This window comes from Allobosea sp. GW821-FHT12C12 (assembly GCF_058807355.1).
In genome coordinates, this window is sequence record NZ_JBXAQP010000011.1 from 1 (window position 1) to 56,456 (window position 56,456).

Annotated in this window: 50 protein-coding genes and 5 pseudogenes; 29 read left to right on the forward strand and 26 right to left on the reverse strand. The window is 66.5% G+C overall.

The annotated features are described in order from the left end of the window. Nucleotides 1-96: 96 nt before the first annotated feature. The 3 genes from AC1RRW_RS15905 to AC1RRW_RS15915 are packed head-to-tail and all read right to left on the reverse strand — an operon-like array spanning nt 97 to nt 3,307. Entirely contained in the window at nt 97-1,119 is a 1,023-nt protein-coding gene (locus tag AC1RRW_RS15905) for an Hsp33 family molecular chaperone (protein WP_492901996.1), read from the reverse strand. Continuing rightward, on the reverse strand, nt 1,119-2,057 hold the full coding sequence (gene argF, locus AC1RRW_RS15910; protein ID WP_492901777.1) for an ornithine carbamoyltransferase: 939 nt from the start codon (nt 2,055-2,057) through the stop codon (nt 1,119-1,121). The genes AC1RRW_RS15905 and argF overlap by 1 nt, the downstream gene beginning before the upstream one ends. A gap of 23 nt (nt 2,058-2,080) precedes the next feature. Next, the gene (locus tag AC1RRW_RS15915; RefSeq protein WP_492901778.1) at nt 2,081-3,307 is read right to left on the reverse strand and encodes an aspartate aminotransferase family protein; all 1,227 of its coding nucleotides are present in this window, start codon (nt 3,305-3,307) and stop codon (nt 2,081-2,083) included. A 598-nt stretch (nt 3,308-3,905) separates the two neighbouring features. On the opposite strand from AC1RRW_RS15915, the gene AC1RRW_RS15920 reads away from it, so the two are divergent. Beyond that, nucleotides 3,906-4,469, forward strand: coding sequence for a GcrA family cell cycle regulator (locus tag AC1RRW_RS15920; protein WP_492901780.1), 564 nt, complete (start codon nt 3,906-3,908; stop codon nt 4,467-4,469). Nucleotides 4,470-4,532: 63 nt separating this feature from the next. Here the strand turns inward: AC1RRW_RS15920 and AC1RRW_RS15925 are convergent, their stop codons facing one another. Further along, entirely contained in the window at nt 4,533-5,576 is a 1,044-nt protein-coding gene (locus AC1RRW_RS15925) for a GMP reductase (protein WP_492901782.1), read from the reverse strand. A 172-nt stretch (nt 5,577-5,748) separates the two neighbouring features. Here AC1RRW_RS15925 and AC1RRW_RS15930 point away from each other — a divergent pair. The 9 genes and pseudogenes from AC1RRW_RS15930 to AC1RRW_RS15970 all read left to right on the forward strand — a co-directional run. Continuing rightward, nucleotides 5,749-6,236: pseudogene (locus tag AC1RRW_RS15930) on the forward strand (IS5 family transposase); the annotation flags it as partial. Further along, nucleotides 6,230-6,394 (forward strand): annotated as a pseudogene (locus tag AC1RRW_RS15935) (glucose dehydrogenase); the annotation flags it as partial. The pseudogenes AC1RRW_RS15930 and AC1RRW_RS15935, both read left to right, overlap by 7 nt. A gap of 156 nt (nt 6,395-6,550) precedes the next feature. Next, the gene (locus AC1RRW_RS15940; RefSeq protein WP_492901784.1) at nt 6,551-7,372 is read left to right on the forward strand and encodes a metallophosphoesterase family protein; all 822 of its coding nucleotides are present in this window, start codon (nt 6,551-6,553) and stop codon (nt 7,370-7,372) included. A gap of 79 nt (nt 7,373-7,451) precedes the next feature. Beyond that, nucleotides 7,452-8,645, forward strand: a complete 1,194-nt coding sequence (locus AC1RRW_RS15945; RefSeq protein ID WP_492901786.1) for an ABC transporter ATP-binding protein — start codon at nt 7,452-7,454, stop codon at nt 8,643-8,645. Beyond that, on the forward strand, nt 8,642-9,565 hold the full coding sequence (locus AC1RRW_RS15950; RefSeq protein ID WP_492901787.1) for a carbohydrate ABC transporter permease: 924 nt from the start codon (nt 8,642-8,644) through the stop codon (nt 9,563-9,565). The genes AC1RRW_RS15945 and AC1RRW_RS15950 overlap by 4 nt, the downstream gene beginning before the upstream one ends. A gap of 110 nt (nt 9,566-9,675) precedes the next feature. Then, on the forward strand, nt 9,676-10,440 hold the full coding sequence (locus AC1RRW_RS15955) for a carbohydrate ABC transporter permease (protein WP_492901998.1): 765 nt from the start codon (nt 9,676-9,678) through the stop codon (nt 10,438-10,440). Nucleotides 10,441-10,529: 89 nt separating this feature from the next. Continuing rightward, nucleotides 10,530-11,798: an ABC transporter substrate-binding protein gene (locus tag AC1RRW_RS15960; protein WP_492901789.1), complete on the forward strand. Its 1,269-nt coding sequence runs from the start codon at nt 10,530-10,532 to the stop codon at nt 11,796-11,798. An 86-nt stretch (nt 11,799-11,884) separates the two neighbouring features. Beyond that, on the forward strand, nt 11,885-12,727 hold the full coding sequence (locus AC1RRW_RS15965; RefSeq protein WP_492901791.1) for a phosphodiesterase: 843 nt from the start codon (nt 11,885-11,887) through the stop codon (nt 12,725-12,727). Next, nucleotides 12,724-13,515: an inositol monophosphatase family protein gene (locus tag AC1RRW_RS15970; RefSeq protein ID WP_492901792.1), complete on the forward strand. Its 792-nt coding sequence runs from the start codon at nt 12,724-12,726 to the stop codon at nt 13,513-13,515. The genes AC1RRW_RS15965 and AC1RRW_RS15970 overlap by 4 nt, the downstream gene beginning before the upstream one ends. A gap of 12 nt (nt 13,516-13,527) precedes the next feature. On the opposite strand, the gene AC1RRW_RS15975 is transcribed toward AC1RRW_RS15970, so the two are convergent. After that, complete coding sequence (locus AC1RRW_RS15975) at nt 13,528-14,478, reverse strand: sugar-binding transcriptional regulator (RefSeq protein WP_492901794.1); 951 nt, start codon at nt 14,476-14,478, stop codon at nt 13,528-13,530. Nucleotides 14,479-14,767: 289 nt separating this feature from the next. Between AC1RRW_RS15975 and AC1RRW_RS15980 the strand changes: the two are divergent. Together AC1RRW_RS15980 and AC1RRW_RS15985 are read left to right on the forward strand one after the other, a co-directional pair. Further along, a pseudogene (locus tag AC1RRW_RS15980) lies at nt 14,768-14,821 on the forward strand (hypothetical protein); the annotation flags it as partial. Nucleotides 14,822-14,917: 96 nt separating this feature from the next. After that, nucleotides 14,918-15,696 (forward strand): annotated as a pseudogene (locus AC1RRW_RS15985) (IS30 family transposase); the annotation flags it as partial. A 44-nt stretch (nt 15,697-15,740) separates the two neighbouring features. Here the strand turns inward: AC1RRW_RS15985 and AC1RRW_RS15990 are convergent. From AC1RRW_RS15990 to AC1RRW_RS16005, 4 genes are all read right to left on the reverse strand, one after another. Beyond that, entirely contained in the window at nt 15,741-17,330 is a 1,590-nt protein-coding gene (locus AC1RRW_RS15990) for an ABC transporter substrate-binding protein (RefSeq protein WP_492901796.1), read from the reverse strand. A 175-nt stretch (nt 17,331-17,505) separates the two neighbouring features. Beyond that, entirely contained in the window at nt 17,506-18,342 is an 837-nt protein-coding gene (locus AC1RRW_RS15995) for an IclR family transcriptional regulator (protein ID WP_492901797.1), read from the reverse strand. Nucleotides 18,343-18,394: 52 nt separating this feature from the next. After that, nucleotides 18,395-19,915, reverse strand: coding sequence for an AMP-binding protein (locus AC1RRW_RS16000; protein ID WP_492901799.1), 1,521 nt, complete (start codon nt 19,913-19,915; stop codon nt 18,395-18,397). 35 nt (nt 19,916-19,950) lie between these two features. After that, a complete protein-coding gene (locus tag AC1RRW_RS16005; protein ID WP_492901801.1) occupies nt 19,951-20,727 on the reverse strand; it encodes an enoyl-CoA hydratase/isomerase family protein in 777 nt (258 codons plus the stop codon). Between the two features lie 147 nt (nt 20,728-20,874). Here AC1RRW_RS16005 and AC1RRW_RS16010 point away from each other — a divergent pair, with 147 nt between their 5' ends. From AC1RRW_RS16010 to AC1RRW_RS16025, 4 genes and pseudogenes are all read left to right on the forward strand, one after another. Further along, on the forward strand, nt 20,875-22,422 hold the full coding sequence (locus tag AC1RRW_RS16010) for an AMP-binding protein (protein ID WP_492901803.1): 1,548 nt from the start codon (nt 20,875-20,877) through the stop codon (nt 22,420-22,422). An 81-nt stretch (nt 22,423-22,503) separates the two neighbouring features. Then, entirely contained in the window at nt 22,504-23,472 is a 969-nt protein-coding gene (locus AC1RRW_RS16015) for an ABC transporter permease (protein WP_492901805.1), read from the forward strand. Further along, nucleotides 23,469-24,380, forward strand: coding sequence for an ABC transporter permease (locus tag AC1RRW_RS16020; protein ID WP_492901806.1), 912 nt, complete (start codon nt 23,469-23,471; stop codon nt 24,378-24,380). The genes AC1RRW_RS16015 and AC1RRW_RS16020 overlap by 4 nt, the downstream gene beginning before the upstream one ends. A 251-nt stretch (nt 24,381-24,631) precedes the next feature. After that, nucleotides 24,632-25,063 (forward strand): annotated as a pseudogene (locus AC1RRW_RS16025) (transposase); the annotation flags it as partial. Between the two features lie 136 nt (nt 25,064-25,199). On the opposite strand, the gene AC1RRW_RS16030 reads toward AC1RRW_RS16025, so the two are convergent. From AC1RRW_RS16030 to AC1RRW_RS16055, 6 genes are all read right to left on the reverse strand, one after another. Beyond that, complete coding sequence (locus AC1RRW_RS16030; RefSeq protein WP_492901807.1) at nt 25,200-26,264, reverse strand: MsnO8 family LLM class oxidoreductase; 1,065 nt, start codon at nt 26,262-26,264, stop codon at nt 25,200-25,202. Between the two features lie 56 nt (nt 26,265-26,320). After that, a complete protein-coding gene (locus AC1RRW_RS16035; protein WP_492901809.1) occupies nt 26,321-27,277 on the reverse strand; it encodes an ABC transporter substrate-binding protein in 957 nt (318 codons plus the stop codon). Beyond that, complete coding sequence (locus AC1RRW_RS16040) at nt 27,274-28,038, reverse strand: ABC transporter ATP-binding protein (RefSeq protein WP_492901811.1); 765 nt, start codon at nt 28,036-28,038, stop codon at nt 27,274-27,276. Before AC1RRW_RS16040 ends, AC1RRW_RS16035 begins: the two co-directional genes overlap by 4 nt. Beyond that, nucleotides 28,031-28,741, reverse strand: coding sequence for an ABC transporter permease (locus tag AC1RRW_RS16045; protein ID WP_492901813.1), 711 nt, complete (start codon nt 28,739-28,741; stop codon nt 28,031-28,033). Before AC1RRW_RS16045 ends, AC1RRW_RS16040 begins: the two co-directional genes overlap by 8 nt. 659 nt (nt 28,742-29,400) lie before the next feature. Next, nucleotides 29,401-30,198, reverse strand: coding sequence for a transporter substrate-binding domain-containing protein (locus AC1RRW_RS16050; protein WP_492901815.1), 798 nt, complete (start codon nt 30,196-30,198; stop codon nt 29,401-29,403). Nucleotides 30,199-30,237: 39 nt separating this feature from the next. Next, complete coding sequence (locus tag AC1RRW_RS16055; protein WP_492902000.1) at nt 30,238-30,696, reverse strand: amino acid ABC transporter permease; 459 nt, start codon at nt 30,694-30,696, stop codon at nt 30,238-30,240. A gap of 322 nt (nt 30,697-31,018) precedes the next feature. On the opposite strand from AC1RRW_RS16055, the gene AC1RRW_RS16060 reads away from it, so the two are divergent. Beyond that, nucleotides 31,019-31,579, forward strand: a complete 561-nt coding sequence (locus AC1RRW_RS16060; RefSeq protein ID WP_492901817.1) for a hypothetical protein — start codon at nt 31,019-31,021, stop codon at nt 31,577-31,579. Between the two features lie 41 nt (nt 31,580-31,620). On the opposite strand, the gene AC1RRW_RS16065 is transcribed toward AC1RRW_RS16060, so the two are convergent. After that, the gene (locus AC1RRW_RS16065; RefSeq protein ID WP_492901819.1) at nt 31,621-32,127 is read right to left on the reverse strand and encodes an Lrp/AsnC family transcriptional regulator; all 507 of its coding nucleotides are present in this window, start codon (nt 32,125-32,127) and stop codon (nt 31,621-31,623) included. Between the two features lie 39 nt (nt 32,128-32,166). Here AC1RRW_RS16065 and ehuR point away from each other — a divergent pair, with 39 nt between their 5' ends. The 11 genes from ehuR to AC1RRW_RS16120 all read left to right on the forward strand — a co-directional run bounded on the left by ehuR (nt 32,167) and on the right by AC1RRW_RS16120 (nt 44,228). Then, on the forward strand, nt 32,167-33,621 hold the full coding sequence (gene ehuR, locus AC1RRW_RS16070) for a MocR-like ectoine utilization transcription factor EhuR (RefSeq protein ID WP_492901821.1): 1,455 nt from the start codon (nt 32,167-32,169) through the stop codon (nt 33,619-33,621). A 130-nt stretch (nt 33,622-33,751) separates the two neighbouring features. Continuing rightward, entirely contained in the window at nt 33,752-34,780 is a 1,029-nt protein-coding gene (gene eutB / locus AC1RRW_RS16075; protein WP_492901823.1) for a hydroxyectoine utilization dehydratase EutB, read from the forward strand. Beyond that, complete coding sequence (gene eutC, locus AC1RRW_RS16080) at nt 34,777-35,790, forward strand: ectoine utilization protein EutC (protein ID WP_492901825.1); 1,014 nt, start codon at nt 34,777-34,779, stop codon at nt 35,788-35,790. The genes eutB and eutC overlap by 4 nt, the downstream gene beginning before the upstream one ends. Then, nucleotides 35,787-36,965: an ectoine hydrolase DoeA gene (gene doeA / locus AC1RRW_RS16085; protein ID WP_492901827.1), complete on the forward strand. Its 1,179-nt coding sequence runs from the start codon at nt 35,787-35,789 to the stop codon at nt 36,963-36,965. Before eutC ends, doeA begins: the two co-directional genes overlap by 4 nt. 4 nt (nt 36,966-36,969) lie before the next feature. Next, nucleotides 36,970-37,983 (forward strand): N(2)-acetyl-L-2,4-diaminobutanoate deacetylase DoeB, encoded by a 1,014-nt coding sequence (gene doeB, locus AC1RRW_RS16090; protein ID WP_492901829.1) that lies wholly within the window; start codon nt 36,970-36,972, stop codon nt 37,981-37,983. 106 nt (nt 37,984-38,089) lie between these two features. Further along, nucleotides 38,090-38,941, forward strand: coding sequence for an ectoine/hydroxyectoine ABC transporter substrate-binding protein EhuB (ehuB, locus tag AC1RRW_RS16095; RefSeq protein WP_492901830.1), 852 nt, complete (start codon nt 38,090-38,092; stop codon nt 38,939-38,941). An 81-nt stretch (nt 38,942-39,022) separates the two neighbouring features. After that, nucleotides 39,023-39,688 carry an ectoine/hydroxyectoine ABC transporter permease subunit EhuC gene (ehuC, locus tag AC1RRW_RS16100; RefSeq protein WP_492901831.1) on the forward strand — a complete coding sequence of 222 codons (666 nt, stop codon included), beginning with the start codon at nt 39,023-39,025 and terminating at the stop codon, nt 39,686-39,688. A 10-nt stretch (nt 39,689-39,698) separates the two neighbouring features. Further along, nucleotides 39,699-40,391, forward strand: a complete 693-nt coding sequence (gene ehuD / locus AC1RRW_RS16105; protein WP_492901833.1) for an ectoine/hydroxyectoine ABC transporter permease subunit EhuD — start codon at nt 39,699-39,701, stop codon at nt 40,389-40,391. Then, nucleotides 40,388-41,167 carry an ectoine/hydroxyectoine ABC transporter ATP-binding protein EhuA gene (ehuA, locus tag AC1RRW_RS16110; protein WP_492901835.1) on the forward strand — a complete coding sequence of 260 codons (780 nt, stop codon included), beginning with the start codon at nt 40,388-40,390 and terminating at the stop codon, nt 41,165-41,167. Before ehuD ends, ehuA begins: the two co-directional genes overlap by 4 nt. Before the next feature lie 135 nt (nt 41,168-41,302). Next, entirely contained in the window at nt 41,303-42,811 is a 1,509-nt protein-coding gene (locus tag AC1RRW_RS16115) for an NAD-dependent succinate-semialdehyde dehydrogenase (RefSeq protein WP_492902002.1), read from the forward strand. A 34-nt stretch (nt 42,812-42,845) separates the two neighbouring features. After that, the gene (locus AC1RRW_RS16120) at nt 42,846-44,228 is read left to right on the forward strand and encodes an aspartate aminotransferase family protein (protein ID WP_492901837.1); all 1,383 of its coding nucleotides are present in this window, start codon (nt 42,846-42,848) and stop codon (nt 44,226-44,228) included. 82 nt (nt 44,229-44,310) lie between these two features. On the opposite strand, the gene proX is transcribed toward AC1RRW_RS16120, so the two are convergent. The 9 genes from proX to AC1RRW_RS16165 all read right to left on the reverse strand — a co-directional run bounded on the left by proX (nt 44,311) and on the right by AC1RRW_RS16165 (nt 54,295). Further along, complete coding sequence (proX, locus tag AC1RRW_RS16125) at nt 44,311-45,351, reverse strand: glycine betaine/L-proline ABC transporter substrate-binding protein ProX (protein WP_492901839.1); 1,041 nt, start codon at nt 45,349-45,351, stop codon at nt 44,311-44,313. A 79-nt stretch (nt 45,352-45,430) separates the two neighbouring features. After that, nucleotides 45,431-46,375, reverse strand: a complete 945-nt coding sequence (locus AC1RRW_RS16130) for an ABC transporter permease (protein WP_492901840.1) — start codon at nt 46,373-46,375, stop codon at nt 45,431-45,433. Beyond that, on the reverse strand, nt 46,372-47,541 hold the full coding sequence (locus tag AC1RRW_RS16135; RefSeq protein ID WP_492901842.1) for a quaternary amine ABC transporter ATP-binding protein: 1,170 nt from the start codon (nt 47,539-47,541) through the stop codon (nt 46,372-46,374). Before AC1RRW_RS16135 ends, AC1RRW_RS16130 begins: the two co-directional genes overlap by 4 nt. A 63-nt stretch (nt 47,542-47,604) precedes the next feature. Then, nucleotides 47,605-47,919 (reverse strand): NIPSNAP family protein, encoded by a 315-nt coding sequence (locus AC1RRW_RS16140; protein ID WP_492901844.1) that lies wholly within the window; start codon nt 47,917-47,919, stop codon nt 47,605-47,607. After that, a complete protein-coding gene (locus AC1RRW_RS16145) occupies nt 47,916-48,749 on the reverse strand; it encodes an alpha/beta fold hydrolase (RefSeq protein ID WP_492901846.1) in 834 nt (277 codons plus the stop codon). The genes AC1RRW_RS16140 and AC1RRW_RS16145 overlap by 4 nt, the downstream gene beginning before the upstream one ends. 5 nt (nt 48,750-48,754) lie before the next feature. Continuing rightward, nucleotides 48,755-49,840, reverse strand: coding sequence for an LLM class flavin-dependent oxidoreductase (locus AC1RRW_RS16150; protein ID WP_492901848.1), 1,086 nt, complete (start codon nt 49,838-49,840; stop codon nt 48,755-48,757). Between the two features lie 32 nt (nt 49,841-49,872). Then, nucleotides 49,873-51,384, reverse strand: a complete 1,512-nt coding sequence (locus AC1RRW_RS16155) for an aldehyde dehydrogenase (RefSeq protein ID WP_492901850.1) — start codon at nt 51,382-51,384, stop codon at nt 49,873-49,875. Then, on the reverse strand, nt 51,381-52,382 hold the full coding sequence (locus tag AC1RRW_RS16160) for a flavin reductase (protein WP_492901851.1): 1,002 nt from the start codon (nt 52,380-52,382) through the stop codon (nt 51,381-51,383). The genes AC1RRW_RS16155 and AC1RRW_RS16160 overlap by 4 nt, the downstream gene beginning before the upstream one ends. Nucleotides 52,383-52,492: 110 nt before the next feature. Further along, on the reverse strand, nt 52,493-54,295 hold the full coding sequence (locus AC1RRW_RS16165) for a helix-turn-helix domain-containing protein (protein ID WP_492901853.1): 1,803 nt from the start codon (nt 54,293-54,295) through the stop codon (nt 52,493-52,495). Nucleotides 54,296-54,431: 136 nt separating this feature from the next. Here AC1RRW_RS16165 and AC1RRW_RS16170 point away from each other — a divergent pair, with 136 nt between their 5' ends. Next, nucleotides 54,432-55,037: an amino acid synthesis family protein gene (locus tag AC1RRW_RS16170; RefSeq protein ID WP_492901854.1), complete on the forward strand. Its 606-nt coding sequence runs from the start codon at nt 54,432-54,434 to the stop codon at nt 55,035-55,037. A 443-nt stretch (nt 55,038-55,480) separates the two neighbouring features. On the opposite strand, the gene AC1RRW_RS16175 is transcribed toward AC1RRW_RS16170, so the two are convergent. After that, on the reverse strand, nt 55,481-56,371 hold the full coding sequence (locus AC1RRW_RS16175) for a GntR family transcriptional regulator (RefSeq protein WP_492901856.1): 891 nt from the start codon (nt 56,369-56,371) through the stop codon (nt 55,481-55,483). Between the last annotated feature and the right edge of the window lie 85 nt (nt 56,372-56,456).

Sequence of the window (56,456 nt, forward strand, 5' to 3'; positions counted from 1 at the left end):
CGCCCCCGCCCCGCGCCCACCGGCCAGGAAGGCCGCCAACGCTCGCGCCGGAGACGCCGGATGGGAGGAGTTCTGAGAGGGAGGGCGGCGGAGAGGTCACGCCCCCGTCGCCAGCCCCTCCTCGACCTCGCTCGCGGCGAAGACATAGCGCCGCGAGCAGAACTCGCAGGTCACGCCGAGCATGCCGTCATCGGCGACCATCGCCTTGCGGTCCTCCGCCGTGAAGCCGCGCAGCATGCCGAGCACGCGCGCGCGCGAGCAGCGGCAGGCCTCGTGCACCAGCGCCGGCTCGAACACCCGCGCCCCGCGCTCGTGGAAGAGCCGGTAGAGCAGCCGCTCGCTCTCCAGCAGCGGATCGAGCAGCTCGTGATCCTCGACCGTCTCGACCAGCGAGCGCGCCTCGGTCCAGGCGTCGTCGCTGATGCCGTCGGGATCGGGATCGGCCATGATCTCATGGCCTTCCGGCGCATCGCCCGGATGGATGTCGGCGGCGCGCAGGCGATCGACCGAATGCGGCATGAACTGCACCAGCAAGCCGCCCGCCCGCCAGCGCCGGCCTTCGCCGGTGACGATCGAGCCGACGCCGAGCCTGATCCGGCTCGGGATCTGCTCGGACTGGCGGAAATACTGATGCGCCGCCTCTTCCAGGCTCTGCCGGGTCAACGCCACCACGCCCTGATACCGCGTCGCCTGCGTGCCCTGATCGACCGTCATGGCGAGATGGCCCTCGCCGAGCAGCTCGCCCGTGTTCAGCGTCCCGGCAGCAATGGCCTCCGCCAGTTTGGCCTCGTCGACATGCGCCACGGCGCGATAGCTGTCGGGCGCGTTGAAATCGACGACCATCATCGAGATCGGCCCGTCGCTCTTGGTCTGGAGCTGGAAGCGGCCCTCGAATTTCAGCGCCGTGCCGAGCAGGACCGCGAGTGCGGCCGCCTCGCCGAGCACGCGCGCGACGGGTTCCGGATAGTCGTGCCTGGCCAGGATGGTGTCGAGCGAGGGCCCGAGCCGCACCACCCGCCCGCGCACGTCGAGATCGGGCACGGTGAACGGCACGACGCGATCGTCGAGCGCCGGATCGGCCGCGCTGGGATCGGCGGTGCCGATGTCGGAGCCCGCCATCAGGCCGAGACCCCGCCGAAGCACCAGGCCAGGATGCCCTTCTGCGCATGCAGCCGGTTCTCGGCCTCGTCGAACACGGCCGATTGCGGCCCGTCCATCACGGCGTCCGTCACCTCCTCCCCGCGCGAGGCCGGCAGGCAGTGCATGAAGATCGCGTCCCTCCCGGCGCGGCCGAGCAGACGCTCGTCGACCTGATAGGGCCGCAGCAGGTTGTGGCGCGTTCCTTCCTCGTCGCCCATCGAGACCCAGCAATCGGTGATGACGCAATCGGCGCCCTCGACCGCCGCTTCCGGCCGCGAGGTCAGTCGGAGCCTCGCGCCATGATCGCGGGCCCAGTCGAGCAGGGCCGGCGGCGGCGCCAGTTCGTCCGGCGTCGCGATCGCCAGCTCGAAATCGAGCCGGCCGGCGGCATGGATCCAGGAGGTCAGCACGTTGTTGCTGTCGCCGGTCCAGGCGATGCGCTTGCCTTTGATCGAACCCTTGCGCTCCTCGAAGGTCATCACGTCGGCCATGACCTGGCAGGGATGCTGGCGCTTGGTCAGGCCGTTGATCACCGGAACGGTGGCGTGTTTCGCCATCTCGACCACGGAGTCATGGTCGAGCATGCGGATCATGATCGCGTCGACATAGCGCGACAGCACGCGGGCCGTGTCGGCGATGGTCTCGCGCTCGCCGAGCTCGATCTCCTGCCCGGTGACCATCATCGGCGAGCCGCCGAGCTCGCGGATGCCGACATCGAAGGAAACGCGGGTGCGCAGGGAGGGCTGCTCGAAGATCATGGCGACGACCTTGCCATCGAGCAGCCGGTCGCCCGCCGCCTCCGGGGTGCGGCGGCGCGCCTTGATCTCGTCGCCCTTGCGCAGGATGGCGCGCAGCTCCGCGGCGGAGAAATCGGAAAGATCGAGGAAATGGCGCGTCACTGGCGCGTCCTTCGTCATCGGGAGATCGGAGTTCTGGTGCGTTATTCGGCGGCCGGCCGCTTCAGCGTCGCCTCGATGGCGCGCGCCGCGCGGTCGAGCCGCGCCACCGCCTCGCCGGCCTCCTCCTCGCCGATGATCAGCGGCGGCAGCAGGCGCACGACATTGTCGCCGGCCGCGACGACGAGCAGGCCGTTCGCGCGCGCTTCCGCGACGAAATCGGTGTTCGGCGTGCGCAGCTTCAGGCCGATCATCAGGCCCTCGCCGCGGATCTCCTCGATCACCTGAGGATGCTGGTCCTTGAGCTGCGCCAGCGATTGCCGCAGCCGCAGTCCCATCCGCGCGACGCGCGCGATGAAGCCATCCGCCAGCACCACGTCGAGCACGGCGTTGCCGACCGCCATGGCGAGCGGGTTGCCGCCGAAGGTGGTGCCGTGGGTGCCGAGCGTCATGCCGGACGCGGCTTCCTCGGTCGCGAGGCACGCGCCCATCGGGAAGCCGCCGCCGATGCCCTTGGCGATCGACATGATGTCGGGCGTGACGCCATGATGCTCATGGGCGAAGAACTTGCCGGTGCGGCCGACGCCGGTCTGGATCTCGTCGAGGATCAGCATCAGCCCGTGCTCGTCGCAAAGCTCGCGCAGCCGCTTGAGGAAGCGCGGCGGCACGGACCGGAGACCGCCCTCGCCCTGGATCGGCTCGATCATCAGCGCGGCCGTCTCGGGCGTGATCGCGGCCTTCAGCGCCGTCTCGTCGTCGAACGGAACCTGGTCGAAGCCGTCGACCTTGGGGCCGAAGCCGTCGATGTATTTCTGCTGGCCGCCGGCCGCGATCGTCGCCAGGGTCCGGCCGTGGAAGGCGCCCTCGAAGGTGATGATGCGGAAGCGCTCCGGCTGGCCCTTCGCGGCATGATATTTCCGCGCCATCTTGATGGCGCACTCGTTGGCTTCCGCGCCTGAATTGGTGAAGAAGATGCGTTCGGCGAAGGTCGCCTCGCAGAGCCTGCGCGCCAGCTTCTCGCCGTCCGGCATGGAGTAGAGGTTCGAGGTGTGCCAGATCCTGCCGGCCTGTTCGGTCAACGCCTTGACCAGATGCGGGTGGGCGTGGCCGAGCGCATTGACGGCGATGCCGGCGCCGAAATCGAGATAGCGCGCGCCGTCCGCCGTGATCGACCACGGCCCTTCGCCGCGCTCGAAGGCGACGGGCGCGCGGGCATAGGTCGGCAGCAGGACGGAAGACGCGGCGGACGGCGAAGAAGAGGCGGAAGTCATCGGAGACGATCCTCGTGACGAAGGGGCGAGGCGAGCTGGACTGGGCGCGTGAGGCAGACGGGCATGGGCGGCATCGTGCCGTCGGCATGCGACCTGCCGGCGACATCATCGTCGCTGCCGTGTCCGGGCCTCTCGTCGCATCGTCATCCGCATGATCCAAATCTCGTGAGGCCCGGGATCCGACAAGGTCGAGCCTCCGATCCTTCAAAACATAAGCGCCGCCCAAACGGGGCGGCAGCTCTGGCCAAGACTATGCTGAACGGCCCCGGCGCTGTCAATTCCGGCGCTTGGTCCGACGGCCAGATGAGATCAACCTGACTCTGCGTCAGCGTTGCCGAAAAGATTCACCTTGACCGGTCCTGCGCCTTTGCCTGGGGAAAAGCCGAAATCCGATTCGCGGACTCTTGTCGCAGAGTCCGGACATCTTGTATGGTCGTCTTCGTCAGATACGACATCTCGTGCGGCGCACCCAGTTACCGTCAGTTTCGGCTGTCACGGCCCCCGTTGTTCGCGGGCGCCGGCGGTATCGGATTCCGCCACGACCCGCCCGTAAGGCCAGCCCGCGAGTCGCTGGCCTCGACAACGACAGGTGAAGCCGATGAACGAAGCCGGAGCATGGACCGAAGAGCGCGTCGAGCTGCTCAAGAAGCTCTGGAACGACGGCCTGAGCGCCAGCCAGATCGCCGGCGAACTCGGCAGCGTCACGCGCAACGCCGTCATCGGCAAGGTGCACCGTCTCGGCCTGTCGGGCCGCGCCAAGAGCCCGGCCTCGTCCGGCGCGCCGCGGGCGACGCCCGCCCGCAAGCCCTCGACGCGCTCGCCGAGCCACCCGATGGGCGGCGGCAACGGCGGCGCCATGACGCGGGGCGCCAATGCGCTCGCCCAGCAGTTCCGGCCCGATGCGGAGGCCGATCCGCAGGCCGCGCCGGCTCCGGCCCTGTCGGAGGATGTGGTGGTGCCGTTCTCCGAGCGCGTCACCATCATGGACCTGCGCGAATACATGTGCCGCTGGCCGATGGGCGATCCGACCACGCCGGAGTTCCGCTTCTGCGGCGGCCGCTCGCAGACCGGCATGCCCTATTGCAGCTACCATGCCCGCATCGCCTACCAGCCCGCCGCCGACCGCCGGCGCGACCGCAGCCGCGCCGGGGCGCGCGTCTGAGCTTTGGGCCGTCCGAATTGCGGAAAGCCGGCCCGAGGGCCGGCTTTTTCGTATCGCGGTTCGTCAGCCGCCGAAGACGGTGTTGAGCTGGCTGCCAACCATGACGAAGGTGGTGCGCTTGGGCATCTCCTTGAGCCGGACCGCGCCGATATAGGTCATCGCCGAGCGCACGCCGCCCGTCAGCTCCAGCATCGTGCCCTCGACCGGGCCGCGATAGGCCACCTCGACGGTCTTGCCTTCCGAGGCGCGGTACTTGGCGACGCCGCCGGCATAGCGCTTCATCGCCGTGTCCGATGACATGCCGTAGAAGGTCATGCCGACGGGCACCTTTTCGCCGTCGCGCTCCTCGTAGCGGATGTCGCCCTCGCATTCGTCATGGCCGGCCAGCATGCCCCCCAACATGATGAAATCCGCGCCCGCGCCGTAGCCCTTGGCGAGGTCGCCCGGCACGGTGCAGCCGCCATCGCCGCAGACCAGGCCTTTGAGCCCGTGCGCCGCATCGGCGCATTCGATGATCGCCGAGAGCTGCGGATAGCCGACGCCGGTCATCTTGCGCGTCGTGCAGACGGAGCCCGGTCCGATGCCGACCTTGACGATGTCGGCTCCGGCCAGGATCAGCGCCTCGGTCATGTCGCCGGTGACGACGTTGCCGGCCATGATCGCGGCGTCGGGAAGGGCGGCGCGTGTCGCCTTGACCGTGTCGACGAACTTTTCCGTGTAGCCGTTCGCCACGTCGAGGCAGATCTTCGTGATCGGCGATTGCGCATGCACCGCCTTGAGCTTGTCGTGGTCGGCGTCTGTCGTGCCGAGCGAGTAGAAGGCGTTGGCGGCCTCGGGCTCGCGGAAGAAGGCGATCAGCTCGTCGACGTCGTAGTGCTTGTGCAGCGCCACCATCGCGCCGTGCTTCAGGAGCGCCCGCGCCATCGCCATGGTGCCGACCACGTCCATGTTGGCCGCGATCAGCGGAAAGCCGCTCCAGTCGGCGCCGGTATGGGCGAAGCGGAAGGTCCGGTTGACGTCGACCTGCGCCCGGCTGCCGAGCGTCGAGCGCTTGGGCCGGATCAGCACGTCGCGGAAGTCGAGTTTCGGGTCGTTCTCGATGCGCATGGCCGCCTCTGTGCATGTCGCACGCAAGGCATCGCGTGCGCCGATTCATAGCTGCTAGGGACGAGATGATGCAATCGCGTCAATCTCCCGCGCCGGGACGTCCGAAGAGCTAGGCTCAGGACCTGTTAATTTGGTTTGAGCTGTGATTCACGGTGTCCGGGAGGATACCGTGATGGGTGATTTGTTCCTGCTGAGCGAGCGTCAGATGTGTCGGATCGAGCCGCATTTTCCGCTCTCGCACGGCGCGCCACGTGTCGATGACCGGCGTGTCGTGAGCGGCATCGTCTACGTGATCCGCAACGGCCTCCAGTGGAAGGACGCGCCCAAGGGCTACGGTCCGCACAAGACGCTCTACAACCGCTTCATCCGCTGGAGCCGGCTCGGCGTCTTCGACCGGATCTTCGCCGGGCTCGCCGGCGAGGGGCCCAAGCCCGAGCGCATCATGATCGACGCGACGCATCTCAAGGCCCATCGCACGGCGGCGAGCCTGCTCGAAAAGGGGCTGTTCCCCGTTGTATCGGGCGAACCAAGGGCGGGCTGAACTCCAAGCTCCGCACCGTCCGCGACGGGATCGGCCGCCCGATCGTCATGCCGCTCTCGGAAGGCCAGATGAGCGACCACAAGGGTGCGAGCCTCATCCTTGACGCGCTCCCGCCAGCCTCGCCGACTGGCCGCAAGAGAAGCTCGACGTCGAGCGCGCCCGCGGCGGCCCGACCGAGGCCGAGGAGGTGGCGGAAGCCGTACGTTTCATGCTTACACGACCGCGCAACGTCACGGTTCGCGATCTCGTGATCCTACCGCAGAGCACGAATCTCTAGCCGGCAACGGTCTTCGGCCAAAGCGAGGTGAATAAACGCTTAAAATACAATTGTGTCATCAATCATTCATTTGTATGGTCCAAGGCAAAGCCGCTGCCCGGCGTTCGCGCCGGGATGAGACGGTCGCCCGATCAAGTGGCGAATTCCGGAGGGGACATGCAGCGTATCGTGCAGATTTCCGACACGCATCTGAGCCCGACCAAGCGGCATTTCGCCGATAACTGGACGCCGCTGACGGACTGGCTCGCCGCGCAGGCGCCGGATCTCATCATCCATACCGGCGACGTCACGGTCGATGGCGCGGATATCGACGAGGACATGCGCCATTGCCGCGTCCTCCTCGACACGCTCAGCGTGCCCGTGCTCAGCATCCCCGGCAATCACGATGTTGGCGAAGCCTATCACCCACATCAGCCGGTGAACGATGCCCGCCTCGGGCGCTGGCGCCAGCATCTCGGCGAAGATTTCTGGGTCCGCGACCTCGAGGACTGGCGGCTGATCGGTCTCAACTCGATGCTGTTCGGCAGCGACGAGACCGAGGAAAGACGCCAGCTCGCCTGGCTCGACCGGCAGATCGCCGAAGCGCAGGGCCGTCGCCTCGGCTGGTTCATGCATCGCCCGCTTTTCGTCCAGGCGCCCGACGAGAGCGACATGGGCTATTGGAGCGTGCCGCCGCGGCCGCGCGCGCATCTGCTCGATCTCGTTCGCCGCCATGAGGTTGCCTTCGTTGCCAGCGGCCATCTGCACCGCGCGCATGACTTCACGATCGCCGGCACGCGCTACATCTGGGGGCCGTCATCCGGCTTCGTCGTCGGGCCCAAATTGCAGCCAGGCATGGCCGGCACGACCACGCTCGGCGCCGTCTCCTACGCCTTCGAAGGACGGGATTTCACGGCCGAGATCCACGAAATATCCGCGCTGAAGACACTCTGGATCGATGACGTGATCCACGAGGTCTACCCGCCGCACGCCGCCTGAACGCCTCCCCGGCTGCCTGCGGGCGCCGGGCCGAACACGCCCAACGAAAGGCCCGCAAGGCCGCAGAAAGGCGAACGCCATGGCCAAGGTCACATTGTCCTCGATCGCCAAATCCTTCGGACCAACGAAGGTTCTGGGCGGCGTCGATGTCGATATCGCCGATGGCGAGTTCCTGACGCTGGTCGGACCGTCCGGCTGCGGAAAATCGACCCTGATCCGGATCATCGCCGGCCTCGAGCATCAGGATAGCGGCAGCATCGCGATCGGCGGCAGCGGCGTCGATCATCTGCGGCCGCATGAGCGGCGCGTCGCCATGGTCTTCCAGTCCTATGCGCTTTATCCGCATATGAGCGTCGGCGCCAACATCGCCCTGCCCCTGACGATGTCGCGGCTCAAGCTCTGGCAGCGCCTGCCGCTGCTGCGGCGGCTTTCCGCCCAGCGCCGCAGCGTGATGCGCGGCATCGAGGTCGATGTCGCGGCGGTCGCGGCGCAGCTCCAGCTCGATCATCTGCTGGCGCGCAAGCCGGCCCAGCTCTCCGGCGGCCAGCGCCAGCGCGTCGCGCTCGGGCGCGCCATGGTGCGCAATCCCGACGTCTTCCTGATGGACGAGCCGCTGTCCAATCTCGACGCCAAGCTGCGCGTCCATATGCGCACGGAACTGGCCGAGTTGCACAAGCGTCTCGGCGCGACCTTCATCTACGTGACGCATGACCAGGTCGAGGCGATGACGATGTCGGACCGCGTCGCGATGATGGATTCGGGTTCCGTTCTGCAGCTCGGCACGCCCTCCCAGCTCTATGAAAAGCCGGCCTCGCTCAAGGTTGCCCAGTTTATCGGCAGCCCGGCGATCAACCTGCTGCCCGCAACGGTCGCGAATGGCGGCCGCCTCGAACTCTTCGGCCGGCCCTTGGCGCTCGGCGTCCCGCTGGCGCAAGGGCAGGCCGTGACGCTTGGCATTCGCTCCGAGGCGCTCTCGCTGGTCCGTGGCGAACCCGGCGGCAGCGGCCGTGCCTGGTTCTCGGCCCGCCTGCGGCGCAAGGAGAATCTCGGTTCCGAATACATCCTGCATTTCGACCTCGCCGGGCGCGATGCCACCGGTGTGACGATGCGCGCGACGCCGACCGCGGCCGCCGGCGTGAACGAGGCCGCCGAGGTCACGCTCGGCTTCGACGAGTCCGCAACCCACATCTTCGCCGCCGATGGCGAGCGCGTCGAGCCGCGCGGCCCGGGCACGGCCGCCGGTTCCGTGGTGCCGCTGAGGGCCGGCGCATGACGATCGCCCTCGCCTCATCAGCGGGCTTTGCGCCCGGCGCGCGCCGCAGGCTCTGGATCGAGCGCGTCACGGGGCTCGGCTTCGCCCTGCCGGCGTTTATCCTGCTGCTGCTGACGATCCTGCTGCCGCTCGCCGTCCTGCTCTGGCTCAGCCTCACCAATTACGAGTTCGGCGGCGTCGACATGGACTGGGTTGGCCTTGCCAACTTCCAGAAGGCGCTGGCCGATCCGATCATCCGGCGCTCGCTCGTCAACACGCTGCTCTACGTCGCCATCGTCGTGCCGGGCGGCGTCTTCGGCGCACTCCTGATCGCCGTGCTGGTGCATCGGCGCAAGCGCACCCGCTCCTTCTACGAGGTGGTCTATTTCCTGCCGGTGACCTCGACGCTGATCGCGATGGCGACGGTCTGGCAGTTCCTGCTCCATCCCTCGCTCGGCCCGGTCAACGGCCTGCTGAAATGGCTCGGCATCGGCCCGATCGCCTTCCTCAGCGAGCCCTCGACCGCGTTGGCGACGCTCGCCGTGATCGGCATCTGGCAGCTCGTCGGCTTCAACATGATCCTGTTCCTCGCCGGGCTGACCGCGATCCCGCGCGATCTCTACGAAGCCGCCGACATCGACGGTTGCTCGAGCGGCATCGACCGCTTCCTGACCATCACCTGGCCCCTGCTCGGGCCGACGACGATGTTCGTCCTGGTCACCACGATGATCACCGCCTTCAAGATCTTCGACACGGTGGCTGTGATGACGCGTGGCGGTCCGGTCGGGTCCACCGAGGTGCTGCTCTACAACATCTATCTCGAAGGCTTTCAGTACTTCCGCACCGGCTATGCAGCGGCGCTGACCTTCATCTTCCTCGCGTTCATCCTCGTCTTCTCGGCCGTGCAGACCTTCGCCCTCGACAAGAAGGTGCACTACTGATGACCGATCTCGCCCTTCCTGCCGCCCCGGTCACGCCCACCCATCCGGTGCTGAGGCGCTTCCTGACCCTCGTTCTGGTCCATGTCGTGCTGATCGCCGGCGCGATCTTCATGCTGGCGCCCTTCGTCTGGATGCTGGTGACCTCGATCAAGCCGCCGGCTGAGATCTTCAGCGCCGAGATCTCGCTCTGGCCGAAGCAGTTCTACGGTCTGCAGAACTATGGCTTCGCCATGGAGAAGGCGCCGCTTTTGCGCTTCGCGCTGAACGGCGTCATCCTCTGCGGCGGCATCCTGGTCGTGCAGCTTCTCGTCGCCATCCCATGTGCCTATGCGCTGGCGAAGCTTGATTTTCCCGGCCGCAACGCGCTCTTCGTGCTGGTGCTGCTCGGCCTGTGCATCCCCGTCCAGGTGCCGGCGATGCCGCTCTATATCGCGCTCGCCCAGCTCGGGCTGCTCAACACCTATTTTTCGATGATGGTGCCGTTCTTCCTCTCGGTCTTCGCCATCTTCCTGTTCCGCCAGTTCTTCCGCGGCTTTCCCGACGACATCATCAACGCCGCCCGGCTCGACGGCATGAGCGAGTTCGAGATCGTCTGGCGCGTCGTCACACCGAGCGCTTGGCCGGCGATTTCCGCCTTCTCGGTCTTCTCGGCGGTGGCGCACTGGAACGATCTCTACTGGCCGCTGATCGTCATCTCCGATGCCAGGCTCGCGCCGCCGCCGCTCGGCATGATGTTCTTCGCCGATGCCGAGACCGGGTCGAACTATGGCGCGCTGACCGCCGCGGCCACGATCCTGACCGCGCCGCTCGTGATCGCCTTCCTCGTCGCCCGTCGCCGGTTCATCGACGGCATCACCATGACCGGAGTGAAGTAGCGGCCCTGCGGCCGCCCGCCCCGCCAAGAGTCCAGGCCTGAAGCAACTGCAACCCGACAGCCCCGCTGTCCATGCCAAGGAGATCACGCATGAAACCTCTCGGCAAAATCCTTGCCGCGGCGGCATTGACCCTCGCCGCCTCGACGGCCGCGAAGGCCCAGGTCACGCTCGATGTGCTCTATGCCTTCCCAGCCTTCGCCAAGTTCCACGAGCCGATCGCCGCGGAATTCATGAAGCAGCGCCCCGACATCAAGATCAATTTCCGGGCGCCGGCCGCAAGCTATGACGAAGGCCATCAGGCGATGCTGCGCTCGTCGGTGACCAACCAGCTGCCGGACGTCTACTATTCCGGCTTCCACCTGCTGACCGAGCTCGTCGAGAGCCTCGACAAGCGCAAGCAGGTCGTCGATCTCGGCCCGCTGCTCAAGGCCGAGCCGGAAGCATGGCGCAAGGCGAATTATTCCGATGCGCTGCTCTCGCTCGCCCAGGTCGGCGGCAAGCAGGTCGGCCTTGCCTTCAACGCCTCGACGCCGCTGATGTATTTCAATGCCGAGCTCGTGAAGAAGGCCGGCGGCGACCCCGACAAGATGCCGGACAACTGGGCCGACACCGTCGCGCTCGCCAAGAAGATCCGCAGCGGCGACACCGCCGGCATGGCCTACAACATCCATGACTGGCCGGATGACTGGCTCTGGCGCGGCGTGATCCTGCAGGGCGGCCATTCCATGCTGTCGGCCGACGGCAAGAAGGTCGCTTTCGGCGGTGAGGTCGGCGAGAAGACGCTGTCGCTGCTGCGCAGCTTCGTCACCGATGGCAGCATGCCGCTGATCGACTGGGACCAGTCGCGCCAGCAGTTCATCGCCGGCAAGATCGGCATCTTCTTCGACACTCCCGCCCGCCTGCGCCAGGTTACCGACCTGGTCGGCGACCGCTTCACGCTGAAGACCGCGCTCTTCCCGGTCGACGACAAGGCCAAGGGCAAGTTGCCCACCGGCGGCAACGCGGCGCTGATCACGGCGAAGGACCCGGCCAAGCAGAAGGCGGCCTGGGAGTTCATCAAGTTCGTCACGGGCCCCGAAGCCCAGAAGATCGTCGTCGAGACCGCCGGCTACATGCCGACCAATCTGCGCGCCGGCGAGGACGCCTTCCTCGGCCCGTTCTATAAGGAAAACGCCAATTTCCGCACGATCAACGGGCAGGTTTCCCGCGCCGCCCCGTGGGAAGGCTATCCGGGCGGCAATTCGGTGCGCATCTGGCGCCAGCAGCGCGAGGTCGTCGCCGGCGTGATGCGCGGCGAGATCCAGCCCAAGGCCGGCATCGAGCGCATCGTCTCCGAGACCGAAGCCCTGATGAAATAAGCGGCCACGCCTCGGTTCCGGCCCATCGCCGCCCGGTTCCTTCGTGACCGGGCGGCTTCCGTTTTCCCTGTCACCGGACGTCCCTGATGATCATCGCCCAGATCAGCGACTTTCATGCCCGCCCCCATGGCGACCCCGCCTATGGCCTCGTCGAGACCAATCCTGCCATCGAACGCGCCGTGGACGAGATCCTGAAGCTGGAGCCGCGGCCCGACTGCGTTCTGGTCACCGGAGACCTGTCCGATTGCGGCCTGCCCGAGGAATACGGCATCGTCCGCGCAGTGCTGCGACGCCTGCCGATGCCGGTCTATGTCATACCCGGCAATCACGACCGCCGCGACACCTTCGCCGCTGAATTGCGCGCCGATCACCCCTACCTGCCGCAGACGGGCTTCCTGCATTACGTCGTCGACGATTTCCCGGTCCGGCTGATCGGGCTCGACACCGTCGTCGCCGGCGAGGATGGCGGCGAAATCTGCGCCGCCCGCGAGGCATGGCTCGCCGAGCAGCTCGCGCAGGGACAGGGCAAGCCGACGGTGATCTTCATGCACCATCCGCCCTTCCCCGTCGGCGTCGACGGCATGGACATCATGCCCTGCAAGGTCTCGCCGGGCTTCGCCGGCCTGATCGCCGATCATCCCGAGATCGAGCGCGTGCTCTGCGGCCATTACCACCGGCCGATCCAGCTACGCTTCGCCGGCGCCATCGGCTATGTCGTGCCCGGCACCGCCCATCAGGTCGCGCTCGATCTCAGGCCGGGCACGGAAAACAAGTTCGTCATGGAGCCGCCGGCGCTGGCGCTCCATGTTTGGAAGCCCGCCCTCGGGATGGTCAGCCATCTCCAGCCGATCGGCGACTATGGACCGCGCCGGGATTTCGTGCTCGATCCCGCCTATCCCGGAAAGCCGCGAACGGTGCCTGCCCGATGACCGAACCACGCCTTCTCGCCCTGCTCGACCAGGCCGACGGCCTCGCCCGCCGGGCCGGCGAGGTGCTCGTGCGGATGCAGGGCGCCGAGCTCGGCGTCACCCGCAAGGAATTGAACGATGTGGTCACGGCCGCCGATCTCGCCTCCGAGCGCCTGGTCGTCGACGGCCTGCGCGCCCTCACGCCGGAGGCCGCGATCCTCTCGGAAGAGGCCGGCTTCTCCGGTTCGGAACAGGCGCCACGCTGGATCATCGATCCGCTCGACGGCACTGTGAACTACGCCTCCGGCCTGCCCTGGTTTTCCGTGACCATGGCCTATCAGGAACAGGGCCGCACCGTGCTCGGCCTGACCCATGCGCCGCTCGCAGGGCTTTCCGCACGCTTCGCCGAGGGAGGCATCGCCACGGTCGACGACCGGCCGGCGCGCGTTTCGGCCACCCGTCGCCTGAGCGATGCCGTCGTCTCGATCTGCCTGACTTCGCATTACAGCGCCGAGGACGCGAACCGGACGAGCGATGTCATCCGCCGCCTTGCCGGCTTGTGCCGGGGCGTGCGGGTGATCGTCTCCGGCGGCCTTGAGATGTCGCTGGTGGCGGCCGGGCGGCTCGACGCCTTCATCGGGCTCAAGGCCGACATCGTCTCGCACGCCGCGGCGATGCCGCTGGCGCGGTCGGCGGCCGGCCGGGTGACGACGGTCGACGGCCGGGACTCGCGCGACGAGGATCTGGAGAAGGTCGTGACGAATGGCCTGATCCACGACGAGTTGTTGCAGGCAATCCGCAGCGCCTGACGCGGCGGCTCTTCAGGCAGGCGCCGAGCTCTCCAGCACGGCAGTCGCCGCCTCTTCGTCCGTAATCAGCACCGAAGCGAGCTTCCCACGCAAGGTGGCCGCGATGACTTCCGCTTTGTTGGCTCCGCCGGAGGCGAGGATAACGGTCGGTATCCGGCGCAAGGCGTCGAGCGGCAGGGCGATGGCCCGGCGATTGATCGGATGCGCAATCGCTTGGCCGCCGCGGTCGATGAACTGGCCCAGCATGTCGCCAACCGCGCCCGCTTTCGCGAGCTCCGCGACACGGACGTCGCCCGGCAGCCCGTAGCGCACCAGCAGCGAACGCTCGCTGAGATCGCCCGCGCTGAGGATCGCGACATCGGTCGCCCTGATCCGGGTGAAGGCCGTCTCGAACACGTCCTGCGCCAGTATGGTGTCGCGCGACTGCGGAGCCCCGGCATAGATCGGCGCCGCGAGATAATGACACTCCGCCTGCCAGAGCCGGGCGAAATGGCTGGCGATCTCGAAGGTGTTGATCTCGATGCCATAGGTCAGCCCGCCCATCATCGAGGTCACCGAGAGATCGCGGTACTGTCCGGGGCGGATATGGCGGATGGTCTCCCTGAGGGTTCCGCCCCAGCCGACGCCGAAGATGCCGGAAGGCTTCTCCTCGATGACCCGCGAGACGAACTCCCCGGAGGCCTTGCCGATCTGTGCCGCGATCTGGTCGGGGTCGGCGGGGCTGGGCACGACGACCGCGTTCTTCAGGCCGAACCGTGCGATCAGCGAGCGTTCCAGCCGGACACAGCTTTCCAGCCGGGAATTGATGGTGATGTTGACGAGACCGCTGCCGCGCGCCTCGACGAGCAGCCGGTTGACGCGCAAACGGGTCATCTTCATCCGCTCCGCGATCTCCGCCTGGGTCAGCCCTTCCATGTAGTAGAGCCAGGCGGCTCGAACTTGCGTCTGCGGGTCCTCCGGCATGGTGGCATCCTGATGCGGTGGGCTTGCGCCCGCGGTGGCGCGGCGGCATTCGGCGAGGGCGTCGAAGCTGGCTTACATCGCTTTCAAGCCATCCCACAACGCGCGGAACCTGCGCGGTTTCGCGCTTGAAGTAAACCAATGTAAATCATCAAATACATTTGTCGACGGCTTTCCGCGAAACGAGCGCCGACCCCATGTCCCGAGCCGTCTTCCTCCACGCCGCAGGCGATGCCCGCGTCGCCCCGTTCAATCTCCACGAGGGAGCACGGGCGAAACCTTGCTCGACGTCGTGGCGGTCGGGCTCTGCGGCAGCGACCTGCACTACTACAAGGATGGCGGCATCGGTTCGGCGGTGATCGCGACGCCCTTCGTGCCCGGCCATGAGTTCAGCGGCTGGCTGACCGAGGATGCGTTCTCACATTTGACTGCCACGCGACACGCCCATCGACTTCGGATCGATTATCCGGATGATCCTACCATGCGCATCAGCCACGAGGCGATCTACCAGTCCCTGTACATCAGGGTCGCGGCGCGCTGCGCCGTGAGCTGACGGCTTGCTTGCGCTCGGGGCGAGCTTTGCGCGTTCCGCGTGAGCGGACCCGCGGCCGTGGAAAGCCCTTCGTGGGCGATGCCATCATGATCGGCGAACGGCCGCCAGCGGTCGAAGACCGGGCGATCCCGGGGCATTGGGAAGGTGATCTCATCCTGGGCCTGCACAGCTCGGCGATCGGCACGCGCGTCGAACGCAGCTCGCGCTTCACGATGCTGCTGCACCTGCCGCGCCAAGAGGGATATCAGCGTGGACAGCGGGTCAAGAACGGCCCGCCACTTGCCGGCCACGGTGCTGAAGCCGTTCGCACGGCGATCGTCCAATCCATGAGCGAACTGCCCGCGACGCTTCGTCAATCGCTGACCTGGGACCAGGGAGCCGAGATGGCTCAGCACGCTCGGCTCCGCATCGAGAGCGGGCTGGAAGTCTACTTCTGCGATCCGCAAAGCCCATGGCAGCGCGGCTCGAACGAGAACACCAACGGGCTTCTGCGCCAGTACTTCCCGAAAGGCGCCGATCTCAGCCAGCACTCAACCGAAGAACTGGCCGCCGTCGCCCACGCGATCAACACGCGGCCTCGCAAAACGCTATAATGGAAAACACCGATCGAGATGCTCGATCGGTTCCTCGCTCAGCAGTATGATGGCCCCGTTGCGACAACCGGTTGAACCCGCCTTTTGTGACCGCCGCGCGTTGGAACGCCTCGCCCGCGTCACTTCTCGTAGACGTCGGTCGCGAGCGTCAATTCGTCGACGCGCGGCTCGTAACGCAGGGTGCCGCGCGTCGCCCAGATGTTCTTGAAGTGATAGAGCGGGATGATGGCGACATCGCTCGTGACGAGCTTCACGGCGTCTAGCACCAGCTTCTCGCGCTTGGTGTCGTCCGTCTCCGAGATAGCGGCAGCGTTGACGGCGTCGAGCTTCGGACTGGAGTACTGTGCCCAATTGTAGAGACCCCAGCCCGTTTCTTTGTTGCGCGTGCCCAGGAGGTCGCGCAGCAGGCCCGTGCCCTCCATCGAATTGTTGCTCCAGCTGCCGAGATAGGCGGCGAACTGGCTCTTGGACCCACGCGACGAGTAGACGCTGAACGGCACCGCATCGATCGCGGTCTCGACGCCGATGCGGCTCCACATCTGCGCCAGTGCCTGGGCGACCTCGACGCTGTAAGGCACCCGGTCGTTCGAGGTCGACAGGGTCAACTTGAAGCCATCCGCGAAGCCGGCTTCCTTGAGCAGCGCCTTGGCCCTCTCGGGGTCGTAGGCCGGGACGGGTGTCTTGGCGTCGTAACCCATGATGCCGGCGGGCAGCCACTGGCCTGTCGGGGTCGCGGTGCCGAGCAGGATGCGATCGGCGATGCCGGTGCGATTGATCGCCAGCGACAGCGCCTCGCGGACCTTCTGGTTGCCCAGCGGCGACGGATCGAGCTTTGTGCCCTTCTTGTCTGTCACCGCCGGCGCGTCCTCGGCCGGCTTGATCATCGGGACGACGTAGTTGACGCGCATGCCGGCGACGGAGGAGACGGAAATGTTGGCGGTCTTCTCCAGCCGCGGCAGGTCGCTGGCCGAAGGCGAGTCGATCAGGTCGATGTCGCCCGAGAGCAGTGCCGCGGTCCGGGCGGCTGCGTTGGGAAGCAGCCGGATGGTGAGCGTCGTCCAAGCCGGCTTCGGCCCCCACCAATTGTCGTTCCGCGCAAATTCGATGCGTTCGCCGGGCACGTAGGTGACCAGTTTGAACGGACCGGTCCCGATCGCGGCCTTGCCGCTGTTGTAGTCGGCCGTGCTGGCGTTCGTTCCGACGTGGCGCGACACGATGGCGAGCCGCGTCAGGTCGCTCGGCAGGTTGGGAACCGGCGAGGCCGTCGTCAGCCGGATGACGGTCGGGCTGACCACCTCCGCGGCCGTGATCGGGCGGATGATGCCGGCGAAGCCGCCGAGATTGTTCGGAACGTCGATGGCGCGTTTCAGGGTGAAGGCGACGTCGTCCGCCGTGAAGGGCTTGCCGTCATGCCATGTCACGCCTTCGCGGAGCTTGAACTCCCATGTCGTGGGCGTGATCGCTTTCCACTCGGTCGCGAGAGCGGGCATCAGCTTGCCGTCGGGGCTGCGACCGACCAGCCGGTCGTACATATGGAACGCGACCAGGTTGTTCGGGGTCGTGCTGTAGAAATGCGGGTCGATCGAATTCACCGAGCCGCCAATGCCGATCGTCAGTTTCTCGGCGAATGCGCTGGTGGAACCGAAGGCAAGAAGGAAGCCCGAAACGAGCGCGAACTGCCACGCCGGACGGTCGGTAAGCCAGATCATGCCCCATCCCCCTATTATTGGTATATAATAATAATTATTTAAGGACAATTCTGGCGCGCTGTCAAGACAGTCGGAGACACGGTTCGCGAAAGTCCGGAATTGCCAAAGCTCCGAGCCGCGGAGCGGGAACCGCAGGCTCGATGACGCCGCGATCACGCTGCGGAGGCGCGGCGACTTAGCCGATCAGGCCGTCCGTCGCCTTGAGGGCGGCGCGCGTGACGAGGGGGGCCAGTTCCCTGGTCGCCAAACCTCGATCGTAGCGCGTGGTCAGCGTCGACAGATTGATGGCGCCGATGGCGCGACCGGCACGGTCATGCACCGGGGCCGATACCGAGATGCTTCCCTGCTCCATGCTCTTCTCGGTCACGGCGAAGCCGATACCTTTGACCGTCTCGAGTATCCGCATCATCTCTGCCGGATTGGTCGCCTTGGTGCGCAGTGAGACCGATTCATGCGATGCGGCCCAGACCTTCTCGACATGGCTCGGTGCGGAATGCGCGAGCAGCATCTGCCCCGAGGATGACGACAACGCCGGAAACCGCGTCCCGACGGGCAGGTTGACCGAGGAGATGTGCGTGCTCGCGATCGTTGCGATGATCACGATATCGGTGCCGTCGACCTCGACCCAGGAAATCGTTTCGCGGGTCTGCTCGGCAAGATCCCGCATCGCCGGAAAGGCGGCTTCGAGGCCCGCATTCGAGCCGGCGGCATGGTGGGCGAAGCGGAAGACCTTGCGCGAAAGGGCGTAGCGCTTGGTCGGCTCGTCGCGGTCGAGATAGCCGAGCCGCTCCAGTGTGTAGATGAATCGCTGCGAGGCGCTGCGGCCAAGCCCGGTACGGAGCGCGATGTCGGAGAGGCTGAGATTGGTCGTCGAGCGATCAAACGCCTCGAGGACCTTCATCGCCTTCGCGACGGAGGCGACGAACAGACGCTCGTCGATCTCCGGCCCGGCTTGACCAGGCGTCGCGGCAGCCGGCAGCGTCCTGTCGCTAGAAGTCGGCAGCCCGGCCATCGTTCGTTCGTCCTCCGATCAGTGGGTAGCTGTAGCAGCTTCGCCCTCGTCCTCAAGCGCGAGCCGCGGGATCGAACGCGGTCAGGAAGCGCTGGCGCAGGAGATTTTTCTGGATCTTGCCGAGGGTGTTGCGCGGTATCTCCGGCAGAACCTCGATGCGCTTGGGCACCTTGTAGCCCGACAGACAGGCCCGCAGCTCGGTCAGTGCGGAGGTCGGATCGAAAGCTGGGGCAGCGCTGGAAAGTTGCACGACCGCCAGCACCGCCTCACCGAAATCGGGATGAGGCACGCCGATGACGGCGCTTTCCAGCACGCCGTCGAGCGCGTTGAGCTCGACTTCGACCTCCTTCGGATAAACGTTGAGCCCGCCGGTGATGATGAGGTCGGCACCACGCCCGAGCACGCTGACACAGCCGGCCTCGTCGATCCGCCCGAAGTCGCCGGTCACGAACCAGCCTTCGCGGAAGGCTTTCCCCGTCTTCTCGGCATCATGCCAGTAGCCGAGGAAGGGATAGGGTTGCAGCAGTTCGATCATTCCGACCTCACCGGTCGGGACGCACGCGCCGCCAGCATCGACGAGGCGGATCTGCGAACCCGGCAAGGGCGAGCCCGACGTATCCGGCCGACGGCGATCCTCGACACGGTTCGAGGTTACGATCAGCGCTTCGGTCAAGCCATAGCGGTCAAGCAGCCGATGACCGCTACGCTCTGCGAAAGCGTCGAACGCATCGGCACGCATCGGTGCCGAACCCGTGACGAAGAGCCGGATGCGCGAGCAGAGCTGGCGATCGAAGCGCGGATCGGCCATCAGCCGGCTGTAATAGGTCGGGACCCCGGCGAAAATCGTCGAGCGGGGCAGCTGTGCGATCACCGGGTCGGTCTCGAATTTCGGCAGCAGAATCATCGACGCGCCGCCGGCCATCGCCGGCGTCGTCGTGCCGAAAAGGCCATAGGCCATCGGGTTGGCGTGCAGCAGGACATCGTCCGCGGTGATCTGCCAGCACTCGGCCAGCGAGCGCGCGTTCCAGATCACACTGCCGGCGGAGAGCAGCGCGCCCTTGGGCTTGCCTGTCGTGCCCGAGGTATAGACCATGGCGTTGGGGTCATGTGCCGCCACGGCCGCAAGTTCGGCCAGGCCGGGCAGATGGGCGCTTTCCGCCGCAAGGCTGCCGGAGCCGTCGGCGGCCAGCGTCAGGACAGCCCGCGCGCCGGCGTCTGCGAGGGCCTGCCGGCGAGCGGGGTCGCAAACCACCAGCGCAGGGTCCGCATCGCGGATGATGTGCCCGATCTCGGCGTCGGTCAGTCCGATATGGATCGGCAGATAGACCGCGCCGAGGCGGCATGCCGCCAGATAAAGCAGAATTCCCTCGGGCGATTTCTCGAGGACACCGCCCATGAGGCGCCCCTTGGCGACACCATGCGCGGTCAGCAGCTGCGCATAGCGCGCCGTGATCTCTGGCACCTCGCCGAAGCGGATCACCCGCCCCTCCGGCGTCTCCATGAAAACCCGCAGCGGATCGGCCGACGCATCGAAGAGGGCGGCGAAGACATTGGCGTCGACGAGAACGGACACGCTGGTTATGACGGAAATCCTGAGCAGGTCGCGCGTCAGAGGCCGGTGAAGACCGGCTTGCGTTTCTCGGCGAAGGCAAGCGAGCCCTCGCGATAATCCTCGCTGCGGTCGGCCTCGTCGGATAGCCTGCCCACCGCTGCCGCGGCTTCGGCGAACCGGCCTTGCTGGATGGCGTCGCAGGCGAGCTTCGCGGCCTGAATCGAAAGCGGCGCATTGGCGATGATCGGCTCGGCCAGGCGCAGCGCGGCATCGACGACGTCATCCTCGACGATTTCCGATACAAGCCCGCAGGCGAGCGCCGCCGAAGCATCGATCGGCGCGCCGGTGTAGAGCATGTGCCGCGCCATGGTGAGGCCGGCCGTTGCCGCCAGGAGTTGCGTGCTCTCGGCGGGGTAGACGAGGCCGAGCTTGGCCGGCGGCACGCCGAAGCGGGCGGTGGCGTCCGCCAGGCGGAAGTCGGCCCTGAGCGCCAATGTACAGCCGCCGCCGACGCAAGGGCCGCTCACGGCGGCGATCACCGGCACGCGGGCGGCGGATACGGCCGCGTAGCAGGCCATGATCCCATCCCAGTAATACTGGCGCGCCGGCGGGTCGTAGCGGACCGCGGCAAAGGCGCCGATCTCGTCGCCGGCACAGAAGGCGCCGCCGCGGCCGGTGAGGATGATGGCGCGGACGCCGTCGTCGGAGCGCAGGGCGGTGAAGGCCGCGCCAAGTGCGCGCCAGGCCTCGCCATTGAGGGCGTTGCGCTTGGCGGGGCGATTGATGGCGACCACGGCGACGCTGCCACGTCGCTCCAGCTCGATATCCGACATCCTTGCCGCGCTCCCGTTATCCCTCGCTCGAAGGCTTGACACGACTCCGATGCAAATATCAATATTCAATCATCATTATTGTTAGCCGATACCTTTGGGTCGTGCGGCCTCAGAAGGCCGGCCGGTCTGGGCGCGCGGGGACATGACATGCAGACCAGCGAGATCACGATCGGGCAGCTCTGGGATGCACGCGCGCAGCAGGACCCCGAGCATGTCTACTGCCAGTTCGACGGACGCGACTGGACCGTCGGCGTCCTGAATGAGCGGATCAACCGCCTGGCCAACGCTCTCCTCGATTCCGGGCTGCGCAAGGGCGACCGCGTCGCAGTGATGCTGCCGAGCCATCCCGACCATATCGTCGCGATCTTCGCGCTCGCGAAGGCCGGCCTCGTCCGGATCCCCGTCAATGTCCACCTGAAAGGCGCTTCGCTCGACTTCGTCTTCGACCGCTTCGAGCCGCATGCGCTGATCGCCGACCACTCCTATGCCGAGGCCTTGGCCCCGGTGAGCGAGCGGGTCACCGGGCTGCGCGTCGTCTGGCGCGGCGCGGCCGGTCAGGCCGGCTTCGCGGAAGTGATCGAGGCTGCTTCGCCGGCCCGGCCGCAGGTCGAGGTCGCGGCTGACGACGTCATCGCCATCACGCCGAGTTCCGGGACAACCGGCGAACCGAAGGGCGTGCTCAAGAGCGACCGTAGCCTGCGCGCAGGGCCGATGGGCACGCTCGCGCTCACCGGCGCGAAGCAGGGTGACGTCTTCCTGCTCTGGGAGCCGCTGCATCACGGCGCGGGCGTCGCCGTGCTGATCGCGGCGCTCATGAAACCGATCACGCTCGCAATGGTCGAGCGGTTCAGCGCCTCCCGCTTCTGGGAGCAGGTCCGCCAGTACGACGTGACCCATATCCACTATCTGGGCGGCGTGTTGCCCCTGCTGCTCAAGCAGCCCACAAGTCCGCGGGACCGCGAACACAAGGTTCGCATGGCTTGGGGCGGCGGCTGCCCGGTCGACGTCTGGCGCGCCTTCGAGGAGCGCTTCGGCGTGGTGCTGAGGGAGGGCTACGGGCTTTCCGAGATGACGACCTTCGTCACCATCAATCCGGAGGGACGGCTGGGGTCCTGCGGACGCCCGCTGCCCTTCTACGACGTGCGGCTGCTAAACGAGGACGGGCAGGAGGCGCCCGTCGGGGAAACCGGGGAGATCGTCGTGCGCCCGCTCGAGGCGGGGCTCGCCTTCAAGGGTTATTTCCGGATGGAGGAGGCGGGGGCCGCTCTCGTCAGGGATGGCTGGTTCTCGACCGGCGATCTGGCACGCCGCGACGAGGACGGCTTTCTCTTCTATGCCGGCCGCAAGAAGGACAGCGTGCGCCGGCGCGGCGTCAACATCTCGGCCTGGGAGGTCGAGCGGATCGTCCTGACCCATGACGCGATCGAGGAATGCGCGCTGATCGGGGTGCCCAGCGAGATGGGCGACGACGACCTCAAACTCTTCATACGGGTCGTGCCCGGGCAGCATGCCAACCCGCTGGAGCTGATCCGCTGGTGCGAGGAGCGGATGCCGTACTTCCAGATTCCGCGCTATATCGAAGGCATCGACGAGTTCCCCAAGACGCCGACGCAGCGCATCAAGAAGAGCGATCTCAGCCGCAGCGTCGATGCCTGTTTCGACCTCGATCGCTCCGGCCACAAGATCGGCCGCTGACTGCGCCTGCCCCGTTTCGCGAGAGACGCTCATGTCGCGCTTTCCCATATTCGCAGGCCTCCCTGACCGCGGGCAGCAGGCATGAGCGCCTGGTTCCTGCGCAGGCTGCTGCAGGCCTGCTTCGTCGTCCTGGCGATGACCGTGATCGTGTTCCTCGGCATCAGCGTCATCGGCGATCCCGTCGAGACCCTGATCTCGCAGGACGCCGATCAGGGCGAGCGCCTGCGCGCGATCGCGGCCTTCGGACTCGACCGGCCGCTCTGGGTCCAGTATCTCTCGTTCCTGGGCGGGGCGCTCCGTGGCGATCTCGGTCGCAGCTTCGTCTATAACGAGCCCGCCCTGCAGATCATCCTGCAGCGCATGCCGGCGACGCTCGAACTCGCCGTCACTGCGATGCTGATCGCCGTCGTGATCGGCATTCCGCTGGGGCTCTATGCCGGGGTGCGGCCGCGTTCTCCCGTATCCAAGGCGATCATGACCGGTTCGATCCTCGGCTTCTCGCTGCCGGGCTTCTGGGTCGGCCTGCTGCTGATCATGGTGTTCGCGGTGCAACTCGGCTGGTTTCCCTCCGGCGGTCGCGGCGAGACCCGCGAGCTCTTCGGCATCCAATGGTCGTTCCTGACGCTGAACGGCCTGCAGCATCTCGCCTTGCCTGCGCTCAACCTCGCCCTGTTCAAGATTTCCCTCGTCATGCGACTGGTGCGGGCCGAGACGAGGGAGATCATTCCGCTGGACTACATCCGCACGGCGCGGGCCAAAGGACTGTCGGAAGGTGCCATCGTCTGGCGACACCTGCTCCGCAACATCCTGATCCCGGTCGTGACTATCGTCGGGCTCGAATTCGGGTCGGTGATCGCCTTCTCCGTCGTCACCGAGACGATCTACGCCTGGCCGGGAATGGGCAAGCTGATCATCGACAGCATCCATGTGCTCGACCGGCCAATGATCGTCGCCTACCTGATGATCATCGTGCTGCTGTTCGTGATCATCAACCTGATCGTCGACAGCATCTACACGCTGCTCGATCCGCGCGTGAGGGTCGGCCGATGAGCGCTTCCGTGCCGAAGCAGTCCGGGACGCCCGTGCCGATCACGCCGACGCACCGGTTCCTGCGAGCCTTCACCGCCTCGCGGACGGCGCTCGCCGGGCTGGCACTGCTCGCCACGGTCGTGCTTCTGGCCGTGTTCGCCTCCTGGGTCTCGCCGCAGAACCCCTATGACCTGACGCAGCTCGACATCCTCGACGGCGGCCTCCCGCCGGGATCCAAGGCGGCCACCGGCATGACCTACTGGCTCGGGACCGACACGCAGGGCCGCGACATGCTCTCGGCCATTCTCTACGGCCTGCGGATATCGCTTTTCGTCGGCGTGACGTCGGCCGTCGCCGCGGCGACGATCGGCGCGATCCTCGGGCTCTTCGCTGCCTATGCCGGCGGCCGCGTCGAGACGACCATCATGCGCCTGGTCGACCTGCAGCTTTCCTTCCCGGCGATCCTGATCGCGCTGATGATCCTGGCCTTCCTGGGCAAGGGCATCGCCAATGTCGTCCTGGCGCTGGTGATCGTCGAGTGGGCGACCTATGCCCGGACCGCCCGCGCGAGCGCTCTGATCGAGAGCCGCAAGGAATATATCGAGGCCGCGACGGCCATGGGGGCGTCGTCGACGCGGATCCTGTTGCGGCACCTGCTGCCCAACTGCCTGACGCCCCTGCTGGTCATCGCGACCGTTCAGGTCGCACGCGCCATCGCTCTGGAAGCGACCCTGTCCTTCCTCGGACTCGGCGTGCCCGTCACCGAGCCCTCGCTCGGCATGCTGATCGCGAACGGCTACCAGTACATGCTCTCGGGCAAGTTCTGGATCAGCTTCTACCCGGGAGTGGCCCTGCTGCTGACGGTGGTGGCGATCAACATGGTGGGCGACCACCTGCGAGACATCCTGAATCCGCGCAACGAATGCTGATGCACGGCAGGCGGCGCCGGCACCTGCTGTTCGCTCACCTGGCTACGATCCGGAGGGATCCCAGGCTCGCCTCGACCGGATCGCCATCGATCACAGCTCTCATTTCGACGAGGCTCGGCTCCGCGATCTCAAGGGGTGCGAAAATGAAACTTCCCGCGCGACGTCTTTCTCGAGTTTGTATGCAAGCTTTAGCACTTTGGCGGATTTTTTGAGACGGCTGGCGTTTTTGGGATTCCCGCGGCGTGGTTTGCGTGATTCATGGGTGGTCGGCTTTCTGGAGGGCCGGCCATGGACGAGAGCTGGAAGTCCGACCTCGAACGCTGGCTCGCCCCTTTCTCGCTGCGCTGCGGCACAAGGTGCGGGCGCGGATGTGTCCGGCCCATGCGGCGGGGCTGATCGGCGCCGGCGACCGCAAGGGCATCCAGCCGATGGCGGCCCGCGACGGTGGCGTCGGCTGCGACCAGCTTCATCACTTCGTAGCCGGCGGCATCTGGGACGCGGCGGCGTTGGAGGAGGCCCTGCTCGCCGAGGCCGACAGGATGGTCGGCGGCGCCGAGGCCTGGCTGGTCGTCGACGACACGGCGCTGCCGAAGAAGGGCGAGCGCTCGGTCGGGGTCGCGCCGCGATACGCCTCGGCCCTGGAGAACGCCAACCGCCAGACCCTGGCGCGCGCCGAGCTGGCGGCGTGGGACCAAGGGGCCGCTGAAGGCCCGCTTCGCGGCCATGCGGATCGTGGCCGAGCAGGCGCGATCATCGGGGCGCTCCCGGGGTGAACCTGGCCATAGCGCATCCTTCCACTCGCGCGAAAAGACTGCGCCATCAAAACCCGGGATCAAACATTTCGTTATGAGAAAGTTCCAAGGGGAATCCTTGCGGTTTCAACCTTAGAGCTGCGGCCAGAAGCTCATAGTTGCGCAAGCGCAGGTCCGGGTCGTCAAGGAAATCCTGGACCATGAACTCGTCGATCCCGGTTGCATCCGCCATACGCAATAACGTCATCTTCACTTGCTCGGGCGCGCCGACGATATAGGCAGGCCAGTCCGCGGTCTCGGCGCGGATCATTCCATCCATGACTGCGATGGATTCGCCGAGTTCCGGCAAATGCGGAACCATGACCCGTTCCGGTGAGCGCCGGAGCTTGAACACCGCGCGCACCGGCATGGCGAGCCGCTCGGCCTCCTCCTGGGTTTCTCCGATGATGACGCGCGCCGCGATGAAGGCCTGCGGCGCACTGATGCCGGCGGCGTAGCGCGAGGGGGTGAAATTCCTCGCATAGGCAGCCGCCGCGTGCGGCGCCTGTTCCGGCTTGTGGAAGGCGCTGCAGGCAAGGCCAAGGCCCAGGGAAGCGGCTCTTTCGGCACTTTCCTCGCTGACCGCCAGAATCCACGGCAAGGGACCGGGCGGCTCGTCCGGCATGATGCGGATGCCATGAAACGGCGAGCTGGCGGGCAGGTCATTGCCAAGCCAGCCGATCAGTTCCTCGACCTGGGCGGCATGATCGTCCGGTGGCTCAGCCTCCCGCAGGCGCTGCAGCGCGCGGTCGGCGGCCGGCCCTGCCGTGGCGCGACCGATGCCGACATCGATGCGGCCCGGGAACAGCGCGTTCAGCGTGCGCATCGCCTCCGCGACCTTGTAGGGGCTGTAATGGTTCAGCAGCACGCCGCCGACCCCGATCCTGATCCGCGAGGTCGCGCCGGCCAGCGCCGCGGCGAAGACCTCGGGCGCGGGATTGGCCTCAAAGGCGACGTCGTGATGCTCGACGATCCAATAGCGGGTGAAGCCCAGCCGCTCTGCGGCCTGCGCCATGCGGACGGCCGTTCGCAGGGCGTCGCCGGAAGTACCGCCTTTCGGCAGAACGAGAGGATCGAGAATCGAAAGACGCATGATGCTTGAACCGAAAGCGATGGCGCCGGCCGTGGAAGGACCGGCGCCCTGCGGGCTTACTTCAGGGTGAAGGCGGACGGAGCGATGAGGTTCGTCTTGATGTCGATCGCCTTGGCCTTGGGCAGCATGCCCGCCTGGATCATGAAATCCTGGTCTTCGGCGAGGTTGGCGACATCCGCCGCGGTCATCGCTGGGGCGAAGTCATACAGGGGCATTTGCGCCCGCGCGTCCTCGATCGAGATTTTCTGCTCCTTCGCGGCGATCGCCAGCGCCTCTTCGGGATTCCTCGCCATGAAATCCAGGGCCTTCCGATGCGCCTCGAAATAGGCCGCGAGCAGATCGGGATGCTGATCGGCGAAGGCCGCGCGAGCGCCGATCACCGTCGTCGGCTTGATCAGCCCGTCGCCGCTGGTCAGGGCCTTGCCGCCCGCCTTCTCCACCAGGGTGACGTTGGCCCCTGCAAGCGTGGCGACGTCGACCTGGCCGGCTAGAAGGGCGGCGCGGGCCGCCGGCAGATCCATGTTGATGTATTCGACGTCGTTCAGCGTCAGCTTCTGCGAGGCGAGCGCCGCCACCAGCAGCTGGTTCAGCACCGTGCCCTTCGGCCCCGCGATCTTCTTGCCCTTGAGATCGGCGATCTTCGCCGGGCCGTCGGCGCGGGTCATCAGGAAATAGGCCTTGGGCGAGCGCGCATAGGCCGCGACGACCTTGAGATCGACGCCATTCGCGCGCGCGAGGATCGCCGAGGTGCCTCCGAGCACGCTGGCGATGTCGATCTCGCCGGCCGCGAGCGCCTGCGTCTGCTGGGCACCCGATGTTATCTCGGGATTCTCGACCTTGATGCCGAACTTGGCGAAGGCCTCGTCGAGATAGCCCTTCTCGCGCATCACGATGGACGGCACGTTGAAGGGGGCGGTCACATAGGTGACGCGGACCGTTTTCGGCTTGTCCACCGCTGCGACCGGGCCGATCAGCAATGTGAGCGCAAGGCTCAGGGAAGCGAGCAGTTTCACGAGAACGTCTCCTTTTCAATGGCGGGAGCAGAATTCGGCTCCCGCGCGGGTGAGGTGAGATTGGCGAGGATGCGCCGACGATGGTCGTTGAAGGATGCGGCTGTTGGGTCGCGCGGAAACGGCAGATCGACCGGCTCATGGCCGACGACTCGGCCGCGATCGAGCTCGAGCACATGCTGGCCGAGCAGGACCGCCTCCTCGACGTCATGGGTGACGAAGACGATGGTCGGGCGCTTCTCCTGCCAGATCGCGATCAGCTCGTTCTGCATGACGCGGCGGGTGAAGGCGTCCAGCGCTGCGAAGGGCTCATCGAGCAGCAGCAGATCGGGCTCTGTCACCAGGGCTCGGGCGATGGCGACGCGTTGCGCCATGCCGCCCGAGAGCTGGCTCGGCATGGCATCGGCGAAGGCGGACAGGCCGACAGTCGCGAGAGCGGCCCGGCTGCGCTCCTCCGTGACGGAAGGGGGAAAGCGTCGGCGCAGACCGAAAGCGACATTCCCGAGCGCGTCGAGCCAGGGCATCAATCGTGCTTCCTGGAAAACGACGCCCGTCCGCACGGGACCGTCCTGACGCCGCAGCTCGCCGCTGGTCGGCTGTTCGAGCCCGGCAAGGAGGCGCAGCAAGGTCGTCTTGCCGCAGCCGCTGCGGCCGACCACCGTCGTGATCGACCCATGCGGGAAGGAGAGATCGACGTCGGCGAGGGCGACGACCTTCGTCTCGCCCAGCCGATAGGCCTTGCCGAGCTGGAGCGCCTCAAGCACGCGCCATCTCCAGATCGCCGGACAGCCAGCTCGCCTTGCGACGGATGAGGTATCGGAGCAGGTGATCGCTGATCAGGCCGAGCATGCCGATCACGAGGATGCCCGCCAGCACGATATCGGTGCGCGCCAGGTTTTCCGCGTCGACGATCATGTAGCCAAGCCCTGCGGACGACGCTATCAGCTCGGCGCCGACGAGGGCGCGCCAGCTATAGCCTAGGCCGATGCGCAGTCCGACCACGATCGACGGCAGGGCCGAAGGCAGGACGATCCGCAGTATGATCTCGGTCCGAGTGAAACTGTAGACCGTTCCGACATCAATGAGTTTGCGGTCAACGGCGGCGATGCCGCCGCGGACACCCAAGAATATCGGGAAGAAGCAGGACAGGACGATGATCCCGATCTTCTGTGTCTCCCCGATGCCGAGCCACAGGATCAATAGCGGCATCATGGCAAGCGGCGGTATCTGCCGGAGAAACTCCAACAGCGGCTCGATCGCGCGGCGCAAAGTTCGGCTCACACTGAACAGCAGCGCGACGGGAACGGCCAATCCGATCGCGAGCAGATAGCCGAAGGCCACGCGCCGCAGGCTGACCAGCGCATGTTTCATAAGGACGCCGGAGCTGGACAGCTCCACGAGCGTCTCGAACACGGTTTGCGGAGACGGCAGCAGGAAGGGTGTGACCCAGCCCTGCGTGCTTGCCACATGCCACGCGAGAAGGGCTGCGAGGAAAACCGCCAGCGTTGATAGTCGTGGCATTGGAGGTGACCGAAAATAGGAACGGCTTGGCCTGTAATCTTCCGGGCGACATTAGCAAGTGAAACGGCATAGATAATAATTATTCTAAGAATAATCTTCCGCAGTGCTACCTACAAAGTCACCGAGAACAGCAACGGCAGAGGGCGGCTTCCGCCTTGGCTGAACGTGGATCCCCCCGTTCGTCCAACCCGCGGCAAAACCGCGCGCCGGTCACCGATCAGACCGGCTTCCGGCTTTCGTCTCGACACGCCATAATCGTCAGCGGCCCGCCAAAGCTCGATAGGTGCTTGAACTCCCTTGCGCTTCCGAGCGGCCGGACGCTGGTCCGCTGACCACCTTCGTTCGTTGAGGAAGCAGGCCACACAGCAAAGAGGCTGCATTTCGCGATCGTCTTTGATGCAGGCTAACGAGCCGCACCGTATCGGCTACCCGCAGCGCAGGGGTCAGCCCCTCTCCTGAGCGCCAATGGCGTAACTTCGCGCCTCGCCTGGGAGCGGACTCACCTGTCACTGGTTGCCGGCGGTCGGATTGACGCGATGTTGCACAATTGGCAACCCCAGACCGAGCGGCGCTGATCGATCGGGCCGCTCGGTCTGCGTATCTCATCAGAACGCCGGAAGCGGCTTCCAGGCGTCGCCCATCCACTTCTCATAGGCCTTGGGGATGGACCCGTTCAGGATGTTCACGAACAGGAAGGTGTTGACCCAGCGCTGGAAGTCGAAATCGCCGCGGCGCACGCCCATCGCATAGACATTGCTGGTCATCGTCAGCTTGCGCTCGAACTTCTTGTCGGGATAGCGCTTGTTCAGCTCCGAGGCGAGATAGGAGACCGTGCCGGCCGCATCGACCTGCCCGGCGACGAGCGCATTGAGATTGGCGCTGTCGTCGGCGAACTGGACGAGCTGCAGGCCCGGGATGTTCGCCTGGGCGATGAGATTGGCATAGGCCGAGCCGCGCGCGACGCCGACGCGCTTGCCGGCGAGGTCGGAGAGCTGCGTCACCTTTAGCTCCGGCGGGCCGATCACCATCGATTCATGCATGCCGTAGGGCGCGGTGAACAGCACCGACTTGGCGCGCTCCGGCGTGATCTGCAGCGTCGAGGCGATCACGTCGGCCTTGCCGGTCAGCAGGCTCGGGATGCGGTTCTCGTTGGTCACCGGCACGATCTCGAGCTGGACGCCGAGCTCCTTCGCCAGCATCTTGGCGATCTCGACGTCGTAGCCGTCGGGCTGCATCTCGGCATTGGTCGTGCCGAAGGGTGGCGAGGCCGTGTTCACCCCGACCAGCACCTTGCCGCGCTTGAGCACGGCGTCGAGTGTCTGGGCCTGGGCGCTCGCGCCGGCCAGCACGAGCGGGATCACGGCCACAAGGCTGCGCAGCCAGTTTCCGGACTTCATCGTCATCGTCACTTTCCCCTCTTCTTGCGTTGACGGACCACGGTTTCAGTGGGAGCGGGCCTGGCGCTGCTCCAGCCATTCGGAGAGCAGGGTGAAGGGCAGGCACATCACGAAATAGGCCGCCGCCACGGCGCCGAAGGCGAGCAGCGGCTGGAAGGTCGCGTTGCTGACGATCTGGCCGGCGCGCGTCAGCTCGATGAAGCCGACGATCGAGGCGAGCGAGGTGTTCTTGATGACCTGGACGACGAAGCCGCAGCTCGGCGCCAGCGCGGTCCGCAGCGCCTGCGGCAGGATCACCAGCCGCATCCTGAGCGCGCGCGTCAGGCCAAGCGCGGAAGCGCCCTCCCACTGCCCCTTCGGCACGGCGCGGATCGCGGCGAGCCAGATCGTCGTGAAATAGGAGCCGGCATAAAGCGTCATCGCCAGCGCGCTCGACAGCAGCGCGCCGATATCGAGTCCGATGGCGGAGAGCCCGAAATAGGCGATCAGCAGCAGAAGCAGCAGCGGCGCCGTGGCCGGTCGACATGCCTTTTGTGACTGACGGCAACGTCCAAGTCGTCAGGCCGCAGACAGTGTTTTAAAATAGCGGAACGTATCGGCCTCAATTTGCACATTCTCTGCGAGGCTGCCCTGGAAGAATACGATCTTGATCGGGCGGCCGAGCAGCTGACTAGGTGTTTGATCCCGTGTTTTGATGGTGCAGACTTTTCGCAGAGTTGGAAGGATGCGCTATGGGTCAGGTTCATCACGGGAGCGCCACGACGGCAGCGGCGATCCGTCGAGCGATACCTACGCTTCGGGGCCAGTCACGCACAGCTGGTGGGCGATGGTCATCCTGCTGCTCGTCGCCGCTGCGCTCTACCTCTCCTATCTGTTCGGCTTCCTCTATCTCTGGACGGTGGCGCCCGAAGGATGGCCGCGACGGTCCGGCCTGCCGTCTCCAGCGGGTGCCTGGCTGTCGTTCGCAGCCTTCGGCCTCAGCGGCGTCTTGCTCGCAGGCGCCCATCATCTTCTCGATCGCAGCGCGCGGCGCACGGGGCTGGTGGCCCTGCTTCTCCTTGCCGGGGCAACCGTCCTTGCCGGAGCGCTCGCGCTCGACCTCATCGGCCACTGGCGAAGCGGTCCGCGCCCGCAGACCAGCGGCTACGCGGCGATGGTGTACGCCCATGCGGCCTTGCAGGCGCAAATCATCGCTGCGGTCATCGTCATTGCCCTGTTCGGGATTGCGCGCCTCCTGGTCGGACGGCTCGATGGCAACAGGCGCGAAGGTCAGGTGCGAGGTCGCCCTTGCTTCGTTCTCCGCGGTCGGGCTCGCCCAGAACTCCTGGCGGTCGGAAACGCGCACGCGCTTACCGTTGAAGAGGTCAACGATGCCGGCCGGCCGTGAACGTCAGGCGATTACCAAAAAGCCGACGTGCCCACTTGCATTCATTTCATGACCTGGAAGTGCCCCTGCGGAAAAGAGTGCGCTTCGACGAGTGGGACGCTCTTGGTCACGACATAGGTATAGTAGCGCTCGATCCCGATCGCGGGATCGAGCAGGCGGTCGATCAGGCGCTGATAGCTGTCGATGTCGGGCGTGACCACGCGCATGATGTAGTCGATGCCGCCGCCGGTGGCGTCGCAGGCGACGATGGCCGGCTCCCTGGCCACGGCCTCTTCGAAGCGGCGAAAATCCGCCTGCTGATGGCTCTTCAGGCTGATCTCGACGATCACAGTGGTTCGCGGCGCATCGGGTTCCAGATCGACGATAGCGGTGTAGCCCTTGATCACGCCGGCCTCTTCCATCCGGCGCAGCCGCTCCCAGCATGCCGCCGGCGACAGCGCCACCGTTTCGGCAAGCTTGAGCTTGGTCATGCGGCCGTCGCGTTGCAGCGCCGCGACGATCTTCAGGTCGATGGGATCGAGCTTCATCTTCTGGAGCCGCAGGTGCATAATGTCATGAATGCTGCGCTCTAAGAACGAGACAATCCCATGTTACGTCAAGCCGACCGGCCTTCCGGCAACAGGCTTTCCCCGGTTGTGGAGAACGCCGTCGAATGGCGCCCGGTCCTGACGAAGCAGAAGGGCGCGACCAAGCACGCAGCGCTGACCGAGCGCATCATCGCCGATATCGACGCCGGCGTCCTGAAGCCGATGGACCGGATGCCGACCCATCGCGAACTCGCCCGCGAACTCGGAATCTCCGTCCAGACCGTCAGCCTCAGCTACAAGGAGGCTGAGCGCCTCGGCTATCTCAGCGGCGAGGTCGGACGCGGAACCTTCGTGAAGAGCCGCGTCACCGAGCAGGCCGGGCGGCTGATGCTCGACCGCAGCCCGACGGAAGTCGTCGATCTCTCGATCGTGCGCGGCGTCTATCTCGATGCGCATGAGGCAGCCTCGCGCCAGGCGCTGGCGGCGCTGGCCGAGGACGACACCAGCGCCTTCATGCGGCCATGCCGGCCGATCGCCGGCCTCGACCGCCATCGCGAAGCAGCGCGTCTTTGGCTTGGACCTATCGGCGTCGAGACGTCAGTCGAGCGCGTGCTGATCACCAATGGCGCGGCCCATGCGCTCTTCCTGGCGCTGGCCTGCGTGGTGCGCGCCGGCGACCTCGTGCTGACCGAGAACCTGACCGATCACGGCGTCATCGGCCTCGCCAACGTCCTCGGCTTCAGCCTCAAGGGCTTGCCGACCGACGAGGAAGGCATCAGCCCAGATGCGTTCGAGACCGCCTGCCGCGCCGGCCGCGTCCGTGCGCTCGTCCTCATCCCGACGCTCAACAATCCGACGAGCCATGTCGCCGGCCCAGAGCGCCGCCGCGCCATCGCCGAGATCGCACAGCGCCACGGCGTCTTCGTGGTCGAGGACGAGGTCTACAAGCCGCTGATCCCCGAGCCGCTGCCGTCGATCACCGCGATGCTGCCCGATCTCGGCTTTTTCCTCACCAGCTTCACCAAGACGGTGCTGACCGGCCTGCGCGTCGGCTATCTGGTGGTGCCGCCGCAATACTCGATCCGCGCCGCCTCGATCCTGCGCGTGACGAGCTGGAGCGGCACCTATCTGCCAGCCGAGATCGCGACGCGCTGGGTCGAGGACGGCACGGCGCAAAGGCTGCTCGCTGTTCAGCGCGAGGAGGCAAAGGCACGCCAGCGCATCGTCGCGGAGACGCTCGGAAGCCATGTCGCCTCGAGCCATTCGCTCTCGCTCTGCGCCTGGCTCAAGGTCCCCGCGCACTGGACCGAGGACGGCCTGGTGCGCTCGCTCGCCGACCGGCGCGTGGCGGTAACGCCGTCCGATCCGTTCGTTGCCGGCCCCAGCCATGGCGGCGGCATCCGCATTTGCCTGGGCGGGCGGATGAGTCATGAGATGCTGGCCCGGACGCTGACGACAATAGGCCAGACTTTCGAGCAGCTTCCGCCGGTTTTCGACATCGGCGCGATCGGCTGAGGGCAGCGGCGAATAGACCCACTTTGCCGTGTCATTGCCGCCTTTGGACCATATTCGGCATAATTGAATCATGACAATATAATAATTGACATGAAATTTTCCCCCTCGCAGCATGACAAGCGAGGGAGACATGACGGTGACCAAACCGCGTCTTTTCACTGCCGAGACGGATCGACCGGCCACGCTGCCGGCCACCGTCGCGCTGCCCGAGATCGAAGCCGCCGCCGAGCGCATAGCCAGCCGGGTCGGGCGCACGCCGCTCATCGCCTCCCCTTCCCTGAGCCGCCTGTGCGGCCAGTCTGTCCATCTGAAGCTCGAAACCCGCCAGCCGATCGGCGCCTTCAAGCTGCGCGGCGCGATGAACGCAGTGCTGGCCTTGGGTGAAGACCAGCGTCGGCGCGGACTCGTGACCGCGTCGACCGGCAACCATGGCCGCGCGGTCGCTTACACCGCCCGCGAGCTCGGCCTTGCCGCCACAATCTGCATGTCGGCGCTGGTGCCGGCGAACAAGGTCGACGCGATCCGCGGGCTGGGCGCTGAGGTCCATATCGTCGGCCGCTCGCAGGACGATGCGCAAATCGAGGTCGAGCGGCTGGTTGCCGAGCGCGGGCTCACTCCGATCCCGCCGTTCGACCATCCTGACGTCGTCGCCGGCCAGGGCACGATCGGCCTCGAACTGGTCGAGGATTTGCCTGAGCTCGCCTGCGTGCTGATCCCGCTCTCGGGCGGCGGGCTCGCAGCGGGCATCGCCGTCGCCGTCAAGGCACTGCGCCCGAAAATTCGCGTCATCGGCATCTCGATGGAACGCGGCGCCGCCATGGCAGCCGCGATCGCGGCCGGCCGCCCCGTCGAGATCGTCGAGGAGGAGACACTGGCGGATTCTCTCGGCGGCGGTATCGGCCTTTCCAACCGCGTCACCTTTGCGCTGTGCCGCGACCTGATCGACGAGGTCGTGCTGCTCAGCGAGGCCGGGATTGCGGCCGGCATCCGCCATGCCGCGCTTGTCGAGGATCAGATCGTCGAGGGCGCCGGCGCGGTCGGCATCGCCGCCCTGCTCGCCGGCAAGGTCGCGCCGCAGGGCCCGGCGGCTCTCATCCTCTCCGGCCGCAACATCGACGAAGCCGTGCACCGGCGCATCGTTTCCGGAGCTACCGCATGAGCCGTATGCTCGTCCTCACCGAAGCGGAGCTGCGCCGCATCGTCGGACTCGATCTGAGCGCCGTCGCCTGTGTCGAGGAAGCCTTCGCGGCGCTTGCGACCAAGCCCGTCGCCATGCCGCCGATCCTCCGGCTCGACATTCCCGAGCACCGCGGCGAGGTCGATGTGAAGACGGCCTATGTGCCGGGCCTCGATGGCTTCGCCATCAAGGTCAGTCCCGGTTTCTTCGACAATCCCAGGCTGGGCCTGCCCAGCCTCAACGGGCTGATGATCCTGTTCAGCGCCCGGACCGGCCTGGTCGAGGCGCTGCTTCTCGACAATGGCTATCTCACCGATGTCAGGACGGCCGCCGCCGGAGCCGTCGCGGCGCGGCATCTCTCCCGGCCGGACGCCGCGGTCGCCGCCATCTTCGGCGCCGGCATGCAGGCGCGGCTCCAGCTCGAAGCGCTGGCGCTGGTGCGGCCGATCCGTGAGGCACGGATCTGGGCGCGTCATCCACAAAGGGCAGATGAGGCCGCGAGCGATCTCTCCCGCAAGCTCGGCTTTCCCGTCACCGCCGCCGCCGATCCGCGGGCCGCTGCGCGAGGCGCCGACGTCATCATCACCACGACACCGGCTGAGCAGCCGATCCTGATGGCGGACTGGCTCGAGCCCGGCCAGCACGTCACTGCGATGGGCTCCGACAGCGAGCATAAGAATGAGATCGACCCGGCCGCCCTCGCCCGCGCGACCTATGTCGCCGATCGCCTCAGCCAGACGCGGCGGCTCGGCGAACTCGCCTATGCGATCCGCGCCGGTCTCGCTACGGCTGATCAGGCTTTTGCCGAGCTCGGCGAGATCATCGCTGGCAAGCGCCCCGGCCGGACCCGCACCGACGAGATCACGCTGGCGGACCTGACCGGAACCGGCGTGCAGGACACCGCGATCGCCAATCTGGCCGCCGCCCGCGCCCGCGAGACGGGCGCGGGACAGACCATCGACACCAAAGCCGAAGCGGGAGACGCCGCGTGACCGTGACCCTGAACTTCACCCGCGAGGAATATGCCGAGCGCCTCGCCAAGACCCGCGCCGCCATGGATCGGGCCGGCGTCGAGCTGATGGTCGTCACCGACCCCTCGAATATGCACTGGCTCACCGGCTATGACGGCTGGTCGTTCTATGTCCATCAATGTGTGCTAGTGCCGCCGACCGGTGAGCCGATCTGGTATGGCCGCAAGCAGGATGCGAATGGCGCCAGGCGCACCGCTTGGATCGGCCATGACAACATCATCGGCTATCCCGACCATTATGTGCAGTCGAGCGAGCGCCATCCGATGGATCTGCTGGCGCAGATCATCGCCGAGCGCGGCTGGGACAGGCTCTCGATCGCGGTCGAAATGGACAATTACTACTTCTCGGCGGCGGCCTTCGGCTCCCTGCAGAAGCATCTGCCCAATGCCCGTTTCAAGGATGCCGGGGGGCTGGTGAACTGGCAGCGCGCGGTCAAGAGCAGGACCGAGCTCGACTACATGCGCAAGGCCGGCCGCATCGTCGAATTGATGCACCAGCGCATTGTCGAGGTCGTCGAACCCGGCATGCGCAAATGCGACCTCGTCGCCGAGATCTACGATGCCGGCATTCGCGGCACGGCCGAGTTCGGTGGCGACTACCCGGCGATCGTGCCGCTGCTGCCCTCGGGCGCCGATGCCTCCGCCCCGCATCTGACCTGGGACGACAAGCCCATGCGCCTTGGCGAAGGCACCTTCTTCGAGATCGCCGGCGCCTATCGGCGCTATCACTGCCCGCTCTCGCGCACCGTCTTCCTCGGCAAGCCGACGCAGGCCTTCCTCGACGCCGAGAAGGCGACGCTTGAAGGCATGGAAGCCGGCCTCGCCGCGGCAAAGCCCGGCAACACCTGCGAGGACATCGCCAACGCCTTCTTCGCCGTGCTGAAGCACTACGGGATCATCAAGGACAACCGCACCGGCTATCCGATCGGCCTGTCCTATCCTCCGGATTGGGGCGAGCGCACCATGAGCCTGAGGCCCGGCGACCGAACCGAGCTCAAGCCCGGCATGACCTTCCATTTCATGACCGGCCTCTGGCTCGAGGATATGGGCCTCGAGATCACCGAAAGCATCGCGATCACTGAGACCGGCGTCGAATGCCTGTCGAACGTGCCGCGCCAGCTCTTCGTCAAGGCTTGAGGCGATGCTGACCGCTTCCCCCCGCCCCTCGCCGGTTACGCCGACGATCGATCTCTCGGCGCCGGGCGTCCAGCATGGCCATCTGCGCCTGCCCTATAGCCGCGACGACAGCGCCTGGGGCTCGGTGATGATTCCGATCTGCGTGATCGCGAACGGTGACGGGCCGACCGCGCTGCTGACCGGCGCGAACCATGGCGATGAATATGAGGGGCCGGCGGCGCTGTTCGAGCTGGCGCGCGCGCTCGATCCGGCCGAGATCTCGGGCCGGGTGATCATCGTTCCGGCGTTGAACTATCCAGCCTTCCAGGCGGGGACGCGGACCTCGCCGATCGACAAGGGCAATATGAACCGCAGCTTTCCGGGGCGCCCGGACGGCAATATCACCGAGAAGATCGCCGACTACGTCACGCGCCATCTCGTGCCGCTGGCCGACATCGTCCTCGACTTCCATTCCGGCGGAAAGACGCTTGATTTCCTGCCCTATGCCGCCGCGCATGAATTGCCGGACAAGGCGCAGGAAGCACGCTGCTTTGCAGCCGTCGCCGCCTTCTCGGCACCCTACGCGATGAAGATGCTGGAGATCGACGCCGTCGGCATGCTCGACACCACCGTCGAGGAGATGGGCAAGGTCTTCGTCACGACCGAGCTCGGCGGCGCCGGGACGGCGAGCGCGCGCAGCATCGGTATCGCCCGGCGCGGAGCAAGCAATCTTCTGAGGCATGCCGGCATCCTCGCGGGAACGCCAGAGACGACGCCGACAAGCTGGCTCGACATGCCCTCGGCCGACTGCTTCAGCTTCGCCCAGGACGACGGGCTGATCGTCTTCGAGCACGACCTCGGCGAGCCCGTCCGGGCCGGCGAGGTGATCGCCCGGGTCCATCCCGTCGGGAAGACCGGACTCGCCCCGGCCGAATATCAGGCCGCCATGGACGGCATCCTCGCTGCCCGCCATGTCCCCGGGCTGATCAAGGCCGGCGACTGCCTTTCGGTGCTCGCCGTGCTGAGGGAGGCGCCCTGACCCGTTCGTCCGGGCGACCGGTCCAAGCCAAGCCGCCGGCGCGCAGACGCCAGAGAAGCCGAAGCAATCGGCATGCGGAGAAACATCAACCAGAGGAGAATTGCAGATGCCGTTTTCAAAGATCGCGGGTCTCTCCGCCATTGCTCTCGTCGCCGGCCTTGCCGCCGCCGGCGCCACCAGCCTGAAGGACGTCAAGGATCAGGGCTATATCCGCGTCGCGACCGCCAATGAGGTCCCCTATTCCTACATGAAGGATGACGGAACCTCGGCTGGCATCGGCCCCGACGTCGCCAATGCCGTGCTAAAGAAGCTCGGCGTCGCCGAGGCCAACTGGTCGGTGACGCCGTTCGGCACGCTGATCCCGGGCCTCAAGGCCAAGCGCTTCGACTTCGTCGCCGCCGAGCAGAACATCTCGCCGGAGCGCTGCAAACAGGTCTCCTTCACCGAGCCAAACTCGTCCTATGGCGAGGGCCTGCTGGTGAAGAAGGGCAACCCGAAGAAGCTGACGACCTATGCCGACATCGCCAAGGACCCGTCGCTCAAGGTCGCGGTCGTCTCCGGCGCCAACAACATCGACTTCCTGCGTGCCGTCGGCGTCAAGGACAGCCAAGTGATCTTCATCACCGCCAATGCCGATGCGCTGGCCACCGTGCAGAGCCGCGCAGACGCCTATGCCGCGACCGAGCTCACCGTCGCCTCGCTCGCCAAGGGCCAGGCCAACGTCGAGCAGGTTGCGCCCTTCACCGATCCGGTGGTCAACGGCAAGCCGGTCCGCAATTTCGGCGGCTTCGCCTTCCGGCCAGAGGACAAGGAGCTGCGCGACGCCTTCAACGCCGCGCTGGTCGAGTTCCGCAAGACCGACGACTATAAGAAGATTCTCGGCACCTACGGGCTCTCGGACGCCAGCATCAAGGCGGCGGCCGAGCGCAAGGTCGAGGATCTCTGCGCCGGCAAGTAAGTCTCTGATCGACATCGCTCTGCCCGCCCTGGCCGCGGGCGGAGCTCCATGCATGTTCAACGCTGTCGCGGAGCCTGCCGGATGGAGTGGCTGTCCTATCTGCCCGCATTGTCGCGTGGCGCGCTGATCACCGCCGGCATCACCTTGTCGGCGGTCGCGATCGGCGCCGTCGCGGCCTTCGCGGCCGGCATCGCCCGCGTCGAGGGTGGGCGCGTGCTGTCGCTGGTCGCGCTTTGCTACACCGAGCTCTTTCGCGGCACCTCGCTGCTCGTCCAGCTGTTCTGGTTCTATTACGCTCTGCCGCTCGTCGGGATCAGCTTCGAGCCGGTCGCCACCGGCATTTTGGTGCTGTCGCTCCATGTCGGCGCCTATGGCTCCGAGATCGTCCGCGGCGCCCTGCAATCGGTCTCGGTGCAGCAGCACGAGGCGGCGCGGGCGCTGAATTTCGGCCGGGCCCAGACGCTGATCCACATCACCTTGCCGCAGGCCCTGGTCGAGATGATGCCGGCCTTTGGCAATCTCGCGATCGAAACCCTGAAGCTGTCCTCGCTAGTCTCGCTGATCTCGATCGCCGATTTGACCTTCCGGGCGCAGTCGATCCGCAACCTCACCCTCGACAGCGCCGGCGTCTACAGCCTGACGCTGGTCGGCTACTTCGCGATGTCGCTGGTGCTGATGCTGATCATGCGGCTGATCGAGCGGCTGGTCCGACGCGGCGGCGCCTTCCCGCGCGCGGCGCATTCGTGAGGGGCCGGCCATGATGTACGGCTTTGAATGGGACACGACGACGTCGCTCACCTACGCATCCTCGATCCTGCCGATCATCCTGATCGGCCTCACCGTGACGCTGCAGGCTGCCGCGGCCGGCTTTGCGATCGCGCTGGTGCTCGGCCTCGTCTTTGCGCTGCTGCGCCGCAGCCGCATCACGGCAGTGTCCTGGACGACGGCGATCGTCGTCGAGTTCCTGCGCGACACGCCGCTGCTGGTGCAGCTCTTCTTTCTCTACTACGTGCTGCCGGACTACGGGATAACGCTGCCGGCCTTTCTCACAGGGGCGCTCGCGCTCGGGCTGCAATATTCGGCCTATACCTCCGAGGTCTATCGCGGCGGCATCGAGGCCGTGCCACGCGGGCAATGGGAGGCGGCGACCGCGCTGAATCTCTCCCGGCTGCAGACCTATCGCGACATCGTCGTGCCGCAGATCGTGCCGCGCATCCTGCCGGCGATGGGCAACTACCTCGTCGCCATGATCAAGGAGACGCCGGTGCTCTCCGTCGTCACCGTGCTCGAGATGATGGGGCTCGCCAACATGATCGGCGAGCGCACCTTCGAGTATCTCGTGCCGCTCACCCTGGTCGGCCTGATCTTCCTCCTCCTCACGTTGATCTGCTCGGCCGGCCTGCACCGGCTGCAGAAGGCGCTGCCGAAAGCAGGGATCCCGCTGCGATGACCGAGACCAATCAGGCGCCCATTATCGAGTTCGCCGGCGTGACCAAGCGCTTCGGCGCGCTGACCGTGCTCGACGACTTCAACTTCAGCGTCGCCCGCGGCGAGAAGGTGACGCTGATCGGCCCGTCCGGCTCGGGCAAGTCGACGGTGCTGCGCATCCTGATGACGCTGGAGCCCTTCCAGGAGGGCCGGCTGACACTTGCCGGCATGCCTTATCACGAGCCGAATGCTGGCGGGCCGTTCAAGGCCTCGGACGGGCATCTGCGCCAGATCCGCAGCCATGTCGGCATGGTCTTCCAAAGCTTTAACCTGTTCCCGCACATGACCGTGCTGCGCAATGTTGTCGAGGCGCCGCTGCGCGTGCTCGGCCTGCCGCGCGGCGAGGCCGAATGCCGGGCCGTCGACCTGCTCGCCATGGTCGGGCTAGCGGACAAGAAGGACCATTATCCCGCCCAGCTCTCTGGCGGCCAGCAACAGCGCGTCGCCATCGCCCGCGCACTCGCCATGCGCCCGCGTGTGCTGCTCTTCGACGAGCCAACCTCGGCGCTCGATCCGCAGCTTGTCGGCGAGGTGCTGTCGGTCATCCGCGGCCTCGCCAGCGAGCACGACCTCACCATGCTTCTGGTCACCCACGAGATGCGCTTCGCCCGCGAGGTCTCGGACCGGGTCTGCTTCTTCGACAAGGGCCGCATCTGCGAGCAGGGCGAGCCCGAGCGCATCTTCAGCGCGCCCGAGCAGCCGCGCACCCGCGAATTCCTGGCCTCGGTGCTGGGCTGAGGGCGCACCGAGATTCTATCGGCGCCGTCCCGAACTTCCGAGACTGTCTCGGTGCGTGGCCGGCACTTCGAAGACAGTCTCGCCGGCCTCTCGCCTAGCCTCGTCGTCAACCGAGGGAGGATGGTCATGAACGCAATGACGAGCGCGGCAAGGCGGGAAGCCGCGATCGCCAAGCCGGCCGAGCATCCCGGCTTGGCGCGCCTCACCGACCGCCGCCTGCTGCGGCAACTCGGATACATCGATGGGCGCTGGACCGCCGCGCCAGACGGCGAGACCTTCCCTGTGACCGATCCTGCGACCGGCGCTCTCGTCGCACAGGTCGCCGCGCTGGGCGCGAGCGAAGCGACGCAGGCGATCGACGCGGCTCACACCGCCTTCCCGACATGGAAAGCGCTGCTGCCACAGGAGCGCGCCGCGCTGCTGCGACGCTGGCATGTGGCGATGCTGGCGACCGCCGAGGACCTCGCCTTGCTGATGACTCTTGAGCAAGGCAAGCCGCTGGCGGAATCGCGCGGCGAGATCGCCTATGCCGCCGACTTCATCGCCTATTACGCCGAGGAAGCGCTGCGGGTTAATGTCGAGGGCGTGACAAGCCATCTGCCGGGCGCGCAGATGTCGCTGTCGCGCGAGCCGGTCGGCGTCGCCGCCTTGCTGACGCCCTGGAACTTTCCCTCCGCCATGCTGACCCGCAAGGCCGCGGCCGCGCTCGCCGCCGGCTGCACCGTGGTCGCCCACCCCTCCTCGCATACCCCGCTCTCGGCGCTCGCGCTGGCCGAGCTTGCCGATCGCGCCGGGTTGCCAGCGGGCGTCTTCAACATCGCCACCGGCGAGGCCGCGCCGATCGCCGAGACCTACTGCGCCGATACCCGCGTACGCGCCGTCAGCTTCACCGGCTCGACCGAGATCGGCCGGATCGTCGCCGGCAACGCGGCCGCGACCGTCAAGCGCGTCGTGATGGAACTCGGCGGCCATGCCCCGCTGATCGTCTTCGACGATGCCGATCTCGACCGCGCCGTCGCGATCGCCATCGATGCCAAATTCGCGACCTCCGGGCAGGATTGCCTCGCCGCCAACCGGATCTATGTGCAGCGGGACCTCTATGAGCGCTTCTGCGCCGCCTTCTCCGACAAGGTCACGGCGCTACGGATCGGTTCCGGACTGGAAGATGGCGTCGAGATCGGCCCGCTGATGCATGCTGCGGCAAAGCGAAAGGCCGAGGCTCAGATCGCCGATGCGCTTGCGCGCGGCGCGCGGCGGCTGACGCCGGAGCGCGCCATGCCCGGCCCGCTCTTTTTGGCGCCGGCCGTGCTCGCCGACGTGCCGGGCGAGGCGTTGATCATGCGCGAGGAAACCTTCGCGCCGGTTGCGGCCATCGCGCCCTTCGACAGCGAGGATGAGGTCGTCGCTCGGGCCAACGACACCGAGTACGGTCTCGTCGCCTATGTCGTGACGCGCGACGCCGCCCGTGCTGCGCGGATGGCCAAGGCGCTCGACTACGGCATGGTCGCGGTCAATCGCGTCAAGATCACCGGGGCGCCGATCCCCTTCGGCGGGATGAAGCAGTCCGGCCTCGGCCACGAGGGCTCGCGCCGCGGCCTCGAGGCCTTCACCGACCTCAAATATGTCTGCCTCGATCTGAACTGAGGCTCCCTCCCCTTTTTCCGTCAGGACGATCACGATGCTCGACCAACCCGCCCGCACCGACAACGAACTGGACGCCTGGGACCGCGACCACTTCTTCCATCCCTCGACGCATTTGGGCCAGCATGCCCGCGGCGAGACGGCGAACCGCATCATCACCGGCGGCGAGGGCGTCTACATCGTCGATCGCGACGGCAAGAGGAGCCTCGATGCCTTCGCCGGGCTCTACTGCGTCAATGTCGGCTACGGCCGCAAATCGATCACCGACGCGATTGCCGAGCAGGCGGCGAAGCTGCCCTATTACCATGCCTATGTCGGCCACGGCTCCGAGCCATCGATCAGGCTCGCCAAGATGGTGGTGGAGCGGGCACCCAAGGGCATGAGCCGCGTCTTCTTCGGGCTCTCGGGCTCGGATGCCAACGAAACCAATCTCAAGCTGGTCTGGTACTACAACAACGTCTTGAAGCGGCCTGAGAAGAAGAAGATCATTTCGCGCTGGCGCGGCTATCATGGCTCGGGCGTGATGACCGGCAGCCTCACCGGCCTCGCCGCCTTCCACAATCTCTTCGACCTGCCCAAGGCGCCTGTGCTGCACACCGAGGCGCCCTATTATTTCCGCCGGGCCGATCGCAGCATGAGCGAGGAGGCGTTCTCGCAGCATTGCGCCGACAAGCTCGAGGAGTTGATCCAGGCCGAGGGGCCCGAGACGATCGCCGCCTTCATCGGTGAGCCGGTGCTCGGCACCGGCGGCATCGTGCCGCCACCCGCCGGTTATTGGGCGAAGATCCAGGCGGTGCTCCGGAAGTACGACATCCTGCTGATCGCGGATGAGGTCGTCACCGGATTCGGGCGTCTCGGCAGTATGTTCGGCTCGGAGCATTACGGCATCGAGCCGGATCTCATCACTATCGCCAAGGGGCTGACCTCGGCCTATGCGCCGCTCTCCGGCGTCATCCTCTCGGAGAAGCTCTGGCGCGTGCTGGAACAGGGCTCGGACGAATACGGTCCGATCGGCCATGGCTGGACCTATTCCTCGCATCCGCTCTGTGCGGCCGCAGGTGTCGCCAATCTCGAACTGGTCGACGAACTCGATCTCGTGCGCAATGCCGGAGAGGTCGGCGCTTATTTCAACGCCGCGCTGCAGGAGGCCGTCGGCGGCCATCGGTATGTCGGCGAGGTCCGCGGCGAGGGTTTGCTGGCGGCGGTCGAGTTCGTCCGCGACAGGGATGACCGCATCTTCTTCGACGGCTCGCAGAAAGTCGGTCCCCGCATTGCCGCCGCTTTGCTCGAACAAGGCGTCATCGCCCGCGCCATGCCGCAGGGCGACATCCTCGGCTTTGCACCGCCGCTTTGCCTGACGAAACAGGAAGCCGATGTGGTGGTCGACGCGACCCGACGCGCCGTGGAGACAGCACTCTAACGACGAGAGCCGGCCAAGCGGCCGGCTCACTGTTCCAAAAAGGTGAGCCGGCCTTCAGCGCCGGCTCGCATCGCGGTTAGGCTCAGACAGCGTCTTTGCCGCTCTTCACCCAGCCGTCGAAGGTCGCCTTGTTCTGGCTGATCCATTCGTCGGCCATGCGGTTGACGTTGGCGCTGCTCGCCCCGTTCTTGTTGATATTGAACTCCCAGGCCGACCAAGTCGGCAGCGGGAACTTCATCTGCTCGATCAGCGCCTTGACGGCCGGGTTGGCGGCGACGAACTGCTTGTTGGCGACGGAAGCCCAGTTCCACGACGCCATCGCCATGCGGCAGGGATCGGCTCCGCCGGCGCAGCCCTTGACGCCGGCGACCTGGGCCGAGCCGCGATTGGGCACGTTCGGCGGCAGCGCGTCCTCGGGCGTCGGCAGCCAGACGACCTCCTCGCCCGGGATCAGCGCGTTGTTCACCCAGGACGGGCTCCAGGCGTAGAAGAAGGCCGGCTCGCCGCGCTTCACCCGCGCCACGGCCTCGACCATCAGCGTCTCGTATTTGCCGCGCACCGAGCGCACCGTGTCCTTCAGGCCGAATTTGTCGAGCTGGAAATCGACAACGTCGCCGCAGCTCCAGCCGGGATCGCAATTGATCAGATCGGCGCGCCCATCCTTGCCGAACAGGGCGGCGAGCTTGGGGTCCTTCATCTGGGCGAGGCTGGTAATGTTGTTCGCGGTCGCGGTCTTCTTGTCGATCAGGTAGCCGTTGACGCCGCCACCGACGATCATGCCGTTGCCGATCAATTCGGCCTGCTTCTCGACGGCGCGGAACGCGGGCTCGCGCTGGGGCATGTTGACGTCGGTCGCGAGATCGAGATCGCCCTGCGCCGCAGCCTGGAAGAACAGCGTCGTATTGAGTGTCGAGATCTTCACCTCATAGCCGAGTTCCTTCAGCGCGCGGCTGACGATCTGGGCGGTGACGTAGTTGGCGCCGAGGCTGTCGCTCTGGGCGTAGCGCACGGTCTTGCCCTTGCCCGGCAGGGCTTGGGCGAAGGCCGAGCCCTGCAGGGTGGCGGCCGCGAGCGCGGCCGCGACGAATGTCTTGACGAGGGTCTTGGCTGACAGGCTGATCATCTTGTTCTCCTCTTTGATTATCTCTTGTTGTCCCCACCCGCCTGGTCAGCGGGATTCCCTGCGCCGCTGGCTGCGGCGTCTATGCGCCCTGCCGGGTGGCCTCGCCCGGCAGGGCGGCGATCTCCTCGCGCCGCCCGCCGCGCAGGAAGCGCATGGCGAGCTGGAACAGCGACGGGCGCTGGCCGCTCTTGGCCTCGGCGAGTTGCTGCGTGATCCGGTCGAGCATCATCGCCAGCAGCACGATGGCGATGCCGCCCACCGCAGCGCGGCCGACATCGAGCCGCCCCAGCCCCTGGAGGACGACGAGACCGAGCCCTTCGGCGCCGATCATCGCGACCACGACCGACATCACCATCGCGGTCAGTACGGTCTGGTTGAGGCCGCCGAGGATGGTCGGGATCGCGAGCGGCAGCTGGATCTCCCAGAGCAATTGGCGGCTGTCGGCGCCGAAGGCGAGGCCGGCCTCGACGATCTCGCGCTCGACCATGCGGATGCCGAGATTGGTGAAGCGGATCAGGGGCGGTGCGGCCGCAGTGACGACCGCGACCTCGCCCGGCACCGTGCCGACGCCGAACAGCATCACCACCGGCACGAGATAGACGAAGGTCGGCGTCGTCTGCATGATGTCGAGGATCGGGCGGACCACGTTCCAGACCCGGTCGCTGCGCGCGCAGAGAATGCCGATCGGAATGCCGATCACAGCACAGAAGACGATCGCCGTCGCGATCAGCGACAGGGTCGTCATCGCCTCGGCCCAGACGCCGAGCATGGCGATCACGATCAGCGAGACGACGCTGAAAATCGTTACGCCCACACCGGCGCTACGCCAGGCAACGAGGCCGATCAGGACCAGCATCGCCGGAAACGGGATGGCGTGCAGCACCCAGTCGTTGAAGCCGAGCAGGCTTTCGACCGGCCATTTGATCGCCTGGAAGAGCGGTCGCAGGTTCAGCGCCAGCCAGCGCACCCCCTCCTGGATCCATTGATCGACCGGGAAGATGGCGAGATCATCGGCCTTGATCATGGGGCCTCTCCCGAGCTCGGCAGGTTGGCGATGCGGGCGAGGATCTGCTCGGCGCCGAGCAGGCCGACGAGCCGGCCGGCATCGTCGATCACGCCGACGCTCCGGTCGTCGCGATAGCAGCGGGCGACATCGACGAGCTTGGCGGCCTCAGGGACGCAGATCGGCACGGTATTCTCCGCCGGTAACACCCCGGTCGCCTGCAGGCGGGTGATTTCGGCACTGTCCAGCCCCGCGACGACCTGTTCCTGCTGATCGAGCAGGAAGCCGCCTTTCGGGCCGCCGACGACGATGCCCGCCGGTCCACGCCAGAGCACCGCCGGCGCCTTCATCACCGAACGCGCGTCGAACAGGCGCGCCCGGTCGACCTCGCGGGTGAAGGCCGCGACATAGTCGCTGCCCGGCTCAAGCACGATCGACTGCGGCGTGCCCTCGCGCACCAGCCGCCCCTCAGACATGATCGCGATGCGGGTTCCGAGCTTCAGCGCCTCCTGGAAATCATGGGTGATGAACAGGATGGTCTTGTTGAGCGTGCGTTGCAGCCGCAGCAATTCGTCCTGCATCTCGGTGCGGATCAGCGGATCGAGTGCGCTGAAGGCCTCGTCCATGATCAGGATGTCGGCATCGGTCGCGAGCGCCCGTGCCAAGCCGACCCGCTGGCGCATGCCGCCCGAAAGTTCGTGCGGCAGGTGGTAGCCCCAGCGCGCGAGCCCGACGACCGACAGCACCTCTTCGGCGCGGCGGCGGCGCTCGGCCAGCGCGACGCCGCGCAGCTTCAGCCCGAACTCGACATTGTCGATCACGCGCTTGTTCGGCAGCAGGGCGAAGTGCTGGAACACCATGGAGATTCGCGTGCGCCTGACCTCGCGCAACGCCTTCTCGTCGAGCGGCACGAGGTCCTGCCCATCGAGCAGGATGCGGCCGGCGCTGGGCTCGTTCAGGCGGTTGATGCAGCGCGCCAGGGTGGATTTGCCGGAGCCCGACAGTCCCATCACCATGTACATCGCGCCCGAGGGCACGGCGAGCGAGACGTCGTCCAGGCCGACGACATGGCCGAGCGTCTCGAAAACGCTGTCCTTCGTGCCGCCCTTGCGCAGGATCTGCAGGGCAGGTCCGGGATCCTTGGCGAAAACCTTGTAGAGGTTCTCGATACGCAGTCTCTCGCTCACTGCACTCCCCTCCTGTGATCGTGCGGGGCGGCGATTGCGCCTTGTCACCCGCGCATGCTGCGCTCAGCGCAGCGGCGAAAAATCCGTCGGCAGCAGAATGCGGTTCTCGGCCTGCTCGATGTTCTCCGCCAGCTTGGGCAGGAAAGCCTGCCAGCGCGGGTCGTCGGCGAGTTGTTCGCGCCGTCGGCGGCGATCTTCCAGATCGACGTAAGCCCATAGATGCGTGACCTGGCTCAGCACCCCGATCTCGGTGGTGAAATAGCCGACGAGCTGCCCGAGGATCGGCTGCTGGATGGCGAGACCCTCCTCGCGCACAAGCTGGAGATAGCGGTTCATCCGCCCGTTCCGGATACGGTAGATGCGCTCCTCGACGATCATGCCGCGTCCTCCATGAGAAATTCGCTCATCAGCGCCGCGACGCGGTCGGGCGCCTCGTTCAGCAGGGAATGGCGCAAGCCCGGCAGGACATGCAGGCGCGAGCCGGCGATGCGCTCATGCATGAAGCGTGACATGCGCGGATTCGAGCCCTGGTCGTGCTCGCCGGTGGCGATCAGCGTCGGCAGGCGGATCTGGTCGATCAGGCCGCCGAAATCGGTCTCCGCCAGGACGCGATAGGCGGCTGCATAGCAATCCGGATCGTTCTCGGCGTTGCGCCGCCGCAGTTCGGCGATCAGGTCGGGATTGCGTTCCTGGAACTCCTCGGTCAGCCAGCGCGACAGCGAGGCGTCGTAATGCGAGCCGCGATCACCGGCTTTGAGAGCCGCAAGCCTGGCGAGCACGCGCTCGCGCTCCTCGGGCGATCGGCCGGATACGGTGGAGAGCAGGACGAGCCGCTGCAACCGCTCGGGATGGTTCAGGGCGAGGCGCTGCGCGATCAGCCCGCCGAGCGAGAAGCCCGCGAGATCGAAACGAGCGAAGCCAACATGATCGGCGAGGCCGAGCACATCCCCGGTGAAGTCGTCGATCTCGTAGCGCCCCCTGACGCGCTCCGAATGGCCGTGGCCGCGCAGGTCGAAGCTCAGCATCCGGAAGCGGTCGGAGAGCCGCGCGATCACCCCGTCCCAGGCTTCGCGATAGGAGCCGACGCCATGGACCAGCACGAGCGGCCGGGGCCCCTGCCCGCTCAGCCGGTAGTTCAGCGCGACACCGTCGCGGACGAAGGTCCCGGCGATATCCGGCTCGGTCACTGCGGCCGCCAGACCAGCCATGCCCGTCATGCTCCCGCGGCGGCAAAGCGAGGCTTCGCCGCGTCGCGCTCGCGCGCGGCGAAATGCGGCATCACCTCGTCGATGAACAGCCTCAGCGTCTTCATCTGCAGCTCGAAGGGCAGATTATACGACAGGCCGAGGCAAAACTGGTCGACGCCGGCGGCCTCATAGACCTCAAGTTTCGGGATGACCTCCTCCGGCGTTCCGAAGACGAGGTTGTCGCGGATCGCGCTCGGGTCGTAATTGCCGCGATTGGCGACGGTCTCGAACGGCACTGCTTCGGGGAAACCGTTCGTCACCGCGCCAATGTTCTGCATCAGGTTCTCGAAGTAGCGGCCGTAATCGACGCTGTAGCGGACGATCTGCTCCCAATCCTGCGAGCGCTCGTAGACGCAGGAGCGGCGCTGCATCATGAATTTCGGACGGGGGCGCTCGGGATGGTCGGCGCAGGCCTTGCGGAACTTCTCGGCGAGAACGCCGATCTCGGCGACCGGCGCGGAGAGCGGCGTCGAGAGGATGCTGGCGCCGATGCCAACCGCCCAGTCGAAGGTTCCGGGATCGCGCGCCGCCACCCAGATGCGCGGGTGGGGGTTCTGCAGCGGCTTCGGCACGGAGGTGGCGAGCGGAAACTGCCAGTACTGGCCCTCATGCGCATAGTCGCCGGCCCAGAGCTTCTGCACGGCCGGCACGAGCTCCTTCATATAGGCGACGCCTTCCTGCTGAGGCATGCCGTCCGCCATGCGATCGAACTCGTACTGGTAGGCGCCGCGCGCGATGCCGAATTCGAGGCGCCCGCCGGTGAGGTGATCACAAAGCGCCGCCTCTCCGGCTAGCCGGATCGGCGACCAATAGGGCGCTACGAGCGTCGCCGTACCCAGCCTGATGCGGTCAGTATGCTGGGCCAGCCAGGTCAACGTCTGGAAGGGATTGGGCGAGATCGTGCACTCGATCGTGTGATGCTCGGCCGTCCAAAGCGTCTCGAAGCCGCCTTCATCCGCAATGCGGGCGAGCGCCCGCATCTGAGACATGGCGTCCTGCATCGACGTCTTCGGCGAGAAACGCTCCATATTGATCGAGAGAGCGAATTTCATGGGTGCCTCCGTGGAGCGAGCGGGACAGCGCGTCAGCGCAGGCGGATGACGAACGGGTCCTGCATGGCGCCCGAGTAGTCGATGACGACGTTCTTCAGGCGCGAGAACTCGCGCATGACCTCGAAGCCGCCGCGGCGGCCATAACCGCTCTTCTTCGTGCCGCCATTGGCGGACATGAAGGCGGCCGAGCGGTAGGTGTTGATCCAGACCGTGCCGGCCTCGACATTGCGGGCGAAGCGCATGGCCCGGTCGATGTCGCGGGTCCAGATGCCGGAGGCGAGGCCATATTCGGTGTCGTTGGCCAACGCGATCATCTCGTCCTCGCTGGAGAAGGGCACGACCCCGACCACCGGCCCGAAAATCTCATTGCGCATGAAGCTCATGTCGTTGCGCGCTTCGGTCAGCACCGTCGGCTCGTAGTACCAGCCCCGCGCCAGCGCCTCGTCCTGTGGCCTGCGCCCGCCGACGGCGACCTTCGCGCCCTCGCGCACGCCGGAACCGACGAAGTGCTCGACCTTGTCGAGCTGCGCCGCCAGCGCGAGCGGCCCGATATCGGTGTCCTCGGCCATGGGGTGGCCAACCCTGACCCGCCTGGTGCGCTCGACCAGCGCCTCGACGAAGCGGTCATAGACCGGGGCCTCGACGAAGCAGCGCGAGCCGGCGACGCAGGTCTGACCCGCTGCGGCGAAGATGCCGGAGACGACGCCGTTGACCGCGCGCTCGATGTCGACGTCCGAAAATACGACATGGGGTGACTTGCCGCCGAGCTCCATCTGGCAGGGCACGAGATTGCCGGCTGCGTTGCCAGCGATCTTGCGGCCGGTATCGGTCGAACCGGTGAAGACGTATTTGGCGATGCCGGGATGCCGTGTCAGCGCGTCGCCCGTGGTCGCTCCGTCACCGGTGACGACGTTGACGACACCCGCCGGGATCCCGGCCTCGATGACCAGCTCTGCCAGCGCCAGGGCCGAGGCCGTCGCGTGCTCGGACGGCTTGACCACGATCGTGTTGCCGATGGCAAGGCACGGCGCCAGGGTGCCGGTCAGCATCATCAGCGGCGAGTTCCACGGGATGATCATCCCGACCACGCCGATCGGCTCGCGCAGGTTGAAGTTGAGCGTGTCGAGCTTGTTGACCGGGATCGTATCGCCCTGAAGCTTGTCTGCCATGCCGGCGAAGTAGCCGTAGGAATCCGGGATCGCCCGCATCTGGGCGCGCATTTCCTTGATCAGCTTGCCATTGTCGCGGCATTCGAGCTGCGCGAGCTCCTCGGCATGGGCGAGCACCAGCTCGCCGAGCTTGCGCACCAGCTTGCCGCGGTCGGTCTGCGTCAGCCGGCGCCAGGCCGGGTTCAGCAATGCCGCCTTCGCCGAGCGCACCGCCGTATCGACATCACGCGCATCGCCTTGCGCGAACTCGTACCAGGGTTCGGCCGTGGTCGGATCGTAGCTCGGCGCATAGACGCCGCCTTGCGGCGCGACGAACGCCCCGTCGATGAAATGCCCGATGCGCGAGCCCTGCAGGGTCTGGACCGTCGTCTTCATGCCGCGCCGCCGCGCTCCCATTGTTGGGGGACCCCGTCCCAGGGCTGGGTGTCCTCGACCATCGCGAAACGCCCGCCGTCATGGGAATCGACATAGATTCCGAAGCGCCGCCGGCTGCTCTCGCTGACATAGCGGCGCAGCATCGTGCGGGTTTCGCGGGTGAGGATCTGCTCGTAGGGCAGCTCGTCAAAGCCGAAGAAGCGCACCCCCTCCGGCAGCGCCAGGCCGGCAGCATCGCCCGCCAGCCGCGCCCGGTAGACCAGATGGCCGGGATCGCCGTCGGCGATGTCGAAGACCGAATAGAGGAAGGTCGTTTCCGGGAGCAGCGGCAGCCCTTCGCCACCGGGCACCGGCAACCGGCCATCGATGATGCGGCGCGCGGCATGAGGCAACGCCCAGCCGCCATCTTCGTTGCGACAGAGCAGGAGCTTCCCGTCGCTCTCGACCAGATAGTTGACGATCATGCTGCTGGAGGCGAGCCAGCCGGGCGGCAGCGGGTCCTTCACCGCCGCATAGCGCCCACGGCAGAATGCCAGCGGGGCGGAGGGGCTCGTGCCGAAGGCCCTGATCCGGCCGATCAAAATGAGGTGGTCGCCAGCCGCGACACGGTTGTGCACCGTGCAATCGAACCAGCTCATGCAATCGGCCAGCACCGGCGCGCCGGTATGGACGCTGTCATGCGGCGTGTCGGTGAACTTGTCGGCCGCCTTGGAGGCGAACAGGCTGGAGACCGGCTTCTGACCTTCATGAAGCAGGTTGACGGCGAAGGCCTGCCCTTCCGCGAAGGCGGGATAGCTTGAGGCGCCCTTGCCGACACAGACCAGCAGCAGCGGCGGGTCGAGCGAAACCGAGGTGAAGGAATTCGCCGTCATCCCGCGCGGCCTGCCTTCTGCATCGCGGGTGGTGATCACGGTGACGCCGGTCGGGAAAGTGCCAAAGGCCCGGCGCAACGCGACGGGATCGATCGAAACCGGCTCCTGGGGTGCTGTCGCCAGCATGGCTGGTCCTCCGATGGCCTACGCCACTTCGGAGTCAGGCTACGAAGACGGTCGCCAGCGCGCTTCCTATGAAAGCGCGGAATGGCTCCGGAAGTTTTCCGCGATTCCGCTCAGGCCTCGGGAGCCGCCCCCTCGATCAGGCCGTGCATCTTGAGCGCCAGTTCCAACGCAAAGCGCGTATCAGGCGGCTCGGGATCGATGCCGAACAGCTCCTGGATCCGCGTCAGGCGATAGCGCAGCGTGGTGACGTGCAGGCCCATCGCATCGGCGCAGGCCTGGCTGCGGCAGCTATGCCGCAGGTAAGTGGCGAGCGTGTCGAGATAGGGCGTGCCGTGCTGCCGGTCATGGGTCGCGACGCGTCCGATGCTGCCGTCCACGAAGCGGCGCACCTCGGCCGCATCGGCCGCGCCGATCAGCATCGGCAACGGCCCGAAATCGAGCGCCGAGAGCACGCCGGTCCGCTTGAAGCCGCGCGCGATCCGCACCATCCGCCAGACCCGCTCCCACTCACCGGCATAGTCGTCGAGCTCCTGGCACAGCCCGCCGATCACCACGATCGGCTCGCCCAGCAGGTCATGGCGCAGAACTTCGGTAATGCGCCTGGCGAAACGCTCGGAGGTTTCGCGCCGCGGCCCTTCCTGCTCCGGCTCGAGGCAGACGAGCCCGGCGCCGACGGCGACGATGTGGCAGCCCAGCCCAAGCTGGCCCGAAAGGCGCGCGACGCTCTGATGCGCCTGCTGCGTACGGTCGCGCTCGCCATGGCCGGCAGCAGGCAGGTCCACCACCATCATCCGCAGCGGTCGCGACAGCGAGACGCCGAGATGGCGCGCCCGGCGCAGGATATCGTCGGGATCGCGCCAGCGCCGCTCGACGATCTCGAAGAATAGCTCCGTCAGCGTCCGCGTCTCGAAACGGAAGCGTATCACGCTGCGCATCATCTGCACGCTCAGGGCGAATTTGGCGCTGTCGATCGTCAGCTGCCGCAGATCGCCGGCCTGCTCCTCGCCGAACAGCACAAGCGCACCGACCTTTTCCGCCTCGACGGCGAGCGGCTCGACCACCGCCGCAAGCCGCAGCAAGCGCCCGCCATGGGTGATCGGCAGCTCGATCCGGCCTGCCTCCTCACGCGTGACGCCCTGCCTGAGCTGAGCGATCAACCGGTCCGCCTCGCTCTCGGCGAGCAGCTTGCGCCATCCCGCGGCGTCGAGCATCTCCGGCACGGGAGAGCCGTTGGCGACGAGCGTGTTCGCGGAGAAGTCGATCACCAGCACGGCGCATTGCAGGAACTCACCCAGCCGCTCCGCTAAAGCTTCGATGGAGCCGCCAGCTAGCACCTCCTGCAGCAGGTCGCTTTGCGCTACCAAGGCATGGCGCAGGTCTTCCGCAATACCCCGCGCGGCTCGCAGGCGATGCTCGCGCTCGACCGCAATGGTGCCGAGATGCGCGATCATCGCCATGAAGGCGAGGTCTTCGGAGGGGACTGGCTTCAAAGTCCGGCAGACCAGGCTGAGCACCATCGGGCGCCCCTCGCCATCGGCACTGCCGAGCGGCAGGACGATCACCGAGCGATAGTCGCGCTCGAACGCCTCGCGCCGATAGCCGGGGAATTCCTCGGACGTCCTGGCGTCCTCGATATAGACCGGCTCGCCCGACCGCAAAGCGAGCAGCGCCGGGCTCGTCGCGAGCTCCCAGCGATCCTCGAGGCGCCGGCGCAGCAAGGTGGGATCGTGCCGGGCGACCACATTGGCATGGCCATGCGTCAGATCGACCGCCATGATCGAGCCCATCGTCCAGCCGCCATGCTCGCAGGCGACCTTGACCAGGTCGAGCAGCAGGCCGTCGAGATCGGAACCGGAATTGATCCGGCTGGCGACGTCGCGCAGGGAGGCGATCTGGGAAACCGGGTCGAGCATCGCATCCGATCCTGGCTGGTAATCTGCGCAGGCTTGCAGCATTGCCTCGCCAGTTCTTCCTAGCAACCGGAGGAAGACAGGCACGCGCCTACGACTAGCTTGGCCAGCGACGACATTTCAAACGCCGGAGGCGAGCATGGATATCGGGCTGCGCAAGATCGCGACCTTCACGGAAGAGACCATGCTCGAGGGCGGCAAGGCTGCGCCGCGGCCGGTGACAATGGTGGTCGTCGCCGCCGTCGTGAAGAATCCCTGGGCCGGTCAGGGCTTCGTCGAGAACCTGCGGCCGGAAATCCTGCGGATCGCCCGCCCGCTCGGCCTCGAGATGACACGCCGGCTCGTGGCCGCGATGCCGGGCGAACGCGTCGAAGCTTATGGCAAGGCGGCGATCGTCGGCGTCGGTGGCGAGATCGAGCACGCTTCCGCCCTGATCCACACGTTGCGCTTCGGCAACGTCTTCCGCGAGGCGGTCTCGGGGACCGCCTTCCTGAGCTTCACCAACACCCGCACCGCTCCGGGGGCGCTGATCTCGCTGCCGATGATCCACAAGAGCGAGACCGGCAAGCGCTCGCACTTCATCACCGCGACCTTCCAGATCGCTGATGCACCGGGGCCCGACGAAATCCTGGTCGCGATCGGCGCCTCCGATGGCGGCCGCATTCATCCGCGCATCGCGGATCGCTTCGAGGATATGAAGGAGATGGACAGCGAGAAGGCGGCGGGCGAGGCGGTGCCCGCATAGCCGGGAGCGTGCGCGCCCTCAAGGGCGCCAGCAACACCCTGACTGGCCCACATCTGGTCGCCTTCCACGCCCCTGCCGGCCTACCGCGGCGGTCCTGTCGCCTATTCAACTGACCACCGGAAACCGATACTGCCGACGTGTCCAGGGGCCCAGACCGGCCACTCTCCCCACTTGGAAACTGAGTCACCCGAAAGCGGACGTTCCGCGAGTCGCCTTAGGATCTAAACTCAACGGATAGATTGTGATTCAATCGTCTCATTGGAGAGGTAGGTTCGCCATTGGAAGTCCGTCCGGTAACAAGCAGGAAGTTCGACAGGGTGATGCCTGCGCGCAGCATACCGCCGGGCACCAGGAGCTCGACGATATCGCGATCGGGCCGCTGAATGAAATCTTGCATGTCTTCCTTCATCACTTCGTTCGCGGCCCTAGACCCGTCGGCCAACCTAACCGCCAATCTGATCGCCACCACCGCTCCAGAGAAGATGGTCCCGCATTCGCGCCGCAGCGTCTGGCAGACGTCCAGCTTCGAGCAGGTCGAGCAATTGCAGATGTTCATGCGTATGTCGCTCGACATGCTTGAGGTCCGGAATGAACTGATAGGCGAAGAGCCGCCGGACGCGGTTGAGCCGTCGCAACGTCTCGACAAGGAACGCATTGCCCGAGCATTCAGCGATCGCCTCGTGCACTTCGCAACCGAAACCGAAAACCTCGGAGAGGGTGAAGGTGCGCATGCCGTGGGCAAGCAGGCGCTGCTGATGCTCGCGAACCGGCGCCATCCGCTCCGCGTCCCATCGGAAGGTCGGCTCGAGGATCCCGCCAGGCTCGATCATCATGCGAAGCCGGCCGGTCTGCGCATAGGCCAGCGGCGTGTTGAGCGTTTGGCTGAAGCGCCAGCCATAGCCGCGCAGGCGTTCGACCCATCCTTCGGAGGCGATACGGTCGAGAAGGCGCAGGATCTGGGCACGCTTGAGGTCGTAGCGCCGCATTAGCTCCGCTTCGGTCACTGTGTCGGCCAGCTTGCCCGAGGCCCTATCCTTGGCAATCGCGAGATAGGTCGCCTCGCCGGTGTCGCCTGCTTCGAGCGCCTGGAGAGCTGCATCGGAATCAGGCTCCTTCGACAGGACGAAGCCCTTGTTCGGTACCGCTTCCGCCAGGCCCGCATCGGCGAGGAACTGGAGGGCGGCACGGACCGGCCCGCGTGACGTGCCGAGGCGATGGGCCAACCGATGCTCGTAGAGGCGGGCACCGGCACCGACATTCTCCCGGCGAACGATGCCGACGATCTGCCCGGCAAGTTCGCGCGTCCTCGCAGCAGTTGCCTCCCCAGCTGGCATGACATTTCCACTTTACCAAGCCGCGCTGCTTAGGCGCGATTTGACATCATTGTCCCATATTGTCATTGTTGGCAACAAATAACAA

Bases quoted from the DNA above. Each gene is read 5' to 3' on its own strand.
- AC1RRW_RS15905 (WP_492901996.1), bottom strand. From the start codon at position 1,119: ATGGCGGGCTCCGACATCGGCACCGCCGATCCCAGCGCGGCCGATCCG.
- argF (WP_492901777.1), bottom strand. From the start codon at position 2,057: ATGACGAAGGACGCGCCAGTGACGCGCCATTTCCTCGATCTTTCCGAT.
- AC1RRW_RS15915 (WP_492901778.1), bottom strand. From the start codon at position 3,307: ATGACTTCCGCCTCTTCTTCGCCGTCCGCCGCGTCTTCCGTCCTGCTG.
- AC1RRW_RS15920 (WP_492901780.1), top strand. From the start codon at position 3,906: ATGAACGAAGCCGGAGCATGGACCGAAGAGCGCGTCGAGCTGCTCAAG.
- AC1RRW_RS15925 (WP_492901782.1), bottom strand. From the start codon at position 5,576: ATGCGCATCGAGAACGACCCGAAACTCGACTTCCGCGACGTGCTGATC.
- AC1RRW_RS15940 (WP_492901784.1), top strand. From the start codon at position 6,551: ATGCAGCGTATCGTGCAGATTTCCGACACGCATCTGAGCCCGACCAAG.
- AC1RRW_RS15945 (WP_492901786.1), top strand. From the start codon at position 7,452: ATGGCCAAGGTCACATTGTCCTCGATCGCCAAATCCTTCGGACCAACG.
- AC1RRW_RS15950 (WP_492901787.1), top strand. From the start codon at position 8,642: ATGACGATCGCCCTCGCCTCATCAGCGGGCTTTGCGCCCGGCGCGCGC.
- AC1RRW_RS15955 (WP_492901998.1), top strand. From the start codon at position 9,676: ATGCTGGCGCCCTTCGTCTGGATGCTGGTGACCTCGATCAAGCCGCCG.
- AC1RRW_RS15960 (WP_492901789.1), top strand. From the start codon at position 10,530: ATGAAACCTCTCGGCAAAATCCTTGCCGCGGCGGCATTGACCCTCGCC.
- AC1RRW_RS15965 (WP_492901791.1), top strand. From the start codon at position 11,885: ATGATCATCGCCCAGATCAGCGACTTTCATGCCCGCCCCCATGGCGAC.
- AC1RRW_RS15970 (WP_492901792.1), top strand. From the start codon at position 12,724: ATGACCGAACCACGCCTTCTCGCCCTGCTCGACCAGGCCGACGGCCTC.
- AC1RRW_RS15975 (WP_492901794.1), bottom strand. From the start codon at position 14,478: ATGCCGGAGGACCCGCAGACGCAAGTTCGAGCCGCCTGGCTCTACTAC.
- AC1RRW_RS15990 (WP_492901796.1), bottom strand. From the start codon at position 17,330: ATGATCTGGCTTACCGACCGTCCGGCGTGGCAGTTCGCGCTCGTTTCG.
- AC1RRW_RS15995 (WP_492901797.1), bottom strand. From the start codon at position 18,342: ATGGCCGGGCTGCCGACTTCTAGCGACAGGACGCTGCCGGCTGCCGCG.
- AC1RRW_RS16005 (WP_492901801.1), bottom strand. From the start codon at position 20,727: ATGTCGGATATCGAGCTGGAGCGACGTGGCAGCGTCGCCGTGGTCGCC.
- AC1RRW_RS16010 (WP_492901803.1), top strand. From the start codon at position 20,875: ATGCAGACCAGCGAGATCACGATCGGGCAGCTCTGGGATGCACGCGCG.
- AC1RRW_RS16015 (WP_492901805.1), top strand. From the start codon at position 22,504: ATGAGCGCCTGGTTCCTGCGCAGGCTGCTGCAGGCCTGCTTCGTCGTC.
- AC1RRW_RS16020 (WP_492901806.1), top strand. From the start codon at position 23,469: ATGAGCGCTTCCGTGCCGAAGCAGTCCGGGACGCCCGTGCCGATCACG.
- AC1RRW_RS16030 (WP_492901807.1), bottom strand. From the start codon at position 26,264: ATGCGTCTTTCGATTCTCGATCCTCTCGTTCTGCCGAAAGGCGGTACT.
- AC1RRW_RS16050 (WP_492901815.1), bottom strand. From the start codon at position 30,198: ATGACGATGAAGTCCGGAAACTGGCTGCGCAGCCTTGTGGCCGTGATC.
- AC1RRW_RS16060 (WP_492901817.1), top strand. From the start codon at position 31,019: ATGGTCATCCTGCTGCTCGTCGCCGCTGCGCTCTACCTCTCCTATCTG.
- AC1RRW_RS16065 (WP_492901819.1), bottom strand. From the start codon at position 32,127: ATGCACCTGCGGCTCCAGAAGATGAAGCTCGATCCCATCGACCTGAAG.
- ehuR (WP_492901821.1), top strand. From the start codon at position 32,167: ATGTTACGTCAAGCCGACCGGCCTTCCGGCAACAGGCTTTCCCCGGTT.
- eutB (WP_492901823.1), top strand. From the start codon at position 33,752: ATGACGGTGACCAAACCGCGTCTTTTCACTGCCGAGACGGATCGACCG.
- eutC (WP_492901825.1), top strand. From the start codon at position 34,777: ATGAGCCGTATGCTCGTCCTCACCGAAGCGGAGCTGCGCCGCATCGTC.
- doeB (WP_492901829.1), top strand. From the start codon at position 36,970: ATGCTGACCGCTTCCCCCCGCCCCTCGCCGGTTACGCCGACGATCGAT.
- ehuB (WP_492901830.1), top strand. From the start codon at position 38,090: ATGCCGTTTTCAAAGATCGCGGGTCTCTCCGCCATTGCTCTCGTCGCC.
- ehuC (WP_492901831.1), top strand. From the start codon at position 39,023: ATGGAGTGGCTGTCCTATCTGCCCGCATTGTCGCGTGGCGCGCTGATC.
- ehuD (WP_492901833.1), top strand. From the start codon at position 39,699: ATGATGTACGGCTTTGAATGGGACACGACGACGTCGCTCACCTACGCA.
- ehuA (WP_492901835.1), top strand. From the start codon at position 40,388: ATGACCGAGACCAATCAGGCGCCCATTATCGAGTTCGCCGGCGTGACC.
- AC1RRW_RS16115 (WP_492902002.1), top strand. From the start codon at position 41,303: ATGACGAGCGCGGCAAGGCGGGAAGCCGCGATCGCCAAGCCGGCCGAG.
- AC1RRW_RS16120 (WP_492901837.1), top strand. From the start codon at position 42,846: ATGCTCGACCAACCCGCCCGCACCGACAACGAACTGGACGCCTGGGAC.
- proX (WP_492901839.1), bottom strand. From the start codon at position 45,351: ATGATCAGCCTGTCAGCCAAGACCCTCGTCAAGACATTCGTCGCGGCC.
- AC1RRW_RS16130 (WP_492901840.1), bottom strand. From the start codon at position 46,375: ATGATCAAGGCCGATGATCTCGCCATCTTCCCGGTCGATCAATGGATC.
- AC1RRW_RS16140 (WP_492901844.1), bottom strand. From the start codon at position 47,919: ATGATCGTCGAGGAGCGCATCTACCGTATCCGGAACGGGCGGATGAAC.
- AC1RRW_RS16145 (WP_492901846.1), bottom strand. From the start codon at position 48,749: ATGGCTGGTCTGGCGGCCGCAGTGACCGAGCCGGATATCGCCGGGACC.
- AC1RRW_RS16150 (WP_492901848.1), bottom strand. From the start codon at position 49,840: ATGAAATTCGCTCTCTCGATCAATATGGAGCGTTTCTCGCCGAAGACG.
- AC1RRW_RS16155 (WP_492901850.1), bottom strand. From the start codon at position 51,384: ATGAAGACGACGGTCCAGACCCTGCAGGGCTCGCGCATCGGGCATTTC.
- AC1RRW_RS16160 (WP_492901851.1), bottom strand. From the start codon at position 52,382: ATGCTGGCGACAGCACCCCAGGAGCCGGTTTCGATCGATCCCGTCGCG.
- AC1RRW_RS16165 (WP_492901853.1), bottom strand. From the start codon at position 54,295: ATGCTCGACCCGGTTTCCCAGATCGCCTCCCTGCGCGACGTCGCCAGC.
- AC1RRW_RS16170 (WP_492901854.1), top strand. From the start codon at position 54,432: ATGGATATCGGGCTGCGCAAGATCGCGACCTTCACGGAAGAGACCATG.
- AC1RRW_RS16175 (WP_492901856.1), bottom strand. From the start codon at position 56,371: ATGCCAGCTGGGGAGGCAACTGCTGCGAGGACGCGCGAACTTGCCGGG.